This window comes from Pseudomonas sp. C1C7 (assembly GCF_013359595.1).
GTDB lineage: Bacteria > Pseudomonadota > Gammaproteobacteria > Pseudomonadales > Pseudomonadaceae > Aquipseudomonas.
The window spans coordinates 1-56,570 of record NZ_JABFMP010000025.1 but is presented as its reverse complement, the minus strand read 5'-3'; the positions used below and the strand labels follow the sequence as shown (position 1 = coordinate 56,570).

55 protein-coding genes are annotated in these 56,570 nt (G+C 61.4%); 43 read left to right on the top strand and 12 right to left on the bottom strand.

What is annotated here, in order from left to right:
* Positions 1-70: 70 nt before the first annotated feature.
* A complete protein-coding gene (locus tag HNO86_RS19895) occupies positions 71-889 on the bottom strand; it encodes a pyruvate, water dikinase regulatory protein (RefSeq protein ID WP_175378636.1) in 819 nt (272 codons plus the stop codon).
* A 174-nt stretch (positions 890-1,063) separates the two neighbouring features.
* On the opposite strand from HNO86_RS19895, the gene ppsA reads away from it, so the two are divergent.
* From ppsA to HNO86_RS19855, 8 genes are all read left to right on the top strand, one after another.
* Positions 1,064-3,439: a phosphoenolpyruvate synthase gene (gene ppsA, locus HNO86_RS19890; RefSeq protein ID WP_175378635.1), complete on the top strand. Its 2,376-nt coding sequence runs from the start codon at positions 1,064-1,066 to the stop codon at positions 3,437-3,439.
* A gap of 162 nt (positions 3,440-3,601) precedes the next feature.
* Entirely contained in the window at positions 3,602-4,591 is a 990-nt protein-coding gene (locus HNO86_RS19885) for an alpha/beta fold hydrolase (protein WP_175378634.1), read from the top strand.
* Between the two features lie 140 nt (positions 4,592-4,731).
* On the top strand, positions 4,732-5,220 hold the full coding sequence (rraA, locus tag HNO86_RS19880; RefSeq protein ID WP_175378685.1) for a ribonuclease E activity regulator RraA: 489 nt from the start codon (positions 4,732-4,734) through the stop codon (positions 5,218-5,220).
* Between the two features lie 21 nt (positions 5,221-5,241).
* Entirely contained in the window at positions 5,242-6,237 is a 996-nt protein-coding gene (locus tag HNO86_RS19875; protein WP_175378633.1) for a zinc transporter ZntB, read from the top strand.
* A 63-nt stretch (positions 6,238-6,300) separates the two neighbouring features.
* Positions 6,301-6,549 (top strand): CrfX protein, encoded by a 249-nt coding sequence (locus tag HNO86_RS19870; protein ID WP_175378632.1) that lies wholly within the window; start codon positions 6,301-6,303, stop codon positions 6,547-6,549.
* A gap of 2 nt (positions 6,550-6,551) precedes the next feature.
* Positions 6,552-7,376 carry a mechanosensitive ion channel domain-containing protein gene (locus HNO86_RS19865; protein WP_007916401.1) on the top strand — a complete coding sequence of 275 codons (825 nt, stop codon included), beginning with the start codon at positions 6,552-6,554 and terminating at the stop codon, positions 7,374-7,376.
* A gap of 91 nt (positions 7,377-7,467) precedes the next feature.
* On the top strand, positions 7,468-8,058 hold the full coding sequence (gene sigX / locus HNO86_RS19860; protein WP_016773832.1) for an RNA polymerase sigma factor SigX: 591 nt from the start codon (positions 7,468-7,470) through the stop codon (positions 8,056-8,058).
* 107 nt (positions 8,059-8,165) lie between these two features.
* Positions 8,166-9,197, top strand: a complete 1,032-nt coding sequence (locus HNO86_RS19855; protein WP_175378631.1) for an OmpA family protein — start codon at positions 8,166-8,168, stop codon at positions 9,195-9,197.
* 98 nt (positions 9,198-9,295) lie between these two features.
* Here the strand turns inward: HNO86_RS19855 and cobA are convergent, their stop codons facing one another.
* The 5 genes from cobA to HNO86_RS19830 all read right to left on the bottom strand — a co-directional run bounded on the left by cobA (position 9,296) and on the right by HNO86_RS19830 (position 15,037).
* The gene (gene cobA / locus HNO86_RS19850; protein WP_175378630.1) at positions 9,296-10,057 is read right to left on the bottom strand and encodes a uroporphyrinogen-III C-methyltransferase; all 762 of its coding nucleotides are present in this window, start codon (positions 10,055-10,057) and stop codon (positions 9,296-9,298) included.
* A gap of 39 nt (positions 10,058-10,096) precedes the next feature.
* Positions 10,097-11,767 (bottom strand): bifunctional protein-serine/threonine kinase/phosphatase, encoded by a 1,671-nt coding sequence (locus tag HNO86_RS19845; protein WP_175378629.1) that lies wholly within the window; start codon positions 11,765-11,767, stop codon positions 10,097-10,099.
* Positions 11,768-11,774: 7 nt separating this feature from the next.
* Positions 11,775-12,986 carry a NarK/NasA family nitrate transporter gene (locus HNO86_RS19840; RefSeq protein ID WP_175378628.1) on the bottom strand — a complete coding sequence of 404 codons (1,212 nt, stop codon included), beginning with the start codon at positions 12,984-12,986 and terminating at the stop codon, positions 11,775-11,777.
* A 248-nt stretch (positions 12,987-13,234) separates the two neighbouring features.
* Complete coding sequence (locus HNO86_RS19835; protein WP_175378627.1) at positions 13,235-13,810, bottom strand: ANTAR domain-containing response regulator; 576 nt, start codon at positions 13,808-13,810, stop codon at positions 13,235-13,237.
* Positions 13,811-13,825: 15 nt separating this feature from the next.
* Positions 13,826-15,037, bottom strand: coding sequence for a CmpA/NrtA family ABC transporter substrate-binding protein (locus HNO86_RS19830; RefSeq protein WP_175378626.1), 1,212 nt, complete (start codon positions 15,035-15,037; stop codon positions 13,826-13,828).
* 217 nt (positions 15,038-15,254) lie between these two features.
* Between HNO86_RS19830 and HNO86_RS19825 the strand changes: the two genes are divergently transcribed.
* The 29 genes from HNO86_RS19825 (at position 15,255) to HNO86_RS19685 (ending at position 41,015) form a co-directional block, all read left to right on the top strand.
* Positions 15,255-15,989: a helix-turn-helix domain-containing protein gene (locus HNO86_RS19825; RefSeq protein ID WP_372242546.1), complete on the top strand. Its 735-nt coding sequence runs from the start codon at positions 15,255-15,257 to the stop codon at positions 15,987-15,989.
* 8 nt (positions 15,990-15,997) lie between these two features.
* Positions 15,998-17,653: a type III secretion system outer membrane ring subunit SctC gene (sctC, locus tag HNO86_RS19820; protein ID WP_178131282.1), complete on the top strand. Its 1,656-nt coding sequence runs from the start codon at positions 15,998-16,000 to the stop codon at positions 17,651-17,653.
* Positions 17,650-18,756, top strand: coding sequence for a type III secretion system gatekeeper subunit SctW (gene sctW, locus HNO86_RS19815; RefSeq protein ID WP_175378623.1), 1,107 nt, complete (start codon positions 17,650-17,652; stop codon positions 18,754-18,756). The genes sctC and sctW overlap by 4 nt, the downstream gene beginning before the upstream one ends.
* 23 nt (positions 18,757-18,779) lie before the next feature.
* A complete protein-coding gene (locus HNO86_RS19810) occupies positions 18,780-20,825 on the top strand; it encodes an EscV/YscV/HrcV family type III secretion system export apparatus protein (protein ID WP_175378622.1) in 2,046 nt (681 codons plus the stop codon).
* A gap of 21 nt (positions 20,826-20,846) precedes the next feature.
* Complete coding sequence (locus HNO86_RS19805) at positions 20,847-21,245, top strand: Invasion protein B family (RefSeq protein WP_178131286.1); 399 nt, start codon at positions 20,847-20,849, stop codon at positions 21,243-21,245.
* On the top strand, positions 21,245-22,519 hold the full coding sequence (sctN, locus tag HNO86_RS19800) for a type III secretion system ATPase SctN (protein WP_175378620.1): 1,275 nt from the start codon (positions 21,245-21,247) through the stop codon (positions 22,517-22,519). The genes HNO86_RS19805 and sctN overlap by 1 nt, the downstream gene beginning before the upstream one ends.
* Complete coding sequence (locus HNO86_RS19795; protein ID WP_175378619.1) at positions 22,516-22,971, top strand: type III secretion protein; 456 nt, start codon at positions 22,516-22,518, stop codon at positions 22,969-22,971. Before sctN ends, HNO86_RS19795 begins: the two co-directional genes overlap by 4 nt.
* A gap of 38 nt (positions 22,972-23,009) precedes the next feature.
* Positions 23,010-23,702, top strand: a complete 693-nt coding sequence (locus tag HNO86_RS19790) for an invasion protein (RefSeq protein ID WP_372242545.1) — start codon at positions 23,010-23,012, stop codon at positions 23,700-23,702.
* On the top strand, positions 23,699-24,610 hold the full coding sequence (locus tag HNO86_RS19785; RefSeq protein WP_175378617.1) for a FliM/FliN family flagellar motor switch protein: 912 nt from the start codon (positions 23,699-23,701) through the stop codon (positions 24,608-24,610). The genes HNO86_RS19790 and HNO86_RS19785 overlap by 4 nt, the downstream gene beginning before the upstream one ends.
* The gene (locus tag HNO86_RS19780; protein WP_175378616.1) at positions 24,603-25,262 is read left to right on the top strand and encodes an EscR/YscR/HrcR family type III secretion system export apparatus protein; all 660 of its coding nucleotides are present in this window, start codon (positions 24,603-24,605) and stop codon (positions 25,260-25,262) included. Before HNO86_RS19785 ends, HNO86_RS19780 begins: the two co-directional genes overlap by 8 nt.
* 9 nt (positions 25,263-25,271) lie before the next feature.
* Positions 25,272-25,526 carry an EscS/YscS/HrcS family type III secretion system export apparatus protein gene (locus HNO86_RS19775; RefSeq protein ID WP_020795892.1) on the top strand — a complete coding sequence of 85 codons (255 nt, stop codon included), beginning with the start codon at positions 25,272-25,274 and terminating at the stop codon, positions 25,524-25,526.
* Between the two features lie 4 nt (positions 25,527-25,530).
* Complete coding sequence (sctT, locus tag HNO86_RS19770) at positions 25,531-26,325, top strand: type III secretion system export apparatus subunit SctT (protein WP_175378615.1); 795 nt, start codon at positions 25,531-25,533, stop codon at positions 26,323-26,325.
* Entirely contained in the window at positions 26,306-27,340 is a 1,035-nt protein-coding gene (locus HNO86_RS19765; protein ID WP_175378614.1) for an EscU/YscU/HrcU family type III secretion system export apparatus switch protein, read from the top strand. Before sctT ends, HNO86_RS19765 begins: the two co-directional genes overlap by 20 nt.
* Before the next feature lie 117 nt (positions 27,341-27,457).
* Positions 27,458-27,955 (top strand): type III secretion system translocator chaperone SicA, encoded by a 498-nt coding sequence (gene sicA / locus HNO86_RS19760; RefSeq protein ID WP_306167731.1) that lies wholly within the window; start codon positions 27,458-27,460, stop codon positions 27,953-27,955.
* Between the two features lie 2 nt (positions 27,956-27,957).
* The gene (sctE, locus tag HNO86_RS19755) at positions 27,958-29,721 is read left to right on the top strand and encodes a type III secretion system translocon subunit SctE (RefSeq protein WP_175378613.1); all 1,764 of its coding nucleotides are present in this window, start codon (positions 27,958-27,960) and stop codon (positions 29,719-29,721) included.
* 24 nt (positions 29,722-29,745) lie between these two features.
* Positions 29,746-30,807, top strand: a complete 1,062-nt coding sequence (locus HNO86_RS19750) for an IpaC/SipC family type III secretion system effector (RefSeq protein WP_175378612.1) — start codon at positions 29,746-29,748, stop codon at positions 30,805-30,807.
* Complete coding sequence (locus HNO86_RS19745) at positions 30,808-31,830, top strand: IpaD/SipD/SspD family type III secretion system needle tip protein (protein WP_175378611.1); 1,023 nt, start codon at positions 30,808-30,810, stop codon at positions 31,828-31,830.
* Positions 31,831-31,918: 88 nt separating this feature from the next.
* Positions 31,919-32,164, top strand: a complete 246-nt coding sequence (locus HNO86_RS19740; protein ID WP_256672691.1) for an acyl carrier protein — start codon at positions 31,919-31,921, stop codon at positions 32,162-32,164.
* 260 nt (positions 32,165-32,424) lie between these two features.
* The gene (locus HNO86_RS19735) at positions 32,425-33,891 is read left to right on the top strand and encodes a winged helix-turn-helix domain-containing protein (protein ID WP_372242544.1); all 1,467 of its coding nucleotides are present in this window, start codon (positions 32,425-32,427) and stop codon (positions 33,889-33,891) included.
* Positions 33,888-34,352 carry a transglycosylase SLT domain-containing protein gene (locus tag HNO86_RS19730; protein WP_256672690.1) on the top strand — a complete coding sequence of 155 codons (465 nt, stop codon included), beginning with the start codon at positions 33,888-33,890 and terminating at the stop codon, positions 34,350-34,352. Before HNO86_RS19735 ends, HNO86_RS19730 begins: the two co-directional genes overlap by 4 nt.
* Positions 34,353-34,436: 84 nt before the next feature.
* Complete coding sequence (locus tag HNO86_RS19725; protein WP_175378608.1) at positions 34,437-35,606, top strand: PrgH/EprH family type III secretion apparatus protein; 1,170 nt, start codon at positions 34,437-34,439, stop codon at positions 35,604-35,606.
* Between the two features lie 9 nt (positions 35,607-35,615).
* Positions 35,616-35,876 (top strand): type III secretion system needle filament subunit SctF, encoded by a 261-nt coding sequence (sctF, locus tag HNO86_RS19720; protein ID WP_175378607.1) that lies wholly within the window; start codon positions 35,616-35,618, stop codon positions 35,874-35,876.
* 59 nt (positions 35,877-35,935) lie between these two features.
* Entirely contained in the window at positions 35,936-36,244 is a 309-nt protein-coding gene (gene sctI / locus HNO86_RS19715) for a type III secretion system inner rod subunit SctI (RefSeq protein ID WP_175378606.1), read from the top strand.
* Positions 36,241-36,963 (top strand): EscJ/YscJ/HrcJ family type III secretion inner membrane ring protein, encoded by a 723-nt coding sequence (locus tag HNO86_RS19710; protein ID WP_175378605.1) that lies wholly within the window; start codon positions 36,241-36,243, stop codon positions 36,961-36,963. The genes sctI and HNO86_RS19710 overlap by 4 nt, the downstream gene beginning before the upstream one ends.
* Before the next feature lie 4 nt (positions 36,964-36,967).
* Entirely contained in the window at positions 36,968-37,516 is a 549-nt protein-coding gene (locus tag HNO86_RS19705) for a secretion system protein (protein ID WP_256672689.1), read from the top strand.
* Positions 37,488-38,171 carry an oxygen-regulated invasion protein OrgB gene (locus HNO86_RS19700; RefSeq protein WP_175378603.1) on the top strand — a complete coding sequence of 228 codons (684 nt, stop codon included), beginning with the start codon at positions 37,488-37,490 and terminating at the stop codon, positions 38,169-38,171. Before HNO86_RS19705 ends, HNO86_RS19700 begins: the two co-directional genes overlap by 29 nt.
* The gene (locus HNO86_RS19695) at positions 38,161-38,574 is read left to right on the top strand and encodes a hypothetical protein (protein ID WP_175378602.1); all 414 of its coding nucleotides are present in this window, start codon (positions 38,161-38,163) and stop codon (positions 38,572-38,574) included. The genes HNO86_RS19700 and HNO86_RS19695 overlap by 11 nt, the downstream gene beginning before the upstream one ends.
* Before the next feature lie 368 nt (positions 38,575-38,942).
* Positions 38,943-39,914 (top strand): hypothetical protein, encoded by a 972-nt coding sequence (locus HNO86_RS19690; RefSeq protein WP_175378601.1) that lies wholly within the window; start codon positions 38,943-38,945, stop codon positions 39,912-39,914.
* A gap of 81 nt (positions 39,915-39,995) precedes the next feature.
* On the top strand, positions 39,996-41,015 hold the full coding sequence (locus HNO86_RS19685; protein ID WP_175378600.1) for a quinone-dependent dihydroorotate dehydrogenase: 1,020 nt from the start codon (positions 39,996-39,998) through the stop codon (positions 41,013-41,015).
* Between the two features lie 244 nt (positions 41,016-41,259).
* Here HNO86_RS19685 and rmf read toward each other — a convergent pair whose 3' ends face one another.
* Positions 41,260-41,475, bottom strand: coding sequence for a ribosome modulation factor (gene rmf, locus HNO86_RS19680; RefSeq protein WP_003223300.1), 216 nt, complete (start codon positions 41,473-41,475; stop codon positions 41,260-41,262).
* Positions 41,476-42,004: 529 nt separating this feature from the next.
* On the opposite strand from rmf, the gene rlmKL reads away from it, so the two are divergent.
* Entirely contained in the window at positions 42,005-44,269 is a 2,265-nt protein-coding gene (rlmKL, locus tag HNO86_RS19675) for a bifunctional 23S rRNA (guanine(2069)-N(7))-methyltransferase RlmK/23S rRNA (guanine(2445)-N(2))-methyltransferase RlmL (protein ID WP_175378599.1), read from the top strand.
* A 142-nt stretch (positions 44,270-44,411) separates the two neighbouring features.
* The gene (locus HNO86_RS19670; RefSeq protein WP_175378598.1) at positions 44,412-46,811 is read left to right on the top strand and encodes a diguanylate cyclase; all 2,400 of its coding nucleotides are present in this window, start codon (positions 44,412-44,414) and stop codon (positions 46,809-46,811) included.
* Between the two features lie 205 nt (positions 46,812-47,016).
* Here the strand turns inward: HNO86_RS19670 and dacB are convergent, their stop codons facing one another.
* The 4 genes from dacB to HNO86_RS19650 all read right to left on the bottom strand — a co-directional run bounded on the left by dacB (position 47,017) and on the right by HNO86_RS19650 (position 51,820).
* Positions 47,017-48,477, bottom strand: a complete 1,461-nt coding sequence (gene dacB, locus HNO86_RS19665; protein ID WP_175378597.1) for a D-alanyl-D-alanine carboxypeptidase/D-alanyl-D-alanine-endopeptidase — start codon at positions 48,475-48,477, stop codon at positions 47,017-47,019.
* 323 nt (positions 48,478-48,800) lie between these two features.
* Positions 48,801-49,145, bottom strand: a complete 345-nt coding sequence (locus HNO86_RS19660) for a YggL family protein (protein ID WP_008027379.1) — start codon at positions 49,143-49,145, stop codon at positions 48,801-48,803.
* Positions 49,146-49,257: 112 nt separating this feature from the next.
* Entirely contained in the window at positions 49,258-50,565 is a 1,308-nt protein-coding gene (locus HNO86_RS19655; protein ID WP_175378596.1) for an amidohydrolase family protein, read from the bottom strand.
* A 34-nt stretch (positions 50,566-50,599) separates the two neighbouring features.
* Positions 50,600-51,820, bottom strand: coding sequence for an OprD family outer membrane porin (locus tag HNO86_RS19650; RefSeq protein WP_175378595.1), 1,221 nt, complete (start codon positions 51,818-51,820; stop codon positions 50,600-50,602).
* A 307-nt stretch (positions 51,821-52,127) separates the two neighbouring features.
* On the opposite strand from HNO86_RS19650, the gene HNO86_RS19645 reads away from it, so the two are divergent.
* From HNO86_RS19645 to HNO86_RS19635, 3 genes are read left to right on the top strand one after another with little or no spacing between them, the layout of a single operon-like run.
* Entirely contained in the window at positions 52,128-52,568 is a 441-nt protein-coding gene (locus HNO86_RS19645) for a GNAT family N-acetyltransferase (protein ID WP_175378594.1), read from the top strand.
* A gap of 13 nt (positions 52,569-52,581) precedes the next feature.
* A complete protein-coding gene (locus HNO86_RS19640; RefSeq protein ID WP_175378593.1) occupies positions 52,582-53,211 on the top strand; it encodes an NAD(P)H-dependent oxidoreductase in 630 nt (209 codons plus the stop codon).
* A complete protein-coding gene (locus HNO86_RS19635; RefSeq protein ID WP_175378592.1) occupies positions 53,204-53,929 on the top strand; it encodes an NAD(P)-dependent oxidoreductase in 726 nt (241 codons plus the stop codon). Before HNO86_RS19640 ends, HNO86_RS19635 begins: the two co-directional genes overlap by 8 nt.
* Here the strand turns inward: HNO86_RS19635 and HNO86_RS19630 are convergent.
* Entirely contained in the window at positions 53,926-55,338 is a 1,413-nt protein-coding gene (locus HNO86_RS19630; RefSeq protein WP_175378591.1) for a PLP-dependent aminotransferase family protein, read from the bottom strand. The genes HNO86_RS19635 and HNO86_RS19630 overlap by 4 nt on opposite strands.
* Positions 55,339-55,446: 108 nt before the next feature.
* On the opposite strand from HNO86_RS19630, the gene HNO86_RS19625 reads away from it, so the two are divergent.
* On the top strand, positions 55,447-56,508 hold the full coding sequence (locus tag HNO86_RS19625) for a hypothetical protein (protein ID WP_175378590.1): 1,062 nt from the start codon (positions 55,447-55,449) through the stop codon (positions 56,506-56,508).
* The last annotated feature ends 62 nt before the right edge of the window (positions 56,509-56,570 follow it).

The following is a 56,570-nucleotide window of genomic DNA, read 5'->3' as shown; positions in this document are numbered from 1 at the left end:
TGCAAGTAAAGGCAACAGCGCTGTTGCTTGCAGCTTGCAGCTTGCAGCTTGCCGCTTGTAGCTGCCTCCCTTACTTGAACCGCCGCTCCACCCCTTTCTCCACAAGAATCTTCGCCGAGATTTCTTCAACGGAAAAATGCGTGGAGTTGATGTTCGGAATGTTCTCGCGACGGAACAGGTTCTCCACCTCGCGCACTTCGAACTCGCACTGGGCGTAGCTCGAATAGCGGCTGTTGGGCTTGCGCTCGTTGCGGATCGCGGTCAGGCGGTCGGGGTCGATGGTCAGGCCGAACAGCTTGTGCTGGTGGGCGCGCAGGGCGCTTGGCAGGGTCAGGCGCTCCATGTCGTCTTCGGTCAGCGGGTAGTTGGCCGCGCGGATGCCGAATTGCATGGCCATGTACAGACAGGTAGGTGTCTTGCCGCAGCGCGACACGCCCACCAGGATCAGGTCGGCCTTGTCGTAGTAGTGCGTGCGGGCGCCGTCGTCGTTGTCGAGGGCGAAGTTCACCGCCTCGATCCGCTCCATGTAATTGGAGTTGGAGCCGATCGAGTGGGATTTGCCGACGGAATAGGAGGAATGCTCGGTCAGTTCCTGTTCCAGAGGCGCCAGGAAGGTCGAGAAAATGTCGATCATGAAACCATTGGAAGTTGCGAGGATCTCACGAATGTCCTGATTGACGATGGTGTCGAAGATAATCGGACGAAAGCCGTCGACTTCGGCGGCTTTGTTGATTTGTTGTACCATGGCCCGCGCTTTATCCACGCTGTCGATGTATGGCCGCGTGAATTTGCTGAAGGTAATGTTTTCGAACTGCGCCAGAAGGCTTTGACCCAGGGTTTCGGCAGTGATGCCGGTGCCATCGGAGATAAAGAAAGCAGATCGTTTCATTTGCACCTTGGGCCTTAAGCTAGTGACGAATCTTGGATATGATAGGCGCGATTTGCCGGCCGCCAATGGCCGGCATTCTCACTTATTTTCCAGGTCCAGGCCATACAGCCGGCAAACGCCCCCTTTGGCAGCCGGCTTCTGAGCTTTTCCAACACAGTTAGTGGAGAGATCACCTTGGTAGAGTACGTAGTTTCCCTCGATAAGCTCGGCAAACACGATGTTGAGCATGTGGGGGGCAAGAACGCATCCCTGGGCGAGATGATCAGCAACCTTGCAGGTGCCGGTGTATCGGTGCCCGGCGGCTTCGCCACAACCGCTCAGGCTTATCGCGACTTCCTGGAACTGAGCGGCCTGAACCAGCAGATTCACGACGCCCTGGATGCACTGGACGTCGATGATGTGAATGCTCTGGCCAAAACCGGTGCCCAGATCCGTCAATGGATCATGGAAGCCGAGTTCCCCGAGAAACTGAACGCCGAAATCCGCGCCGCATTCGCCACCCTGTCCGCCGGCAATCCCGACGTGGCCGTGGCCGTGCGCTCTTCCGCTACCGCGGAAGACTTGCCGGACGCCTCCTTCGCCGGTCAGCAGGAAACCTTTTTGAACATCCGTGGTGTGGATAACGTCATCCGCGCCGCCAAAGAGGTGTTCGCCTCCCTATTCAACGATCGCGCGATTTCCTATCGCGTGCATCAGGGCTTCGACCACAAGTTGGTTGCCCTGTCGGCCGGCGTACAACGCATGGTCCGCTCCGAAACCGGCACCGCCGGCGTGATGTTCACCCTCGATACCGAATCGGGCTTTCGCGATGTCGTGTTCATCACCGGCGCCTACGGCCTGGGTGAAACCGTCGTGCAAGGTGCGGTGAACCCGGACGAATTCTACGTCCACAAGAACACCCTGACCGCCGGTCGTCCGGCCATCCTGCGCCGCAACCTGGGCAGCAAGGCCATCAAGATGATCTACGGCGACGAGGCCAAGGCCGGTCGTTCGGTCAAGACCGTCGATGTCGACAAGGCCGACCGCGCGCGTTTCTGCCTGACCGACGCCGAAGTCAGCGAGCTGGCCAAGCAGGCGATGATCATCGAGAAGCACTACCAGTGCCCGATGGACATCGAATGGGCCAAGGACGGTGACGACGGCAAGCTGTACATCGTGCAGGCCCGTCCGGAAACCGTGAAGAGCCGCACCCAGGCCAACGTCATGGAACGTTACCTGCTCAAGGAAACCGGCACCGTGCTGGTGGAAGGTCGCGCCATTGGCCAGCGCATCGGCGCCGGTAAGGTCCGCATCATCAAGGACGTGTCCGAGATGGACAAGGTCCAGGTCGGCGACGTACTGGTTTCCGACATGACCGACCCGGACTGGGAACCGGTCATGAAGCGCGCCAGCGCCATCGTCACCAACCGTGGCGGTCGTACCTGCCACGCGGCGATCATCGCCCGTGAGCTGGGCATTCCGGCCGTGGTCGGTTGCGGCAACGCCACCGAACTGCTGAAGGAAGGCCAGGGCGTGACCGTTTCCTGCGCCGAAGGCGACACCGGTTACATCTTCGAGGGCGAACTGGGCTTCGACATCAAGAAGAACTCCGTGGACGCCATGCCGGACCTGCCGTTCAAGATCATGATGAACGTCGGCAACCCGGACCGTGCCTTTGACTTCGCACAGCTGCCGAACGCCGGTGTGGGCCTGGCCCGCCTGGAGTTCATCATCAACCGCATGATCGGCGTGCACCCCAAGGCATTGCTGAACTACGACGGTCTGCCGCTGGACATCAAGGAAAGCGTCGACAAGCGCATTGCCGGTTACAACGATCCGGTCGGCTTCTACGTCGAAAAACTGGTCGAAGGCATCAGCACCCTGGCGGCGGCGTTCTATCCGAAGAAGGTCATCGTGCGTCTGTCGGACTTCAAGTCCAACGAATACGCCAACCTGATCGGCGGCAAGCTGTACGAGCCGGAAGAAGAAAACCCGATGCTGGGCTTCCGCGGCGCTTCGCGTTACATCAGTGAATCGTTCCGTGACTGCTTCGAGCTCGAATGCCGCGCCCTCAAGCGTGTGCGCAACGAGATGGGCCTGACCAACGTTGAAATCATGGTGCCGTTCGTCCGTACTTTGGGCGAAGCGAGCCAGGTGGTGGATCTGCTGGCCAAGAACGGCCTGGCCCGCGGCGACAACGGCCTGCGCGTCATCATGATGTGCGAGCTGCCGTCCAACGCGATCCTGGCCGAAGAGTTCCTCGAGTACTTCGACGGCTTCTCCATCGGCTCCAACGACCTGACCCAGCTGACCCTGGGCCTGGACCGCGACTCGGGCATCATCGCGCACCTGTTCGACGAGCGTAATCCGGCGGTCAAGAAGCTTTTGGCAAACGCCATTGCCGCGTGCAACAAGGCCGGCAAGTACATCGGCATCTGCGGTCAGGGCCCTTCGGACCACCCGGACCTGGCCAAGTGGCTGATGGAACAAGGCATCGAAAGCGTGTCGCTGAACCCTGACTCCGTACTGGAGACCTGGTTCTTCCTGGCAGAGGGTCAGGCTTCGGCTTGATCGAGTGTGAACGGCTCGCTCCCTGTAGGAGCAAGGCTTGCCCGCGATGGCGTCTTCAGAATCGCCATCGCCAGCAAGCTGTGCTCCTACGGGAGTTGCCGTTTTTAGAGATTGAAGTAGGGCGGGCTCCTCCGGAAGCCGCCCTTTTTTGTGCAAGAGATTATGCAAAGCAGCAGCAACCTATTTCCTGTCGCCCTGATCAGCGCCGAACGACGCGGTGATCTGAGCGAAGATGTCTATCGTTTGAAACCCGCGAACAGCCCTGACGCCAGCGTCGAAATCGCGGTGACGCGCCTGGGCATGGCCGATGAGCCAGCGGTGCGCGGCGTGCCGGTGATCCTGCTGCACGGCAGCTTTTCCAACCGACGCTTCTGGTTTTCCCCCAAAGGCCTGGGCCTGGGCGCGCATCTGACGCGGCTGGGATACGACGTGTGGATTCCGGAAATGCGCGGCCACGGCCTGTCCCAGCGCAACCTGGACTACCGCAAGAACCGCGTCGCCGACTACGCGCGCTACGATCTGCCGGCCATTGGCGCCTTCGTTCGCGAGCAGAGCGGCCAGATCCCGCACTGGATCGGCCATTCGCTGGGCGGCATCACCCTGGCCGCAGCCTTGGGTGGTCAATACATCGGCGAGCCGGTGGTGGCGTCCGTGGCGTTTTTCGGCACTCAGGTCAGCCGCACCTACTGGCCGTTGAAGATCCCGCCGGTGGAGTGGAGCGGGCGCTTCATTCTCAAGCGTTTCGCCCAGCTGTCCGGGTCCCGGCTCAAGCGTGGGCCGGAAGACGAGCCCATCGGCCTGGCGCTTGAGAGCATGCGCTGGTTCGGCCTGTTCGGGCGCTTTGGCGATGCCGACAAGGATTGGTGGGCCGGCCTGGCCGAGGTCCAGCTACCGGTACTGGCGGTGAGTGCGGCGGGGGATCATCAGGATCCGGCCTGGGCGTGCCGCAAGCTGTTCGATCAGTTGGGCTCTGAGCACAAGCAGTTCATCAACCTGGGGCGTGAGCAGGGTTTTACCGAGAATTTCGGGCATGTAGAGATGCTGGTCAGCAAGGCGGCACAGGCCGAAGTCTGGCCACTGGCAGCCCGCTGGCTGGCGGATCAGCACACCCCATTGCTGGGTGAGCAGGCGGACGTGGCCACGGCAATCTAAGCTGGAGGCTCTAACAGAGGCATTTCGCTCTGGTCGGCTTGAGGCTAAGATATGACGGTTTGAGCTGTTCTGGTCATTTTCGATGATCGAATCATCAATGATGTTCGTGCTTTCTTCCTCTTTACAGGAGTTTCTCGATGATCCATTACCTCACGCCTGACCTGTGCGACGCCTATCCGGAGCTGGTGCAGGTGCTGGAACCGATGTTCAGCAATTTCGGCGGCCGTGATTCGTTCGGCGGCGAAATCGTGACCATCAAATGTTTCGAAGACAACTCGCTGGTCAAGGAACAGGTCGAACTCCAGGGCAAGGGCAAGGTACTGGTGGTCGATGGCGGCGGCTCCCTGCGTCGCGCGCTGCTGGGCGACATGCTCGCCGAGAAGGCCGCGAAAAACGGTTGGGAAGGGCTGGTGATCTACGGTTGCATCCGTGACGTCGACGTCATCGCGCAAACCGACCTGGGCGTCCAGGCGCTGGCCAGCCACCCGATGAAAACCGACAAGCGCGGCATCGGCGACCTGAACGTTGCCGTCACCTTTGCCGGGGTGACTTTCCACCCGGGCCACTACATTTATGCGGACAACAACGGCGTGATCATCTCGCCAAGCCCGCTGAAAATGCCTGAGTAAGAACTGACAGAAGGAATGCGGATGTTCGAGGAAGAAAACGCGCAGTGGGGATTGGTCCACGCCCTGGTGCTGGACGGCAAAGGCGGTGCGCGTTCGATAGCCCGGACAGAACTCGACGATCTGCAGCTGCAGGCCCATGAAAGCCTGTGGCTGCACTGGGATCGCAGTCATCCGCAAACCCAGACCTGGCTGCGCAAATCCAGTGGTCTGAGCGAATTCAGCTGCGACCTGTTGCTGGAAGAAAACACCCGCCCGCGTCTCTTACAGCTTTCCGACAGCGAACTGCTGCTATTTTTGCGCGGTGTGAACCTCAATCCGGGGGCCGAGCCTGAAGACATGGTCTCGGTACGGATCTTCGGTTCCGCCCAGCGCGTGATTTCGCTGCGTTTGCGTCCGTTGCGCGCCACCGAAGAACTGCTGGCGCAGCTGGAAGCCGGCAAGGGACCGAAAACCGCGTCGGAAATCATCCTCTATATGGCGCAGTACCTGACCAACAAGGTCCAGGATCTGGTCAGCTGCCTCTCGGAAGTGGTCGATGGCGAAGAGGAAAAGCTGGATGCCGACGAACGGTATACACCTGAACATGGAGAGGTTTTGCAGATCCGGCGCCGGGCTGCTGCGTTGAAGCGGTTTCTCGCTCCGCAGCGGGATATTTTCGGTCAGCTGACACGGATCAAGTTGCCCTGGTTCGTTGAGGACGACGGGGACTATTGGAACGAATTGAACAACAGCCTGACCCGCTATTTAGAGGAGCTTGAGTTAACGCGCGAGCGCGTGGGGCTGGTCCTGGAGGCTGAAGACCGAAGATTGAGCGTGCGCATGAACCGCACCATGTATCGCTTCGGGATCATCACCGGGATTTTTTTGCCGATGAGTTTTTTGACCGGTCTTTTGGGGATCAACGTTGGGGGCATTCCTTTATCCGGAAGTCCATATGGCTTCCTTGTCGCCTGCCTGCTGATGATCGCGGTGGCGCTCGGACAGTGGTGGATATTCCGACGTTTGCGCTGGGTTTGAATGTAAACCTTGTGACCCGACCAAATTTGACCGCGTCTTTCACAGACATCACGAGAGGTGCGTATGCACGATCCGTTTGAACAGTCTTTGCGTGACATGCTCAAGGCCGACCCGTCCACCCGCGACGAGGATGCGTGCCTTGGCCGCGTACTGAAAACCGCCAACCGCCAGGTCGGCGCCGGCGATCTGTTCAGTCTGCTGGGCCGCTGGCTGCCCGCTTTGATGATCGCCCTCAATAATGGCTCGGCCCATGTGGCGCCGGTGTCCCGTCTCCGTAAACCTAACGCTCGCACTGCTGATAAGGCTGATTGAATATGGAACTTGATCTCTGGACACAGAGCCTCGTCACTGCAATGACTGCGCTATGGACCAAGGTTGCGAACTTCATTCCAAACCTGTTTGGCGCACTGGTCGTGCTGCTGCTGGGTTTCGTCGTGGCCAAGCTTTTGGACACGCTGCTGTCCAAATTGCTGGCCAAACTGGGCCTCGATCGCCTGATGGGCGGTACCGGCCTGACCAAACTGATGTCCCGTGCCGGTCTGCAGGTGCCGATTTCGACCCTGATCGGCAAGATCGTCTACTGGTTCGTTCTGCTTATTTTCCTGGTTTCCGCCGCTGAATCCCTTGGCCTTGAGCGGGTTTCGGCTACGCTGGACATGCTGGCGCTGTATTTGCCGAAGGTATTTGGCGCCGCGCTGGTGCTGCTGGTCGGTGTTTTGCTGGCGCAATTGGCCAACGGCCTGGTGCGTGGCGCGGCGGAAGGCGTGGGACTGGACTACGCTTCCGGTTTGGGCCGAATCGCCCAGGGGCTGGTCATCATCATCAGTATTTCGGTCGCGATCAGTCAGTTGGAGGTCAAGACTGACCTGCTCAACCACGTTATCGTGATCGTTTTGATTACCGTTGGTCTGGCGGTTGCGCTGGCCATGGGGTTGGGAAGCCGGGAAATTGCCGGTCAGATTCTTGCGGGAATCTATGTGCGTGAGTTGTACCAGGTAGGGCAACAAGTGCGAGTTGGAGAGGTCGAAGGGCAGATCGAGGAGATCGGCACGGTTAAAACCACATTGCTGACGGATGAGGGTGAGCTAGTCTCTCTTTCCAATCGGATCCTCCTCGAGCAGCATGTGAGTAGCCGCTAACCCGGCAAATCCTGCTAATGTATGCCGCCGCAAAAATGCCTGCTGATGCCGGCTGCGGCGGACATTGACCTGACTGTCGGCCCGACTTGTTTTGAATAAAGCCCAACCGCTATCCACGCGCTATGACCCCCGCGAGCTCTCTGATGAGGAGTTGGTCGCGCGCTCGCATACCGAGCTGTTTCACGTAACGCGCGCCTATGAAGAACTGATGCGGCGTTACCAGCGAACATTATTTAACGTCTGTGCACGATATCTCGGGAACGATCGCGACGCAGATGATGTCTGTCAGGAAGTGATGTTGAAGGTGTTGTATGGCTTGAAGAACTTCGAGGGCAAGTCGAAGTTCAAGACATGGCTATATAGCATCACGTACAACGAATGCATCACGCAGTATCGGAAAGAACGGCGAAAGCGTCGCTTGATGGACGCGTTGAGTCTTGACCCCCTCGAAGAAGCGTCCGAGGAAAAGGCGCCGAAACCCGAGGAGAAGGGCGGACTTGATCGCTGGTTGGTGTATGTGAACCCGATTGACCGCGAAATTCTGGTGCTACGATTTGTCGCAGAGCTGGAGTTTCAGGAGATCGCAGACATCATGCACATGGGCTTGAGCGCAACAAAAATGCGGTACAAACGTGCTCTAGATAAATTGCGTGAGAAATTTGCAGGCATTGCCGAAACTTAGTTCGGCGCAAATATCTCTTACGTGTAGGCAAGTTCTGATAGAATTGCCGCCGAGTTGTCCCCCGGTTTGCGGGACTGCTTCACAATCACCAGATGGGGATTTAACGGATGAAACTGAAAAACACCTTGGGCTTGGCCATTGGTTCTCTTATTGCCGCCACTTCGTTCGGCGCTCTGGCACAGGGCCAAGGCGCAGTTGAAATCGAAGGCTTCGCAAAGAAAGAACAGTTCGACAGCGCTCGTAACTTCAAGAACAACGGCAACCTGTTCGGCGGTTCCGTTGGTTACTTCCTGACCGACGACGTAGAACTGCGTCTGGGCTACGACGAAGTGCACAACGTGCGTTCCGACGACGGTCGTAACATCAAGGGCGCCAACACCGCTCTGGACGCTCTGTACCACTTCAACAACCCAGGCGACATGGTCCGTCCATACGTATCGGCTGGTTTCTCCGATCAGAGCATCGGTCAGAACGGCAAAGGCGGTCGTGACCGCTCCACCTTCGCCAACGTTGGCGGCGGTGCCAAGCTGTACTTCACCGAGAACTTCTACGCCCGTGCCGGCGTTGAAGCTCAGTACAACATCGACAAGGGCGACACCGAGTGGGCTCCTAGCGTCGGTATCGGTGTGAACTTCGGTGGCGGCTCCAAGCCAGCCGCTGCTCCAGTTCCAGCTCCAGAAGTCTGCTCCGACAGCGACAACGACGGCGTTTGCGACAACGTCGACAAGTGCCCGGACACCCCAGCCAACGTAACCGTTGACGCTGATGGCTGCCCAGCAGTTGCTGAAGTTGTTCGTGTAGAGCTGGACGTGAAGTTCGACTTCGACAAGTCGGTCGTCAAGCCAAACAGCTACGCTGACATCAAGAACCTGGCTGACTTCATGAAGCAGTACCCATCCACCACCACTACTGTTGAAGGTCACACTGACTCCGTCGGTCCTGACGCTTACAACCAGAAACTGTCCGAGCGTCGCGCTGCCGCCGTCAAGCAGGTTCTGACCAACCAGTACGGTGTTGAATCGTCCCGCGTTCAGTCCGTTGGCTACGGCGAATCCCGCCCAGTTGCTGACAACGCCACTGAAGCTGGCCGCGCTGTAAACCGTCGCGTAGAAGCGCAGGTTGAAGCCCAAGCTAAGTAATTAGCTCGCCGCTTTGAGAAAAGCCCGGCTTATGCCGGGCTTTTCTTTGCCTGCGATTTGGTGAGGCGCCGTCCCTGTAGGAGCGAGCATGCTCGCTCCTACAGGCCTACGCACTCCAATGTAGGCGCTGCCGAAGGCTGCGATCTTTTGATCTTTTCTGCGGCGACTTCGCCGATCACCAGGATCGCCGGGCTTTTCAGTTCGAAGGCCAGGGCATCTTTTTCCATGGCGGTCAGATCGCTGCGGCACTCCCGCTGATGGGGCAGCGAAGCGTTTTCGATCATCGCCACCGGCGTATCCGCCGTCATCCCGCCAGCCAGCAGCTGCTCACGGATTTCCCCGAGTTTGGCCACGCCCATGTAGATCACCAGGGTCGTCCCACCCTGCGCCAGCGCCCGCCAGTTCAGGCTGCTGCCGTCCTGGGTATGGGCCGTCACCAGCGTCACGCCCCGCGCCACCCCGCGCAGTGTCAGCGGAATATCGCATTGCGTGGCGCCCGCGAGCCCGGCCGTGATGCCATTGACCAGCTCCACTTCGACCCCACGCTCACGCAACCACTCCGCTTCCTCGCCACCACGCCCGAAAATGCACGGATCACCGCCCTTGAGCCGCACCACGCATTTGCCCTGGCGCGCGTAACGCAGCATCAAGCGATGGATGAATTCCTGCGGCGTCGAGCGGCAGCCGCCGCGTTTGCCCACGGGGATGATCCGCGCATTGCCACAATGCTCAAGGACCGCGTCATTGACCAGATCATCGATCAGCACGACATCCGCTTCTCTCATCGCTCGCACGGCTTTGAGCGTCAGCAGTTCCGGATCACCAGGTCCTGCACCGACCAGCCAGACTTTTGCGTTCATCGTGTTGTCCTCATTTGGAAAATTCGTCATGGCCAGCCGTCAGCCATGAAACAGCGCAAACAACAGCGCCAGATTGATCAACAACGACCCCAACGCCAGCGCTCGCCAGACCTTCAGCGGCTCGCGTTCCAGCAGGGGCCGGGGGCGTACGTTCAGACTGCGGCGCTCCCCTTGTTCCATCAGCAGCAACCATTCCTCCGCCGTTTCAAAGCGTTGGGCCGGATCCGCCGCCACCGCGCGTTCAAGGCTCTGGGTCAGCCATTCCGGCAGATCCGGGCGATAGCGGCTGGGATTCACCGGCACGCCGAAACGCGGACGCTGGAAGGCTTCGATTTCGCCATAGGGGTAGTGCCCGGTAAGCAGGAAATACAGAGTCACGCCCACCGCATACAGGTCCTGCTGCGGCGCCGGCTTGTCACCGCGAAACCCTTCCGGCGCGATATAGCTCGGGGTGCCGGGCAGGGTAGAGGGCTGGTCTTCGGACAGGCCCGGGCACCAGGCCAGGCCGAAATCCAGCAGGCGCAATTCGCCGTCGTCCCCCAGCAGCAGGTTCTCCGGCTTGATGTCGCGATGCAGGATCTGCCGCCGATGCAGCAGACCGACCGCCTTGAGCAGGCGTTCGGCCAACTCCTGCCACTGAGCCAGCGGCAACGGTCCGCTCTGCGCAAACAGCTGCGCCAAAGTGGCGCCGGAATATTCCCGCATCACGTAGTACAAATGCTGACGCTGACCGGCCGCATGGACTTCAGGAAAATGCCGGCTCGCAACCCGCTTGAGAAACCATTCCTCCGACAGCAGCGCTTGCCCGGCCAGATGATCATCGCGCAGAGCGCCGGGCAGGGTTTTCAGCAGCCAGGGTTGTTGCTGGGCATCTCGCACCCGATACAGCAGCGATTGCTGGCTCTGGCCGACAATGCTTTCGACTTTCCAGCCTTCGAAGTCCTGGCCGGGTTTCAGCGCCGGCGGCAGTGGCCATTGCTGCAAATGAATCAGCGCATCGCCGATGCTGGTTTCCCCCAGGGCATCGACCCGCACCAGCATGGCGCTGGCGTTGTCCTGGCTGCCGGCCAGGTGCGCCGCATTCACCAAGGTCTGCGCAGCGCTGTCGAGATCGGGTTGATCGCGCAGGATCGCCGCAATCGCGGTATCGCCCAGCACCGCCCAGACCCCGTCGCTGAGCAGCACGAAGCTCTCGTCGACCCGCAGTTCACCGTCGAGAAAATCCAGCACCAGATGCTGATCGAGCCCCAGCGCGCGCTTGAGTACGTGCTGCATGCCCGGTTGATCCCACACATGGTCCTCGCTGACCCGCTGCAACTGATCGGCGTGCCAGCGATAGACCCGGCAATCGCCGACATGGGCGAGGGTGAAACGGCGGCCACGCATGACCAGCGCACTCACTGTGGTCAGCAGGGGCTGCCCGCCGCCATTGGCCTGCAACCAGCGGTTCTGTGCCAGCAGCAGGCGATCCAGCGCCTGGGCGACCCCCCAGGTTTCCGGCGTTGCGTAATAGTCCAAAGCCAGAGCCTGCAAGGTCGAACGGGCGGCCAGGCCACCATCGGCGCACTGGCTGACGCCGTCGGCGATGGCGAACAGGTACCCCTTGCTCGCGGCCAGTGCCGGGGCTGGCGTGACCAGGCGCAGGGCGTCCTGATTTTCCTCGCGCGGCCCGGTGGCGCTGGCTTCGGCAAAACTCAGTTGCAGGCTCATGGCGATCTCAGACCCGGGCAGCGGTCACGGCCGCCGAACCCCAGGTGGTTCTCCAGCGACGTTTCACACCGTGCAGACCGAACCAGGCCAGTACCGCAAGGCTGGCGAACAACCACAGCGCCATCTGGTAGCTGCCGGTGCTTTGCTTGATCGCGCCCATGCCCGCCGCCAGGGCAAAACCGCCGATACCTCCGGCCATGCCGATCAGGCCGGTCATCACCCCGATTTCCCGGCGGAAGCGCTGCGGTACCAGCTGGAACACCGCACCGTTGCCGGCACCCAGACCGAGCATGGTGCACACAAACAGTGCCAGCGCCGCATAGGAGCTTGGCAGGTTGAAACCCACGGCCGCGATGCAGATCGCCGCCACGGTGTACATCGCCAGCAAGGTGCGGATGCCACCGAAGCGATCCGCCAGGGCGCCACCCAGAGGGCGCATCAGACTGCCGCCGAACACGCAGGCGGCAGTGTAGTAGCCGGCGGTGACCGGGCTCAGGCCGTATTGGTCGTTGAAGTAGCCGGGCAGGGCGCTGGCCAGACCGATGAAGCCGCCGAAGGTCACGCTGTAGAAGAACATGAACCACCAGCTGTCACGGTCGCCCAGGGCCTTGAAGTAGTCGGCCATCGATTTGGCTTTTGGTCGCTCCGGGGCATTCTTGGCCAGCCAGGCGAAAACGATCAGGGTCAGGATCAGCGGGATCAGGGCGAAGCCGAAGACGTTGCTCCAGCCGTAAGCGGCCGCCAATACCGGCGCGATCAGCGCCGCCAGCACGGTGCCCGAGTTGCCCGCCCCGGCGATGCCCATGGCCTTGCCCTGGTGCTGCGGCGGATACCATTGCGACGCCAGCGGCAGGGCCACGGCGAAGGACGCGCCGGCCATGCCGAGGAACAGCCCCAGCAGCAATGCCTGCTCGTAGCTGTGGATGCCGAGTTTCCAGGCGCCGAACAGCGCGCAGATGACGATCACCTGGCCGATCAGGCCGGCGGTTTTCGGCGACAGACGATCGGCCAGCATGCCCATCACGAAGCGCAACACCGCGCCTGCCAGAATCGGCGTGGCCACCACCAGTCCGCGTTGCTGGGTGGTCAGGTGCAGGTCGGCGGCGATCTGCACCGCCAGAGGGCCGAGCAGGTACCAGACCATGAAGCTCAGGTCGAAATAGAGGAAGGCCGAGAACAGGGTCGGGGTATGGCCGGATTTCCAGAAGCTTGAATTCATCGCGCACCTCAGCTGAAAAGAGTCTCGAACGGGAGTCAGTCGGGGCGCCGCCGGGCGGCACCACCGGCCCCGGGCTATGGGGCCAAAACAAAAAAACGCCGCTACCCGATTCGCCCGGAGCGAAGGGGGTGAGCGACGTCTTTGTCGTAGGTGGGGCAACCGCCGTTGGTTACCTGTGCAGAATGCTTAGCGAGATCTATGCCAACACCAGCTGCTACATGGATCGTGTTTTGCCTTGATAACCGGGGTCAGCCGAGCAATTCACTCATCGCAATGATCTGCTCCGCCACCTGTATCAGCTTCTGCTGCCGGCTCATCGCCTGGCGGCGCATCAGGGTGTAGGCCTCTTCCTCGTTGCAGTCCTTCATCTTCATCAGCAGCCCCTTGGCCAGCTCGATGCGCTTGCGCTCGGCCAGTTGCTGGTCGCGGGCCTGCAGTTGGGCGCGCAGGGCCTGGTCGCTTTCGAAGCGCGCCATGGCCACGTCGAGGATCGGCTGCAGGCGCTGGGCATGGATACCTTCGACGATGTAGGCGCTGACGCCGGACTTGATCGCCTGGCGCATTACATCGGGGTCATGCTCGTCGGTGAACATCACGATCGGCCGCGGCTGGTCGCGGCTGACCAGCACCACTTGCTCCATCACATCACGCCCCGGTGACTCGGTATCGATCAGGATCACGTCCGGACGCACCGTTTCGACGCGTTCGGGCAGGTCGATGGTCAATCCGGACTCATCGATGACCTCGAAGCCGGCTTCCGTCAGGGCCGCTTTCAGGCGCCCGACCTTCTTTGCGGTGTCGTTGATCAGCAGGATACGCAACATGTTCGTGGTCTCCTGTCAGCGGCTGGCGAAACGATGGGCGCTGTCGCTCATCGCATGCAATTTGAAACTACGGGCATAACCCGCCGGATCGGAGCCGTCCCAGACCTTGCCGTCGATCAACTGGCTGCTGCGCATTTCCCGGCCCGGGCTGGCGATGCCCACGGCGCTGGCGGCCTCACGGTACAGGCTCAGTTGCTGGACCTGACGGGCCACGGCCAGGTAATCCGGGTCGTCGCGCAACAACCCCCAGCGGCGGAACTGGGTCATGAACCACATGCCGTCGGACAGATACGGCAGGTTGACCTCGCCATCGCCATGGAAGCGCAGGGCGTGCGGGTCCTGCCAGCGATTGCCCAGACCGTCGGCGTAATCGCCCAAAAGTCGCGGCTCGATGCATTCCACGGGGGCATCCAGGTACTGCGGCGCGCTGAGCAGCTGCGCGGTGCTGCGACGATTTTCGTTGCTGTCCTCGATGAAGCGACTGGCCTCGAGAATCGCCATCACCAGCACACGGGCGGTGTTGGGATACTGCTCGACGAAGGTGCGGGTGCAGCCGAGGACTTTTTCCGGGTGATTGGGCCAGATGGCCTGGGTGGTCGCCAGGGTGAAACCCAGATCCTGCTGCACCGCGCTCGCCGACCACGGTTCACCGACGCACAGCCCATCGATACGCCCGGCCTGCAGGTGCGCAACCATTTGCGGCGGCGGCACCACCACGCTGTCGACATCCAGCAACGGATGAATGCCCTGGCTGGCGAGCCAGTAATACAGCCACATCGCGTGGGTGCCGGTGGGGAAGGTCTGGGCGAAGGTCAGTTTTGTGCGAGTTTGGTGCACGTGCCGGTGCAGTGCTTCAGGACCGGTCACGCCCAGCCCCTGCAGGCCACGGGAAAGGTTGATGCTCTGGCCATTCTGGTTCAGGCCCATGAGCACCGCCATGTCGGTCGCGGCCACGCCGCCGATGCCCAGGTGCACCGCGTAGATCAGGCCGTACAGGCTGTGGGCGGCATCCAGTTCGCCGCTGACGAGCTTGTCCCGCAGATTGGCCCAGGAGGCCTGGCGCTTGAGGTTCAGGGTCAGGCCGTAGGGCTGGGCAAAGCCCTGGGTGGCGGCAACCACCACCGAGGCGCAGTCGCTCAGGGCCATGAAGCCGAGATCGATGGTGCTCTTTTCCGGGGCATCGCTGCCATTGACCCAGGCCAGAGGGCCGGCTGATGGTTCGTTCATCTGTGTTCACCTTGCAAAAAAAACGTCGTCCGGGCACGCGCAATGCCTTTGACGACGCCATTGTCCCGACACGCCTTCCGTCGTTGGTCTGCGTGCTGATGCCTGAATGGGTGCAAGGCATATGCCAGCGCGGATTTCATCAGCTTGGCATCAGGATTCGACGCAGCCCCTCCTGCATCCTGCCGGCCTTCCTCGTCAGGTCGCAAAGGAGGCTGGCGTGCCCCTCGAATCGCCCCGCGCAACACGTATCCCGGACATCCGTCTCAATGAGCGGGTGCTGCATGTGTGTGTCGTTCAGGCCGCCGTTTGCCTGACCCCGACAGACTGTGTGTCAAGCTGCTGCCTGCCACCTGGCTGGCAAGGCCTGATTGCCCTGAGCCATGGGTTTGAAGCCCCCGACGGTCTTCAGGCCCAGCCGATCCCACAGGCACCGCTGGTGAAGCTGCAGGTGTTCATCGACCTGGCGAGCGCGCCGCTCGATCAACGTTCCGGCCCGCTCCCATGGGCGCTGTTGCCGGTCGCTTACCCCAAGGTGCAAACGGAGCAGGCGCTCGAGCGCTGGTACCTCGAACAGGCAATGGCCGGCGGCGAGGCTTATCAGGCCTTCGCCAGCGTGCTGCGCCACAGCGAAAGCTACGGCCTGGTGCGCTTCCTGCTGGAGCAGGGCACCCACAGCGAGAAACTCGGCACCCTGGCGCAGCGCTACGGGGTTTCGGTGTCGCATTTTCGTCGGTTGTGCCGGCAAGCGCTGGGCACCGCCGCCAAGCCGGCCCTGCGTGGCTGGCGCACGGCCCAGGCGCTGTTGAACATGAGCCTGCGCGAAGGCTCGCTGACGGATGTGGCGCTGGAGTTCGGCTTCGCGTCCTCCTCGCATTTCTCCAGGGAAATCCGCGAACTGGTGGGCTTCACCCCCAGCAGCCTCGCCGACATTACCTACCTGCCGGGCAAGTGAATCGCCGCATGTCTTCTCTGTCTGTCTTGCCCCTCTGGCTGAGTGCCGCGCTGCTGATGGCGCCGATTTCGGCCCAGGCCGCTGTCTATGAGTTCGAGGCCCGGGAGCAAAGCGCGCGGACATTTTTCGGCGAACTGTACGGCGCCCTCGGCAAGCCGGTGATCGTCAGCAAGGCGGCTGCGGCCAAGCGGGTTTCCGGCACCTTCGACCTGCGCACACCGCAACGCACCTTTGAGCGCATCGCCTTGCAGATGGGGCTGATCTGGTACAGCGACGGCCAGGCGATTTACCTGTACGACGCCCCGGAAATCAAAAGCGCGATGATCTCCCTGCAGACCCTGACCGTGGCCAGGCTGCAAGGCTTTCTCGAGCGTTCCGGGCTGTATGATCCTCGTTATCCGTTGCGCCACGACGGCCTGCGCACCTTCCATGTGTCGGGCCCGCCGATGTACGTCGACCTGGTGGTGCAGGCGGCCGGGATGATGGACAACCAGCGCTCGGAACTGCTGCTGGGCAAGCAGCAGATCGGTGTGATCCAGGTGCGCAATACTTTCGTCAGCGACCGTAAATACGAGCTGCGCGACGACAAGGTGACCATTCCCGGGCTGGCCACGGTGATCGAACAATTGCTGCGCGGCGAGAAGCGTGAGGTCGAGCCGGCCTTGGCGCAGCCACAAATACAGCCGCAGCCGCAACGTCTACAGGGTTTGATGCCGGCATTCCCGCTGGAAGGCTTGGCAAACGCAGCGTCGGAAAAAGACCCCGCCGCACCACGAGTCATCGCCCGTGACGTTGCCGCCGGCAACATCCGGGTGGTCGCCTATCCCGACACCAACAGCCTGCTGGTCAAGGGACTGCCGGAGCAGGTGCGCTTCATCGAGAACCTGGTGAGCGCGCTGGATACGCCCAAACGCCACGTCGAGCTGTCGCTGTGGATCATCGATCTGCACAAGGACGAACTCAATCAGCTGGGCATCAATTGGCAGGGGACGCTGAACGCCGGCGGCAAGTTTTCCGCCTCGCTCAATGCCGGCTCCGCGACCACCCTGGACGGCGCGTCGTTTGTCACCCAGGTCATGGCGCTGGAGCGCAGCAACCGGGCGAACGTGGTGTCCCGGCCGGTGATTCTCACCCAGGAAAACGTGCCGGCGATCTTCGACAACAACCGCACCTTCTACGCGCCTCTGGTTGGCGAGCGCAGTGTCGATCTGCAACACGTGACCTACGGCACCCTGGTCAACGTACTGCCGCGTTTTGCCCAGGCCAACGAAGTGGAAATGTCGCTGAACATCGAGGACGGCAACGAAGTTGAACGGCCTGATCAAACGACGCAACCGGGTACCTTGCCCACGGTCGGCCGCACCCGCATCAGCACCGTGGCGCGGGTACCCCAGGGCAAGAGTCTGCTGGTGGGCGGATTCACCCGTGACGACAACACCGAACAGGTCGGGCGAATTCCGGTACTGGGTTCGATCCCTTGGATTGGGCGCTTGTTCAGCTATCGCCAAAGCCGATCAGCCAACACCGTGCGGGTGTTTTTGATTCAACCCCGGGAGATTCGCGACGCGTTGCCCGTCGACGGTTTTGAGTCCGGCTCGCGACTGCTGACCCCGGAGCAGCATGAGCGCGTGCGTCGATCCTATTTTCGAATGGCACAACCATGATCCTGCCGTCGATTTCCACAGGCGGCCGGTCGGCCCAGGCACGGCTCAACACCGAGAAGGCGGCGGAACATCCGCAGCCTCAAGCGGATATCGATATCGATCTCGACGACAGCGGCACCGTCGCGGCAGTGCAACGCTTCGTGCAAATCAGCGACGAGATGTCTGCTGCGTTGGCGCAGTTCCGCGGACGACGCAACTTCGAACTCAAATCCGACACCCTGACCGACAACTTCGAGCGGGTGCTGGACGACGACACCGTGCCCAAGGCGAAGCAGGTCCTCAGCCTCGCACGACTGGCGGACAAGCCCGTCGCCTGGCTGCTGGATATGGCCCGCAGCCTGTTCCCCGATGACAGCGACCTGGCGCTGGTGCTGCGTGAGCTGCTGCGCCGGAAAAAACTCGAAGCGCGCACCCGTCAAAGACTCGAAGCCCTGTTGCAGACCGTGGTCGTCCAGGCGTCCCCCAAACGCCTGAACGCCGGGATCAACACCGCGCTCAAAGCCCGAATGTTCGGCTCGAGCATGGCCGTGCGCGCGGCGCTGTTGCGCGAAACCTACCGCGATTTTCTCGAGTCCGACGAAGGCCCGCTCGAGTGCTATCAGGACTGGATCGCCCTCTACGGACCCGATCAGCGCCTGAACGTGCTGACCTTCATCGAGGCCGCGCTGCTCACTGACATCAGCGCCCAGGACCCCAGTTGTTCCCGCGCCGAATTCGGCGATCTGCTGGCCAAGGTCAACGACCTCAAACACCTGCGTTCGGCTGACGAACTGTTCGTCGGTCGCCTGCTCGCCGACACGCTCATCTGCCGCCACAACCCCCATGAGGCGGATTGGCTGGTGTTCCTGTTCGGCGTATTGGCCTATCCCGACGACCTCGACCAGCTGCTGCTCGGCGCCCTGGGTGAGTGTGTGTTGCTCAGCACCCACCACGAACGATCGGCCCTGTTGCAGACCCTGCGCCGCCTCAGCCTGCAATTGCCCGTGCCGCTGTTCGCCGATGAACAGGCGCCGCTGCGTCTGGCAGAACAATTCACCCGGCTGGCGGATGTCGCCTACGCCCATGAATGCATCGAACGCCGACGTCTCGGCGGTTGCCCATGACCTTCCCCCGGAACTGACCCGCCATGCTCAATGTGTTTTTGCGCAATGTCGGCGCTCGCCCGGAGCTGCTGATCCTGACGCTGATGGTGATGATCATCGCCACGCTGATCATTCCGCTGCCCACGGCGTTGGTGGATTTTCTGATCGGCCTGAACATCGTCATTTCCCTGCTGGTGTTCATGGGCTCGTTCTACATCGAACGCATCCTCAGCTTCTCCACCTTTCCAGCCTTGCTGCTGTTGACCACGCTGTTTCGCCTGGCGCTGTCGATCAGCACCAGCCGGTTGATCCTCAGCCAGGCCGATGCGGGGGAGATCATCGCGTCTTTCGGCGAGTTTGTGATCGGCGAGAGTCTGGTGGTGGGTTTCGTGATCTTTTCCATCGTCACCATCGTGCAGTTCATCGTCATCACCAAGGGCTCGGAGCGGGTGGCGGAAGTGGCGGCGCGCTTCTCCCTGGATGGCATGCCGGGCAAGCAGATGAGCATCGACGGCGACCTCAAGGCCGGTGCCATCACCGCCGAGGAAGCCAGGGAAAAACGCAGCGTGCTGGAGCGCGAAAGCCAGCTGTACGGCTCGTTCGACGGCGCCATGAAGTTCATCAAGGGCGATGCGATCGCCGGCATCATCATTATTTTCGTCAACTTCATCGGCGGCATGGCCATCGGCATCGGGCAGATGGGCATGGACCTGTCCACGGCACTGTCGACCTACACCCTGTTGACCATCGGCGATGGCCTGGTTGCGCAGATTCCGGCACTGCTGATCGCCATCGGCGCCGGTTTCATCGTCACCCGGGTCAACGGCGATGACGCCAACCTGGGGCGCAACATGCTCGCGCAAATGCTCGGTCACCCGTTCGTGCTCGGTGTGACGGCGTTGCTGGCGGTGGGCGTTGGCCTGCTGCCCGGTTTTCCGCTGCTGACCTTCCTGCCGATTGCCGTGGCTCTGGCGCTGCTGGTGTTCTTCCGCCAGCGCAAGGCCGCCAGAGGTGAAGGCCCTGACAACGTTCCGCCGTCGAACCAGGGCGACACACCAGGCGCTTCAGGCCTGCTCGAAGACATCGACAACATCGCCACCGAGACCATCGCGCTGATGCTGCTGGTGCCCGCCGCGCGTCTGGAGGAACTGAACAGGGCACGCTGGGCGGCGCGCTTTCGCAGCCAGTTCTTCGTCGATTACGGCCTGCGCATTCCCGAGCCGCAATTGCGCGCCAGCGAGGCGTTGCCGGCGCATCAGGTGGCGGTGCTGATCAACGAAGTGCGCGCCGAGCAATTCGATATCCATTTCGATCACTGGCGCCTGCTCGACTATTCGCCGGAGCTGGAATCCCTGGGGTTGGCGCTGGTGCGCGGCAACGACAGCAATCGCCTGGGCGGGGTCTGGGTCAATGCCTCCGACCGCGAGCGCGTGCAGCAGCTGGGTTATCACCTGCGACCGGCGGACGAGGAGTGCTATCGCTGCCTGGTCACCTTGCTGGCGCGCAACATCCAGGAATTTTTCGGGGTCCAGGAAACCAAGCAGCTGCTGGATGAAATGGAAAGCCGCTGCCCGGACCTGCTCAAGGAAGTCTATCGCCACGTCACCGTGCAGAAGATCGCCGAGGTGCTGCAGCGCCTGATCGGCGAGCGCATTTCGGTGCGCAACATGAAGCTGATTCTCGAAACCCTGGCCCATTGGGCCTCCCGGGAAAAGGACGCGCTGGCGCTGGTCGAGCACGTGCGCGGCGCCATGGCCCGCTACATCAGCAACAAGTTTGCCCAAGGCAACGACCTGCGCGTGCTGCTGTTGTCGGCGGAGTTCGAAGAGGTGGTGCGGCGCGGTATCCGGCAAACCTCGGGCGGCAGCTTCATCAACCTGGAGCCTGCCGAATCCGAGGACCTGATGGACCGCCTCAGCGTCGGCCTGGACAACGTACACATCGCCCACAAGGACATGGTGCTGCTGTGTTCGGTGGATGTGCGGCGCTACATCAAGAAGCTGATCGAGGGACGTTTTCGCGAGCTGGACGTGATGTCGTTCGGCGAAGTCTGCGAGACCGTCTCGGTCAATGTGATCAAAACCCTGTAAGGAAATCTGCCCGTGATAACCATGGATATTGCCGATCTGTTGCGCGATGCGCTGCGTCACAGCGGCTGCGCCGAAAGCCAGATCGGCCAATTCGACAGCCACAGCACCATCGAAATGCAGATGAAGGAGTTGCCGGCGATCAACGTCGGCGAGGTGGGCGGGGAGGTGTGGGTCTGGGCCGCGGTGATGGAGACCGGGGCTGCGCCATTGAGCCACAGCGCCTTTGCGCTGCTGCAGATCCTGCTCCAGGGTTGCCCCTGGTCGCGCAGCGGGCAATTGCACCTGTGCGAGGCCCAGGGCCAGCTCGAACTGCGCCTGATGTGCAACGACAAGGCCCTCGACGACGGGCGCAGCTTCGCCCGGGCGCTGGATCATTTCGTCGAAGTGCTCGAAGAAATCCACGGCATCCTGCGCCTGTGATGATCCGTGCGGCGGCCCACCCGTTGCGGCTCAGCGGCCCGTTGATCGAGGCGGCGCTGGGCCAGGTGGTGATCGGTGAGATCTGCGAGGTGCGCAGGCACTGGCGCTCGCCCGAGGTGGCGGCCAGGGCGCAGGTCATCGGCTTCAAGCCCGATGCGGTGCTGCTGAGTCTGCTCGGCGATGCCCGGGGCTTGTCGCGGGAGTCGATGATCGTGCCCACCGGCGCGACCCTGCAACTGGCCTGCAGCGAGGCGTTGCTTGGCAGTGTGGTCGATCCTCGGGGCAACATCGTCGAGCGTCTGGCGCCGTCCACGGCGCTGGCGCAACAGGATTATCCGGTGGATGCCGATCCGCCGTCGTACCAGCACAGGCGCGGGGTGCAGACGCCGTTGCGCACGGGCATCCGGGTCATCGACGGCTTGCTGACCTGCGGCGTGGGGCAGCGCGTCGGGATTTTCGCCGCCGCCGGTTCCGGCAAGACCACCCTGATCAACATGCTGATCGAGCACACCGACGCCGATGTATTTGTCATCGGCCTGATCGGCGAGCGTGGTCGGGAGGTGACCGAATTCATCGAGCTTCTGCGCCAGTCGGACAAACGCGAACGCTGTGTGGTGGTGTTCGCCACTTCGGATTTTTCTTCGGTGGATCGCTGCAATTCGGCGCTGCAGGCCACCGCCATCGCCGAGTATTTTCGCGACCGGGGCCGGCGAGTGGTGTTGTTGCTGGATTCGCTGACGCGTTATGCCAGAGCCCGTCGCGATCTGGCCCTGGCCGCCGGGGAAGCGCCGGCGCGTCGGGGTTATCCGGCTTCCGTTTTTGATGCCTTGCCGCGCTTGCTGGAACGCCCCGGCGTGACCGCTTCGGGCAGCATCACCGCCTTCTACACGGTGCTGCTCGAAAGCGACGACGAACCGGATCCGATTGCCGAAGAGATCCGCTCGATTCTCGACGGCCATGTCTATCTCGGCCGGGCGCTGGCGGCCAAAGGTCACTACCCGGCCATCGATGTGTTGCGCAGCGTGAGCCGCGTGGCGACGCAGGTCACAGAGCCTGAAGTGCAGCAACTGGCGGCAGCGACCCGGGACACTCTGACGCGGCTGGAACAGTTGCAGATCTTCCTCGACATGGGCGAATACACCCAGGGTGCGGACGCGGCCAACGACCGGGCGCTGCAACGCCGCGATGCCCTTGGACAGTGGCTGCGTCAGCCCACGGGTGAATGCTGTGATCCGGAAGAAACCCTGCGTCGATTGCGGGAGCTGATGGCATGAGTCCATTGGCCGATCGTCGCCGGCTGTTGGCGCTCAGCGTGTTCCGACAGCAGCGCGCAGAACTGGCGATAACCCGTAGCCGCCAGCAATTGCGGCCACTGCTTCAGGAACGGGACAGCTTCGCCGGGCAGGAGGCGGCGCTGCACAACCTGTTGGCCAGCCATCGTGCCGAGGATTGCGTGCTTGACCACGGACAACTGCTGGCGCTGCTGCGCAGGCAGGCGGTGATCCGGCGGCAGATCGATCTGTTGCGCGTGGAGCGTGAGCGGGTCAATCAGCAGTGCCGAGAGGTTGAGCAGCGGTTGCAGGAGCAGCGCGAGCATTTGCGCCTGGTCCAACGTAAGCACGACAAATACGAGCGCTCTGTCCGGCAGCTGGTGCGTGGGCAAAGGCTGGAGCAGGTGCGTCGGGAAGAGTGGGAAATCGAAGAGATGAGCGGAGTTCGTCGATGAAGGAGTTGTCGGTCATTTCACTGTTGCCGGTTCAACCTGTGGATCTGGTCGGCGAAGGTCCGATGGGTGAGCTGCAGGACCGGTTGATTCCCGTGCAGGAGGATGAGTTGCCGCAGGGTGTGCTGGAGCTGATGTCGACTTTGGTTCTGCGACCTGTTGTGGCGGTGGTTGAGCAGGACAGTGCCGGGCAGCCGGCGCAGAACAGACCTGCCGATCTTCGTTTGCCGCGCGCTGTGGTGCCTGCGGCTCCCACCATCGACAAAATCGTTGCGCAGCCGTTGATGATCGAGCCTTTATCAAGCGCGGTCGAGGTTCTGCCGGATGTGCCGACCGTCCGCGTCGAAGGTCAAAGACCCGAGGCTCTGTATGAACGCCCGATGCCGTCGATTGCACCCTTTGCTGTACCGGTGAAAGTCCCTCTGTCGTCGCCAAAGATTCCCCACACGGTCATGGAAGCCATCCCCGAAACGCGGCCGGATTCGCCCAGGAATCTATTGCAGGTCCCATTCAACAAAGGCCTAGTCAGTGGTCAGGTGACGATCAGCCGAGTGTCCGATGAACCTGTCCGCAATCTGCAACTCAGTCCGAGCAATACCCAGGTTTTCGAACACCTCAAAGTGTCACTGGAACAGGTTCGCGAACCCACCTGGCGCCTGACCGACAGCCGTGACGAACAACAACGTCAGGGCTCCCGGCAAGCGCCCGATGACGAGCAGAACGACGACGCATGAGCTTGCTGAAATTACGCCGGATCAACCTGCAAGCCCATGCCGTTTCGCAGGCCGTTCAGCGCTGGCGCTATGCCGGTGTCGACGCAGGCTCCAGTGTTCCTCCAGGGCAATCGGGCTACCTGCGGTTCTGCGTGTCTGGCGAAGGAGGGGAGTGGCAGGGTCTGATCGACGCCCGCGACTGGTTGCATCAATCGCTGCCGGGATTGCAGTCGCTACTGATCGTCGAGTGTTCACTGACAACCATCGCCGAGCTGTTCCGTGCCGTGTCGCAACCGCTGCTGATGGATGTGGATGACCTGCAATACCGGGAAATTTACGACGTCGAATCTATCGCTCCCCATCAATTGCCCACGCAGGAAATGCCATGGCTCGATACCGCTCAGGGCCGCGTGTGGATCACTCGATTACCACCCGCCAGGGCTACCGGCCCAGCCCATGAAGACAATGGCTGGCTAAGCGATCTGCCATTTCGCCTGGACCTGAAACTGGGCTTCAGCCACCTGCATCACACCCACGCAATCCGCCTGAAAACCGGCGATGTCCTGCGGATCGCTCAGCGCGCCCAACGCTGTTGCCTGGGGGATCGATGCCTGGGCTTCTTCTCCTTTACCGAACAGGGAATACACATGCAGTCGAGCGATACCGACCCACAGGACGCGCCTGAACCCGACCTCGATCCGGGCGCGCTGCCCGTCAAGCTGGAGTTCGTGCTGGCGACCCACGACATCGACCTGGCGAGGCTCTCGCAGATCGCCTCCGGGCAACTGATCCCGCTGGCGGACGATGCCGCGCAACGCATCGAAGTGCGCGCCAACGGCAAGCCCGTGGCCCGCGGCGAACTGGTGCAACTCGACGAGCAGTTGGGTGTGGAGTTGCTCGAGGTCTACCGGAACCCGCGCGATGAATGACGTTTCGCTGATCGCCCTTTTGGCGTTCGCCTCGCTGCTGCCGTTCCTGGTGGCGGCGGGCACCTGCTATATCAAGTTTTCCATCGTCTTCGTCATCGTGCGCAACGCCCTGGGTTTGCAGCAGGTGCCGTCGAACATGACGCTCAATGCCATCGCCCTGATGCTGGCGATCTTCGTCATGACCCCGGTGATGAAGCAGGGCTACGGCTACTACAAGCGCGAAGCGGTGGCTTTCACCGATCTCGAGGCGGTGGTGGATTTCGCCGAGAACGGCCTGGGTGGCTACAAGGATTACCTGCGTAAATACACCGACCCGGAACTGGCGCTGTTCTTCGAGCGGGCACAGGCGATTCAGAGTGAAAACCAGGACGAGCTGCCTGCCGATGAAGAACTCACGCCTTCGCTGTTTGCGCTGCTACCGGCCTACGCCCTGAGTGAAATCAAAAGCGCCTTCAAGATCGGCTTCTACCTGTACCTGCCGTTCGTGATCGTCGATCTGGTGATCTCCAGCATCCTGCTGGCGCTGGGCATGATGATGATGAGCCCGGTGATCATTTCCGTGCCGATCAAGCTGGTGCTGTTCGTCGCCCTCGATGGCTGGGCGCTGCTGTCGACCGGGCTGGTCAAGCAGTACCTGACGTTGCTGGCGTAGGGGACGGTCATGAACGATCTGGTGTATGCCGGCAACAAGACCCTGTACCTGATCCTGCTGATGGTGGCCTGGCCGATCATCGTCGCTACGGTGGTGGGGCTGGTGGTCGGCCTGATCCAGACCGTGACCCAGTTGCAGGAGCAGACCTTGCCCTTCGGCTTCAAGCTGCTGGCGGTCGCCGCGTGCCTGTTCCTGCTCTCGGGCTGGTACGGCGAAACCCTGCTGGATTTCAGTCGCGAAGTCATCCGTCTGGCCCTGGGTTAGCTTGATGTCGGTGACGCTGCTTTTCGACTTGTACGCCTGGTTCGCCAGTGCGCTTCTTGGCGTGGCCCGGCTGGCGCCGATTTTCTTCATGCTGCCGTTTCTCAACAGCGGGGTGCTCACCGGGGCGCCGCGTCAGGCGGTGATCGTGCTGGTGGCGTTGGGGTTCTGGCCCTATGTCGGGGTGCCGCTGCCGGCTCTGGATGGAGTGGCGTTTTTCGGTCTGCTGCTGCGGGAGGCGGGCATCGGCGTCTTGCTGGGCTGTCTCTTGTGTTGGCCGTTCTGGGTGTTGCATGCCATGGGCAACCTGATCGACAACCAGCGCGGGGCGATGCTCAGCAGCACCGTGGACCCGGCCAACGGTGTCGATACGTCGGAGCTGGCGAACTTCCTGCAGCTGTTCGCCGCCGCGGTGTATCTCGAAGGCGGCGGCATGCTGCTGATGCTTGAAACCGTGGGCCACAGTTATCGCCTCTGCACGCCGGCGAACGGCTGCGAGGTGCAGCTGCAACCGATTCTGCAACTGCTCGATGCCCTGGTGAGCAAGACATTGGTGATCAGCGCACCGGTGGTGGCAACGCTGCTGATCAGCGAAGCGTTGCTCGGGCTGCTCTCGCGTTACGCGCCGCAGATGAACGCGTTTTCGGTGTCGCTGACGATCAAGAGCCTGGTGGCGCTGGTGGTGCTGATGTTGTATTTCGGCGTGCACCTGCCGGACGAGGTGCTGCGCATGGGGATTAACTCCCAGGCATTGGAGCCGTATCTGCAAGGGGAGCAGGGCGATGTCGTCCAGCGCCTCTAAAACCGAGAAGCCCACGCCCAAGCGCCTGCGCGATGCGGCGCGCAAGGGCCAGACCTTCAAGGCCAAGGATCTGGTGATCACCTGCCTGACGCTGTGCGGCATCAGCTACATGGTGTTCAACAGCTCGCTGATCGAAGTCATGGAGGCCTATCGACGGATCATCGCCAGCGATTTCGATGCCGACTTGCAGAAGTACTCGGCGATGCTGGTGGTCGTGGGGCTCAAGGCGCTGTTGCCGCTGCTGCTGGTGTGCGTCCTGACCAGCGCGCTGCCGGCGCTGCTGCAAAGCGGTTTCGCCCTGGCCAGCGAAGCCCTGAAGCTGAATTTCGGCGCCCTGAACCCGGTTAATGGTTTCAAGAAACTGTTCAGCCTGCGCACCGTCAAGGACACCGTCAAAGCGCTCTTGTACCTGGGCAGTTTTGCCCTGGCGCTGTGGATTGTCTGGATCACCCAGCGGCAATTGCTGTTCGCACAGTTGTTCGCCGAGGCGCCGGAGCTGTTTGCCATCTGGGGGCGCCTGTTGCTGGTGCTGGTGCTGGCGTTTCTGCTCTGCGTGCTGCTGATCGTGGTGCTCGATGCGCTGAGCGAGTACTTCCTGTTCATGAAGGACCAGATGATGGACAAGGACTCGGTCAAGCGCGAACACAAGGAACAGGACGGCAACCCGGACATCAAGCGCCGCCGCCAGGACCTGCACCGCGAACTGCTGTCGGAGCAGGTCAAATCCGATGTGCGCAACTCGCGAATGATCATCGCCAACCCGACCCACATCGCCATCGGCGTGTACTTCCGCCCGGAAATCACCGTACTGCCGTTCATCTCCCTGATGGAAACCAACCAGCGCGCCCTGGCCGTACGCGCCTACGCCAGACAGGTCGGCGTGCCGGTCATCAACGACATCGCCCTGGCCCGACGCATCTACAAGACCCACCAGCGCTACAGCTTCCTTCAGGTGCAGGAGGTCGAGGAAGTCCTGCGCCTGTTGATCTGGCTCGAACAGGTCGAACAAGCCTGACAGACCCGACACGAACCCTGTAGGAGCGGGGTATGAGCGCAATTTGGCAGCGAGGCAGGCGATGTCTTTGGCTCAATGCCCCCGTCAGCCACGCTGACGTCTTTCAGGAGTGTGCTGATGAGTCGCAACAACCAACAAAACGAACAGGTCGCCCTCGAGGTCGTGGATGCGGTTCTGGCCGGGGCGCCGTTGAAGGATGTGCAGGGCATCAGCGATGAGCAGATGAACCACCTGTATGCCTTCGCCTACCAGTTCTACGAGCAGGGACGGCTGGACGATGCCGAGAAGTTCTTCCACTTCCTGTGCATCTACGACTTCTACAACAGCCAGTACTGGATGGGCCTGGCGGCGGTGCATCAACTCAAACACAACCACCAGAAGGCGATCGACCTCTACGCGATCGCCTTCGCCCAGGGCAAGAACGACTACCGGCCGATGTTCTACAGCGGTCAGTGCCAGCTCGCCCTGGGTCGGATCGGCAAGGCCCGGCTGTGTTTCGAGTACGCGCTGGAGCACGCCACGCAAGATGATCTGCGAGAGCAGGCCCGGGTCTATCTCGAGAGCCTGAGGCATATGGAGATGCACGATTCAGTGGAAAAAGGATCAGAGGAATAAGCATGAGTGAAATCAGAAACAGCTTCCCGCCCGCCTTTCAGAGCGCCTTGAGCCGCGCGCAAGGCTTTGAAAAGTACGGCACGGCCGCCACTCAGGCGGCCAGAACCGCGGACTACCAGAAAGCCGGCCAGCAAGCGTTGGCGAACCTGATGTCGGTGAACTACGAAGGCCCACGCAGCGCGGCCGCCGCAGGCAGACCGATGCTGCATGCACCGCCTCCCCGCGCCGACGGTAACAAGCCGGAAACCAGCGGCGACCTGTTCACGCTGCTGATGGCGATGATCAGCGAGCTGATCGGTGAAGTGGATACCAACAAGCTGAAGAACCGCCTGGCGATGCTGCAAAGCATGGCCGGTGCGAAACAGCAGGGCCATGAAAAGCTGGCCGCCGATTACGCCGCCGCCATCGAAGCGCTGGAGGCGGCCGAAGGCGCCATCGGCAGCAGTCAGGAACAGCTCGATCAGTTGCAGGAGCGCGTTAAACAGAGTCTGGCGTTGCTGCAGGCCAGCGAAGCGCGGCTGGCGCAGCTCGACCCGCAATCACCCGAATACGCCCGCGAACTGGCCCTGCGCGATCAGCTCAAGGGTGATTTGGCGCACCATACGCAAACCCTGGAAAAAGCCACCGATGCCCACCTGAAACTCATCGACACCGCCAATGCCAGCGCCAGGGTTCTGGCCGCCGTGTCGGTGAAGGTGCAGGAGGCCGGTCTCGGCGGTTCCGCTATCAAGCAGTCCAATGAAAAGGCCCTGAGCAGCAGCGCCCTGGCTTTGCTCAACCGCCTGAAGATCATCGAAATGCTCGGTGAGTCCGCGCAGAACAAGGAAGAGCTCAGCCAGGAATTGTTCCAGCAATTGCAGGCCCGGCTTCAGGAACACATGAAGGCCGAATCGGAAAAATACCTGGAAGAAGTGCGCAAGGCCGAGGCGCTGCAAAAGACCATGGGCTGCATCGGCGCCATCGTCGGCGCGGTGCTCACCGTGGCGACTATCGCGGCCGGCGTGCTGACCGCCAACCCGGTGCTGATTGCGGTGGGGGTGATCGGCGCGGCGGTGATGATTTCCGATGCGGTGGTCAAGGAGGCGACGGGCACCTCGTTCATGGCCGAAGCCATGAAGCCCCTGACCACGGTGATGCAGGAAGCGATCAAGCTGTTCACCGATCTCTATACGCAATTGCTGATTGCGGTGGGCGTCGATGAGGAAACCGCGAAAGAGATCGCGCAGATCGCCGGCATGATTCAGGGCATTGCTTCGACGCTGGCCGCTGTGGCGCTGGTGGCTGTGGTCGGGGCGCAGGTGATCGGGCCAATGGTCAGCGCGGTGGCTTCGAAGCTGGCATCGGTGGTCGCTCAGGCCGCCCCGGCGGCGGTTCAGGCCATGCGCCAACTGGCGACTTCGCTGGGTAACTCGCTGACCCAGATGCTGACCCAACTGCGCGGATTCATCACCAACGGCGCTGATCCGGTGTCTCTTGCTCGTTACGCCGCCAATCTGGAAATCGCCCAGGCCGTTACCGAGTTCAGCAATGTCGCGGTGCAGGGTGGCCTGCAAATCCGTAGCGGAGCGCATCAGGCTCAGGCTGCCGAGCACCTGGCCGGCGTGCGGATGCGGATGGCGATCAGCGAAGAAATCACCCACTACCTCGGTCGCCTGGTGGAGGACTACGGCAAGGCAATGCAGGACCGAACCCGGCAGGTCGAGCAAATTTTCGCCGATCTGCAACGCAGCCACTCCGTCAGCCTGCAAATGGCTCGGCAAGTGTGATCCCGTGGATAAAAGGAATTCGAAATGACCACCATTAATGGCTTTGGCGTGATCGCGCGTGCGACTGAAATGGCAACAGCAGAGTTTGTCGCTGCAAAGAAGCCCGATGAGCTTCGGTCCCCTGATCTGAATCCGCTTATCGCTGACAAGCAAATCCTCAAGACGTCTGATGTACGCATACTGTCGGCCGCGGAGTTCGGTGCTGCAATCAACGCCTACCAGCCCACTGAAGCGGATCTGGTCGACATGCAGGCCGCTCCCGCACTGCTCAACGATGAGGTGCGCGACGACCTGGTGTTCGATCCCGGCGCCTGGGAAAAACACGCCAACGTCCTGGTGGCCGCGATCATCGCGCTGAACATCGCCCGGGTGGCCAACGCCCAGTTGCGCGGACACTTCAGCGTCATGGCCGCCGACGCCGCCAAGGCCCAGGGTGCGGCGATCATCGAGTCGGGCAAGGCGTCACTGCACAGCGCAATCACCGCCGCGGCAGTCTCCGGTGCGATCGCCGGCTTCGCGATGGTCAAGACCTTTCAGGGGCAAGGGCTCAAGCACGCGGACATCAGCCAGAACCGCCGCAACGTCGTTGATGCGAACAATATCGAGCGCGATCTCAAGGCAGATCTCGGCCGCGATGACTGGGACCCGCAGACCACTTACCCGGTCAAGACCTTCGACGATTTCGGTCGCATCACGACCGTCGATTTCAAGCCCAAGGGCACCTCGCTGACCCCTGACGAACAGAAGTGGTTCGAAGGGGAAATTCTCAAGGCGCAAAAGGTCGGACAGCACTCGGACTGGCTGAGCCAGATGGGCAGCAAGGGCATCGAAAAGAAACTGGAGCTCGGCCGTGCGTTCAATGCCATGTCGATGAGCCTGAGCCAGGTGGTGTCCAACATCGTGCGGATGACCGAGCACGCCGCCCGGGAAAAGGAAGTGCTGCAGCAAAGTGCGCAGAACACGCAGAAGAGCCTGAGTGATGAAATCGGGCAGAAGGATTCGGCGGATGCTGCGTTGCTGCAGAAGCTGATGGACATGGTCATGCAGCTGTTTCAGTCGCGGATTGATGTGATAGGGCGGGTATAAATGGCTAACTCCATAGGTATCGCGCATTTCGTGCCGCCAGCGCACAAAGCTGCTCCTGAAGTTCGCCGGGCGAATGATGTTCCGTTGCTTGCGCAGGCGCAGGCGCCGGTGGAAGGCGTGGAGTTTTCTTTGGCGCAGATGATTGATCGATCGATCAAAACGTTGAACCGCAGCTTCGACGCGATGCTCATGCGTTGCGCAGATAAGGGGATGCGCCAAGAGTTGTGGGTGCATCAATTGAGTCGTGCTGGTGCCGTATTGACCGATTGCCAACAATCTTTGCCTTCGGTGTCGCATCAACATCTCGAAGCCGCGCAAATGCAGATCATGCGCGATCTGAAAGAACGACACCCACCACCAGCGGACATCGCCGAAGCCTTCGATCAGGCCATCAGTTCCTCCGACGACTTCTTCGAAAAACTGCTGGAGCTGATCGACCTGATCAAGAACGGCTACCTCGCCGGCTACGAGCACATCGTCGCCGCGTATTCGGACTTCTTCGCCGACTTCAACAAGGACATCACTGCGAAGCTCAAGGAGTGGATTCAGGGGGCGAACGACGGCAAGGAGGTCAAGATCAATGCCGGCGAAATCCGCCTCGCCCTGCAGGCGCTGATCAACAAATACTCCCACCCCAATCCCGCATCAGTGCTGTTCCCGGCCCCCGGCATGGGCGGCGCGAGCCGTGAGGAAGCTGAAAAGTGGCGCCAGGCCCTGGGCCTGCCCGCCAGTTGCCTGAAGCAGAATGCCGACGGCACCTACAGCGTGGTCATGGACCTCAGCCCGTTGACGATCATGCGCGACAGCCTGCCGCCCAACGTGTTCTGGATCGCCTGGGACACAGCGAAATTCCAGGCCTGGCAAACCGGCTTCAACGCCCAGGAAGAACGCATGAAAAACCTGCTGCAGTCGCTGACCCAGAAGTATTCGAACGCCAATTCCTATCACGACAACTTCAACAAAACCCTGTCCTCGCACCTCAACCAATACGCCGACATGCTCAAAGCCATGTTGAATTTCTAACCCCGCCGCCAACTGACCACACCCCGCCCTCTGCAGGAGCGAGCACGCTCGCTCCTGCAGTGTCGGGTTAAACCCAGGAGAATATTCATTGCTGGAAATCGAGAATCAAGTCATCCGGATACTGATGGATTACTTCAAATCCACCCGACGCAACATCACACCGAACTCCCGCCTGGTCGAAGACCTCTACATCGACTCCATGAGCCTGGTGGAACTGGTCATGGCCCTGAACGAGTCCTTCGCGATCGAACTGCCCGAAGACGAAGTCGCGCAGTGGAAAACCGTGCGAGATATCTGCACCTCGATAGTCAGTTGCCCACACACCATGTCGTAAATTCCTACGTCTGCTGAGTCACGGCTCCTACGGAAACATCCCGCGCAACTTCCTATAGTCACGCCGCTTTTCATCTGGAGCCTGCCACCGCGCAGGCTCCGTGCGTTTCGTACCTTTCTATAGAGAAGTCAGAGTGTATGGACAGGGCATCCGATCGAGCGCCGGTCAATTCTTTCGTGTTTGGCCAGTGGCTTTTGCAAGGCGATGGAACGCTGATACGGGAGGGAGAGGGCGTTCACGTCCCTCCCAAGGAGTCGAGCGTGCTGCGTCTGTTGCTCAAGTCAGCCGGCACGGTCATCAGCAAGCACCAGCTGCTCGACGACGTCTGGCCTGAAACCTATGCCGCCGAAGAGTCCCTGACCCGCTGCATTTACGCCCTGCGCAAGCTGCTGCGCGAAGACAAGGACTTCATTGCGACGGTGTATGGCCAGGGTTATCGATTCACCTGTCCGGCGGTGGAACTCGATGCGCCGCACCCGACGCGCACCGCATCTCCCTCACTGGCCGTCCTGCCGTTTCGGCATGCGGACGAAGCGGCGGCGCTGGACCTGCAGGATGTGATCATCCGCCAGTTGAGCACGGCGTTCGGCGAGTCGCTGCGGGTCATTCCCTCTGGATTGATGGATCACACGACATCTCTGGATGCGCGGTCGCAGGTGCAGCGTCTGGCGGCGGACTATTGCCTGAGCGGACGCTGTATCCGTCAGGGCGACCATCAACACTGGTCGGTCGAACTCATCCGCGGCAGCGACCACGTGCTGTTGCATGGGCAGACGCTGGACGCCTGCGATCTCAGCGAGGCACTCGGCGCCCTGACTTGCCTGGTGGCACAGCGGATGACAGGCCTGCGTCCGGCCGCAGATGCCTGTGCGTCCTATCCCGCCGCAGTGGCCTGGCTCAATGGCCTGTGCAGCCTGCAACAGCACACGCCGCAAAGCCTGCGCGATGCCCAGGTGCAATTTCGCCAGTGCCTGAAACTGGATGCCGGATACGCGCCGGCCTGGTGCGGCCTGGCCGACGCCTGGCTGGGGCAGGCGATGATCGGCCTGTGTTATCAGGGGCGGGCGATGGAGCAGGCGCAATCGGCGATTTCCAGTGCCTTGACCCGCGCCCCGGGCAACTTGCCGGCACTGACGCGCCTGGCCTTGCTCACCAGTCTGCGTGGCTGCGAACAGGCGGCCCAAGTGCTGTTCCAGCGCTGCCTGCTGAGTGCCGATCAGGCTGATGCGCATTACTTTCACGCCTGGCATCACTGGTACTGGCGGCGCAACGAGCAGGCGGCGCAAAGCATTGAACGCAGCCTGCAGCATGACCCCGACAGCGTACGGGCTCAGGTCCTGCGCTTGCGTATCGCGCTGGCGCAAGGGGCGGAATCGACGGTGCTCATGGCCCGTCGAACCCTGCAGCAAGGTGCTGCGGCCAATTCGTTGCTGGTGATTCTGAATGCCGTGGTGCTGGCGTATTTCGGCCAGCACGCGGCGGCCTGGCATGAACTGGAACAGGTCGGGCTGGCGCAAAGCGCAATCGGCGAGCAGGGGCTCGCGGCCTGGAACGTGTTGTTCGGGGTCAATCCGCTCACCGCCCGCAACCAGTATGCAAGCTGGTTGTGCCTGGCAAAGACGGGCGCACCGGACGGGCTGATGGTGGCGCCGCTCTGGGGCTCGCTGCAGCGTGCTCCGGATTTCCGCCGTTGCGAAACGTTGCCCAGCGAGCGACGTCTGGCATGACCGCACGCAGGATCAAATCGCTGCTCATGCTCGCCTGTTTTGGCGCGACTCAGGCACAGGCGTTTTGCTGGGATCGGGCGGGCCAGCTCCACCGGATCGAACCCGAACTGCTGCAGGCGATCGCCGAAGTCGAGTCAGGCCACAAACCCGGTGCAATCAACCACAACAAGGATGGCTCGCGGGATATCGGCCTGATGCAGATCAACAGCATCCATCTGCCGCGCTTGAGTGCCCAGGGCATCACCGAGCAACGTCTGCTGGAAGAACCCTGTCTGTCGGTGGAAGTCGGCGCCTCGGTGCTGGCCGGTTTCGTGGCGCGATATGGCTACAACTGGACGGCGGTGGGGGCCTACAACGCCGGCAATTCGCCGGACAGGCAAGCGGCGCGCCTGCGCTATGCGCGCAAGGTCTGGCAGCGCTATCAACGACTCACGCTGACGCAAAAACAGCGGGGATTCTGATCGGGTTAAGCAGAATTCGATCAGGAATTCTCAATTGCGCCTTCCTAACATGCCGGCTCATTTCATCGCTCTGGAGTGTGAACGGTGACAGACCCGACAGCCGTCCCTCAGCCCTGTGTACTGCGGATACTCAACGGTCCGCTGCAGGGCTGCGAATTTCCCCTTGTGCAATCCGTCACCCTGTTCGTGGTGGGAGCGGTGGAGTTGCTGGGGGACGGGAAGCTCGCTGCCAGCGTTCCCGCCGAGGCCATCTTCGTGCCGCTGGCCGAGGGGGGATGCAATTTCGAAGTGCTCGCCGATCACCTCTCCAACGATGGCCTGATGCTGCGGTTGCTCGGCGATTGCGAGGAATTGCTTCACGGCAGGTTTCATACGCGGGTGCAGGTCGGCGGCCTGCAAATTGCCCTGCGTCCTGGCGATCAGGCCTGGTCACCGGAACTTCTGCTCAAACAACGCAGCCCCTCGCTCGACACCGAGCAATTCGAGTCTCAAGGCAAGCCCTGGACTCGATGGCTGGCCGGCGGCTTTGCCGCAGTGGTGTTGGCCGTCGCTGCCATCCTCTGGTCGATACCGCAATCCACCCCTGAAACCGATATCCGCGCATTGATCACTGGCGCCAGCGCCGAGGTCGAAGTGCTGCGGGGCCGCGATGAGGCGGTGTATGTCTTCGTCTCATCCGAGCGCGATGCCGGCTGGAGCCGACAGGTGCTGATGCGCAGTAACTCTGCGTCGGCCAAAGTGCTGGTGACGGATCAGGAACGGCGTCGGCTGGAGCAGCTGCTGTTCGACCATGATCCGCAGATGGCCTGGCATTCCCTCGACTTCAAGAGCCCGTCCGCGCCACGCCTGCTGCTCAGCGCCCAGCGCAATCTGCTGACACCACACAAACAGCAGGAGCTGACCGATGCACTGCTGGCCGCCGCGCCCTATGCCCGGGACATCGCCGTGCATTTGCAGGATGACCATCTGCTCGCGGATCTTGCCGAGGAAGGCCTGCAACGCCTGTCGCTGAGCTTCGATCGCGCGGAGCACGGCGACAGCGTCACCTTCGCGCTGACCGGCAATCTGCAGGACGTCGAACTGGCCGCCGCCCGCGACTATGTAGACGGTTTCCATCGCCAGTGGGGAGATCGCTACGTGCATTTCACGGTGGAGCTCAAGGACGACGGGCTCAAGGACAAATCCTTTCAAACCGGCCCCCAGGGCTACATCAAGACGACCGCGTCGTCCTGGCATTTTCCAACTCCACGATAAAGGTGACTCATGGCTGACATTGGTATCCCCATCGAATTTCCCGATGACTTTCTCGGTCGCCAGGCCGATGCGTTCGAAAAGGGCGCGGAAAAACTCAAGGAAGCGCTGGACGAAGCGCTGGAAAAGCTCAAGGACGATGCCTCCGACCCTGCGCTGCTGGCGGCCTATCAAACCGCCTTTTCCTCCTACACCGTATTCCGCAACGCCCAGACCAACACGATCAAGGGCTTCAAGGACATCGACATGGCGATCATCCAGGCCGCTCGCTGACGTTCGTTTTTCCATCGGCCATGGATTGCCGTCCGTGGCCACTGACCTGAGTGCATGCCATGCCTGTTCCGGACATTTCCCTTCTTGATATCCAGCCCACGGCTTTCAGCGAACTGCGCGGCCCGCAGGACGGCCCGATCGTTTCCCTCGAGTCGCGCCTGATCGAGGCCTTTGCCGGCTCCGCGGTCGACAGCGAAAAGCAGGTCTCGGCGATCAATCAATTGCTGCAGCGCCCGGATATCACCGACCCCGAAGTCCTCAGCCAGTTGCAGGACCTGAGCGGGCAGTACAACGTCGAGATCAACCTGCTCAACGTGCTGGTGCGCAAGGCGGTGGGCACCGCAGAAACCCTGTTGCGCGCCTCATGAAGCCGGGTGTGTGGCTGGTGCTGTTGTGCCTGGCGCTGGCGGGCTGTCGCCAGCCGAATCTACTCGAAGGCCTGGACCAGCAGCAGGCCAACGAAGTGCTGTCGGTGCTGCAACGCAACAATATCGCGGCAGTGAAAGTCGATGCCGGCAAGACCGGCTACACGGTGAAGATCGATCAGGTGGATTTTTCCGCCGCGGTGGATCTGCTCAACCTCTATTCCCTGCCTTCGCGGCCACGCCTGCAAGTGGCCGAAATGTTTCCCGCCGATACCCTGGTGGCCTCGCCCCGGGCGGAAAAGGCCCGGCTGTATTCGGCGCTGGAGCAGCGCCTGGAACAGTCACTGAATGTGCTCGAAGGCGTGGTCTCGGCGCGGGTCCATGTCAGTTACGACCTGGATGCCGGCGAGGGCGGGCGCAAATCGCCTCCCATTCACCTGTCGGCGGTGGCGATCCATGAGCGCGACGTCGAGCCGCAATTGCTGATCACCGACATCAAGCGTTTTCTCAAGAACAGCTTTGCCGGCGTCGACTACGAAAATATCTCGGTGGTGCTGTCCAAACGCTCTGCGACTCAGCATGTCGCACCCACCGTGGCGGCAAGACAGGAGCCTTCGCGGGGCATCTGGTTGCTGGGCTTGGTGGGCGTGGTGGTGTTGGCGGGGGCTGTGACTTTCGCTTTTCTGCGCCTGAGTGCGGGACGACGTGATGGCGTGCGCTGAAAGTATGCAGGCAATTGTTGCCGAGCCTCTGGATTATCTGCACTCGCAGCGCCTGTTCGTGCCGGCGCAGTTTCGCGGACCCGAGGCGCGTCAGGTGCTCAATCGGATCGTGCTTGATGGACTGCAGCTACAGAGTACGTGGCCGCCGGTTGCGTTGAGCGCCGTGGCACGTCAATGGGTGCTTCATTGGCGGCAATTGCCCCGCATCGCCGGACTGATGGGCGCCTGGCGCCTGATGCCGGAACTGACCCGAGGCGGGGCGTTGCTGCGCTTTCCATTGTCGATGCGCCGCTTCGCCAGTTGCAGCCTGAGTGTGCGAAGCGCGCTGCCGATCGACTGCCCGGTGATTTCAATGCAAGTGGTCGAGGCCGCGGGTCTCAATGCGTTGTGCAGCTGGCATGAGCAGGTGCCTGCACTGTTGATCGAGCGCCTGTTCCTGCAATTTTCCCCCACGGTAGTTCGCCTGTATGAGCAATGGCCTCTGGCGAAACCCGACCCGGCTCTTTTCCACATGGCGGTGCAGCATGCTCGACTCTATCCGAACCCTGACTGACCTCCCGGACCCGGGCGAAGTGCATCTGTGCCGCGAAGACATCGCCGCCGCACGCCGCCGTCGCGGCTTGCAGTTACAAGCGCAGGGCTGGGCCCGGGAGTGCGTCGACCAGGCCCGGCGCGACGCCGAAGCGATTCATGCCCAGGCCTTTCAGGAAGGCTATGCCGAAGGTGTCTTGCGCGTGACCGAACACTTGGCCGAGGGCCTGCTGGCGTCCCGGGCGTTGGCAGTGCAGTTGCGCGAAGACGTGGCGCAGGCTGCCGGGGATTTGCTCGCGCAAGCCTTGAGTCGTCCCCAATGGCTGGACGACATGCTCGAACGCTGGCTGGCAGAACAAGCCCCTGACACGGGCGCGGTGCTGCACCTGTTGCTGCCGACGCACTGGCGCTCACGCAGCCATGAATGGCGCGAGCGGTTGTACAGACTATGGCCCGGCGAGCTGGTGTTCGATTTTCAAGCGCAGGAGCGTTATGTGCTGCGCCTTGGTGATCAGTTGCTGGAGTTTGATATCGCGGCGGCTCGACAGAAGTTGGAGCCGCGGTTGCTGGCGAGTGTTGCGAACCTGCCAGCGTCGGCGCGCTCGCTGGATAGCAAGTCGAAGCGGGCGCTGACGGAACTGTGTGCAAGTTTTGCGGGGGCGCCTGATGAGGATTGAATCGGTGAGCGGTAGCGGCGCGCTCGAAAGCGAGACCTCGACGGTCGAATCCCTGGAGTCGCGGTTGTCAGCCAACCTGCGGCCGGACCCTGCGTTCGAGCGTTTGTATCAACAGCTGCTGGCCATGGAGGGGCAGGGCGGGAAGGCGATTCATGAGTATCTGCGGACGCTGCGCGGGGCCGATGGAGAGTCCCGGACCTATCCATCGGCCAAGGCATTGCTGGCGGTGACGTTGCAGGTACTGGTGCGGTTGAAGGACGAGAAACTGCAGGACTCGCAGATTTACAAGGAGGTCAGCGCAGCGAACGCGTTGGCGTTCAGCGTGGATCTATTTGTGAAGGGCTTCATGCGCGAGGTGTTTCAGCCGATGGGTGATGATGCTTGGGAGAAGAGTGAATGGTGAATGGAGTAGGTACGAGTTCATCGAGTGTCGGCTCAAGGCGCGAAAGTGTCGTTTCAGTAGACCGTTCAACTGCAAGTGGGTCGAGTCGGCTCGACGATGTGGAGTTTGTTCAGAATTCGGGGCCATCGTCGCCTTTGCGCCCATCGCCACGACTGCGGGTGGTTTTGAGTGAGGTGGAAAACTCCGTGCAGGGTCATATAGAGCAGAGCTGTCGGTCTTTAGGTGAAGATGGCCAGGTCTTGAGGGATAAAGTCATAGATTTTATTGAAGGTGAGCGATCGACTACGGGACCCTGTAAGGAGCTGATTGAACGGGCAAGGCAACTGAGTGCCGAAGGCGATCAATCCATTGAGCCCCGCGTAAATCGAATGCACGCCATCCTTCAAGCAGGCCTGGAACTGTTTGAATCGACCAAAGGGCCCGCGCTCAATCTGCTGAACGTCGTCGGGCGCACTGCAGCGATTGTTGTATTTTCGGAAGTGTTGAGCCAAATCGCGGGGTATTACGCCCAGCTAGCTGTGGACCAAGGCGATACACCTGAAGCCTTGAAAACCTGGGGCGCGCTGGCGCTGGGAGTGGCAGGCCCGGCGTTGGCGTTACTCGGAGGCATTCGAAATGATCGCAACGGCACGTCGAGCACGTCATCCAATGTTGCACGGCTGCTGATGTTTTTACTGACCTCGGCATTGTTGATCGCAGGGTTTGTTACAAACACGCTACCTAAAGTGTTTGCACCGCTGGCTGGTGGGGCGGTTTACACACTGGTCAGAGGCCTGCTCAATGCCTGTTTCCCCCTGGTGGACAAAACCGGTTCCCCCAGTGCCAAGGCCATCGCAGTGACAACGGTCACTTACGCCGTAGCCCAAGGTTTGTTGGATAAGCTGGGGCAACTGACGCCTCTGGCGGGGGCAGCCCGGGCGGCGGCGGGACTGGGTTGGAGTCTGGGGGCGGATGCCATCAAGGGGTTGCTGAATGGCTTCGGCATGGCGCTGGATGACATCGTCTACCTTTACAGCAAACACATGCTTCCCGGTGTGAAACCCGCCGAGGAAGAAGACTTGTGGGTACGCGTCGCTCCCCACGTGCCATCTGCGTCTGATCTGGCGGACGCAGCAGGCAATATCGGATCGATGCGCCTCTGCGCGGTCGTGTCGTTCAATGTGGGATTGGCGACCATCGATTCGCTGCTCAAATCGGCCGACGACGAGAAAGACACCAGGTGGTATGTCTTGACCGCCTGTTTCGCCATCCTGGCCTTGATGATCTATCCCCTGCTGGTCAAAGGCAGTGCCTCGGGCAAGGACGACAAACAACCCCTCAACGAAAGCCCGATTCTCTGAACCCAGGCAAAGCAGTCGCCTGTGCGCCCCGTGCCGGCTATAATCGCCGGCACTTTTTGCCGCCCTGAGTCCAAGCCGCCCATGTACACCCTGGCCCGTCAGCTGTTGTTCAAACTTTCCCCGGAAACTTCCCACGATCTGTCCCTGGACCTGATCGGCGCGGGCGGGCGTCTGGGGCTCAACGGTTTGCTGTGCAAGGCACCGGCGAAGAGCCCGGTGACGGTCATGGGCCTGGACTTCCCCAACCCGGTGGGGCTGGCGGCCGGTCTGGACAAGAACGGCGCGGCCATCGACGGATTTTCCCAGCTGGGTTTCGGTTTTGTCGAAATCGGCACCATCACCCCGCGTCCGCAGCCGGGCAACCCCAAGCCACGGCTGTTCCGTCTGCCGGAAGCCGAAGGGATCATCAACCGCATGGGCTTCAACAACCTCGGCGTCGATCACCTGCTGGCCCGCGTCGCCGCGGCCAAATACAAGGGCGTGCTGGGCATCAACATCGGCAAGAACTTCGACACTCCGGTAGAACGCGCGGTGGACGATTACCTGATCTGCCTGGACAAGGTCTATGCCCACGCCAGCTATGTGACCGTCAACGTCAGCTCACCGAACACCCCGGGCCTGCGCAGCCTGCAATTCGGTGATTCGCTCAAGCAACTGCTCGCCGACCTGGCCACCCGCCGCGCCGAACTGGCGCTGCGTCACGGCAAGCACGTGCCCCTGGCGATCAAGATCGCCCCGGACATGACCGACGAAGAAACCGCGCAGGTCGCGCAAGCCCTGATCGAAACCGGCATGGACGCGGTCATCGCCACCAACACCACCTTGAGCCGCGTGGGCGTTGAAGGTATGGAACACGGTGACGAGGCGGGCGGCCTGTCGGGCGCTCCGGTGCGCGAGAAGAGCACCCATACCGTGAAAGTGCTGGCCTCGGAGCTGGGCGGTCGCCTGCCGATCATCGCCGCGGGCGGCATCACCGAAGGCAAGCACGCGGCGGAGAAAATCACCGCGGGTGCGAGCCTGGTGCAGATCTATTCCGGGTTCATCTACAAGGGCCCGGCGTTGATTCGCGAGTCCGTGGATGCGATTGCCGCTCTGCGCTAACCCGCGTCCTACCCGTTCAATGCAGGAGCTGCCGAAGGCTGCGATCTTTTGATTCTGTTTTCTGAAAGCAAGATCAAAAGATCGCAGCCTTCGCCAGCTCCTACAGGTTTTTAAAGGCCAAAACCCAGGCATAAAAAAGGGCCCCTCAAAAGGAGCCCCTGGGCCGCAGCCCGCCGTCCGGATGGGACGTGCGTGGTTAATTCGTTACTTGCTCAGATTGTCGTGTCGGAATGAATGCCCTGTGTTAGCCGACAGCGTGAAGTTCGTTGAGTCTGTGGATTCCCGCAGTGCCGGTCATACCGTCCCAGTTGTCGCCGCGTCCTTCTCGCCAGCCGTTGATCCAGGCTTGGCGTACCGACGGTAGAGTAAATGGGCAAAGCTCACGGGATTTACCACCAACCCCATATTGATAGCCGCGCAAAAATGCTCGTTCCAAAGGATCACGCTTAAGTCTTCTCATAGGGTGTTGCCCTCACTTGTTGACTGTTTTCATCGCGTCGACCTCTATCGAGGTCAGGCAGAAAGACTCTGCCATTTGGGGCCCGCTGCCGGCGTGGCGAGCCAAAGTGTTGGCGTCATGGCGGCGCCAACCTGTATTGATTTCTAACCAATGCGTCACATCGAGGGAATGATCGTTTTGTCATAAGAACGTAACCATGAAGATGGTAAGGCCATAAGTAACACGATATTCGTAGCGTATTTATTGATCAAAGCCCTGTATGATCGGCGCCCCGCAGGATGAAGGGGTTAATCCTTTGCTGAGAATGTCTCGCGTTGTAGTGCGACATTTTTCGACGAAGGGTCGACTTATGACATTTTATTGCATCAACTTTTTTATCTGTCCTGGCATCTAAGCTCTTTTGAATCCGAGCAGTCAGGGTGGAGAGGCACACCTTCGTGCCACGCGGGCGCTCTTCGAGAAAAGCGCCTGATTGAAAACCGGGCCGGCAATGCGTTGCCGGTTCACTAGCCAAAGGCTCTGTATCCTCATGTCTGATCGTTTCGAACTCTTCCTCACCTGTCCAAAAGGCCTTGAAGGCCTGCTCATCGAGGAAGCCGCCGGGCTTGGCCTTGAGGATGCACGTGAGCACACCTCTGCCGTGCGCGGCATGGCCACCATGGAAGCCGCCTATCGCCTGTGCCTGTGGTCGCGCCTGGCCAACCGGGTGCTGCTGGTTCTCAAGCGCTTCCCGATGAAAAACGCCGACGACCTTTATCAAGGCGTGCACGACATCGATTGGCAGGACCACATGCTCAATGACGGCACCCTGGCCGTCGAATTCAGCGGCCACGGCTCGGGCATCGACAACACCCACTTCGGTGCGCTGAAGGTCAAGGACGCCATCGTCGACAAGCTGCGCACCCCGCAGGGCGATCGCCCGTCCATCGACAAACTCAACCCGGACCTGCGCGTGCACCTGCGCCTGGACCGTGGCGAAGCCATTCTTTCCCTCGATCTTTCCGGCCACAGCCTGCACCAGCGCGGTTATCGCCTGCAGCAAGGCGCCGCGCCGCTGAAGGAAAACCTCGCGGCGGCGATCCTGATCCGTTCCGGCTGGCCACGTATCGCGGCCGAAGGCGGCGCGCTGGCGGACCCGATGTGCGGTGTGGGTACCTTCCTCGTCGAAGCGGCAATGATCGCCGCCGATATTGCACCGAACCTGCGTCGCGAGCAGTGGGGCTTCAGCGCCTGGCTGGGGCACGTGCCGGCATTGTGGAAAAAGCTCCATGAAGAGGCCGTCGAGCGTGCGGCGGCCGGTCTGGCCAAGCCGCCGCTGTGGATTCGTGGTTACGAAGCCGACCCGCGGCTGATTCAGCCGGGGCGCAATAACGTCGAACGTGCCGGCCTGAGCGAGTGGATCAAGATCTACCAGGGCGAAGTCGCGACCTTCGAGCCGCGCCCGGATCAGAACCAGAAAGGCCTGGTGATCTGCAACCCGCCCTACGGCGAGCGTCTGGGCGAGGAAGCGAGCCTGCTCTACCTCTATCAGAACCTCGGCGAACGCCTGCGCCAGGCCTGCCTGAACTGGGAAGCGGCGGTGTTCACCGGCGCCCCGGACCTGGGCAAGCGCATGGGCATCCGCAGCCACAAGCAGTATTCGTTCTGGAACGGCGCCTTGCCGTGCAAGCTGCTGCTGATCAAGGTGCAGCCGAGCCAGTTCGTCACCGGCGAACGCAAGACCCCGGAACAGCGTCAGGCCGAGCGTGAACAGGCCGCGTACGACCAGCTGCCGAACGAGCCGCAAGAGCGCAAGTTCAACAAGAATGGCAACCCAATCAAGCCGGCGCCTGTGCCTGTGGTCGAGCAGCCGCGCCTGAGCGAAGGCGGGCAGATGTTCGCCAACCGCCTGCTGAAAAACCTCAAGGCTTTGGGCAAGTGGGCCAAGCGTGATGGCGTCGATTGCTATCGTGTCTACGATGCCGACATGCCGGAATACTCCATGGCCATCGACCTGTATCACGACTGGGTCCACGTCCAGGAATACGCCGCGCCCAAGTCCGTCGACCCGGAAAAGGCTTCGGCGCGCATGTTCGATGCCCTGGCGGCCATTCCCCAGGCGCTGAACATCGACAAGAGCCGCGTGGTGGTCAAGCGTCGCGAGCGCCAGAGCGGCATCAAGCAGTACGAGCGTCAGGCGGCCCAGGGCAAGTTCGTGGAGGTTAATGAAGGCGGCGTGAAGCTGCTGGTCAATCTCACCGACTACCTCGATACCGGCCTGTTCCTCGACCACCGGCCAATGCGCCTGCGGATTCAGAAAGAGGCCGCCGGCAAGCGCTTCCTCAATCTGTTCTGCTACACCGCCACCGCCAGTGTGCACGCGGCCAAGGGCGGTGCGCGCAGCACCACCAGCGTCGATCTGTCGAAAACCTATCTGGACTGGGCGCGGCGCAATCTGTCGCTCAACGGCTTCTCGGACAAGAACCGTCTGGAGCAGGGCGATGTGATGGCCTGGCTGGAAAACGCCCGGGACGAGTACGACATGATCTTCATCGACCCGCCGACCTTCTCCAACTCCAAGCGCATGGAAGGCGTGTTCGACGTGCAGCGCGATCAAGTGCAACTGATCGATCTGGCCATGGCGCGCCTGGCCGCCGGCGGTGTCCTGTACTTCTCCAACAACTTCCGTAAGTTCGAGCTGGAGGCCAATCTCGCCGAGCGCTATGCGGTCGAAGAGATCACCGCGCAGACCATTGATCCGGATTTTGCCCGCAATTCGAAGATCCACCGCGCCTGGAAAATCACGGCCCGTTGACGCTTGTTGTGATTGGATCCACAGAGCCTTGATTTTTATAGGCTCTTGGATTCTCCGAGTACTGGTCAAATTAGTGGCTAATAGCTATAACTCAATTCAGGGCCAAAGGGCTTTCCCGCACCTGGCGTTCTGAGTTGCATTTATGTCGTTGCACGCCGTGCGCCCAAAAATCCTGGGTTTTATCAGCGAAGATGTCTCGGCCTGGCTGGTCGCGCTGCTGGTATTGCTGCTCGGCGGGGTTCTGACCGGCATCCTGGCGTGGTCGACGCTGGACCTGTTCAAGCATCAATTGCGTCAACGGTTCCAGCTGCTGGCCAGCGAGCGTTACAGCCGTATCGAAGAACGTTTCGAGGATCAGGAGCAGCGCCTCGACGGCCTGCGCCGGTTCTTCGCCAATTCCGATACGGTTTCCCGAGCCGAATTCAACGGCTACACCCAACCTCTGTTGCATCGCACACAGGCCTATTCGTTCGCCGAACGGGTCAGTGGCGCGCAGCGCGCGGCGTTCGAGCAACGGGCGCGGGACGAGGGGCTGACGGACTTTACCTTGCGTGAACTCAATGCCGACGGTCAGCTGCAACTGGCTGGCGAGCGGGATGAGTACGTGGTGGTGCTGTACAGCCAGACCCAAAGCAAGCTCGGTTCGCCCCTGGGTTACGACTTGCTGGCGCAGCCTTTGCGCCGGGCGACGCTGGAGCGTGCCGATGCGCATGGGCGGATGGCGGTGTCGCAACCGATGCATCTGGTCAGTATCGAACCGGCCTATGCGCGGGGTGTGCTGCTGGTGGCGCCGGTCAGGCAGCGCAATGATCCGCAGGCCGCAACCGACAAGCCCTTCGGTTATGTGATGGCGGTGATCAGCATGCGTCAGTTGCTGTCCGACGGTTTGCCGGAGGCGGGGCGCGATTATCTGTCGGTGCGCATCCTCGACCTGTCCATCGAGGATCAGCACGAAGTCCTGTTCGAATCAGCGAACCCTCCCGCCGTCAGCGACCTGGCCGCGAGCCGCCTGTTGCGTCTGGCCGATCACGAATATCAGGTCGACATTCAGCCCAGCGAAGCCTTCCTCCAGGCCAACCATTCGTCGGTGACCGCGATAGTGGTGCTCGGTGGTTTGATCAGTGTGCTGCTCAGCGCCTTGCTCTATGTGCTGGTGAGCCAGCGCCAGCGTGCGTTGAAAATGGTCGACCAGCGCACCGAGGAACTGCGCGCCCGGGAACAGGAGCTGCGCGGCACCCACGGCCAGCTGCGCGGGGTGCTGAATGCCGCGACCCAGGTGGCGATCATCGCCACGGATCTGCGTGGGGTGATCAGCACCTTCAATGCCGGTGCCGAACAGATGCTCGGCTACACCGCCGCCGAAGTGGTGGGCCGCATGACCCTGGAAAACCTGCACCTGCCCCGGGAGCTGACGGCCCGTTCCGTCGAGTTGAGCGCGCGTTTCGGCAAGCCGGTGCCGACCTGTCAGGCGATGCTGGTCGAGTCCAGCGTCGAAAGCCGGCACGAAACCCGCGAGTGGACGCTGGTACGCAGCGACGGCAGCCATTTGATGGTCAACATGCTGGCCACGCCGGTGCTCGACGAGCAGGGTCTGTGGGTCGGGCACCTGGCGGTGTGCATCGACATCACCGAGCGCAAGCGGGTGCATGAGGCGCTGGCGGCGCGGGATGTGTTGTTGAAGAAGCTCAGCGCCCATGTGCCCGGTGGGATCTATCAGTTCAAGATGGAGTTCGACGGACGTTTCAGTGTGATCTACGCCAGTGACGGTATTCGTGAAATCTACGAGCTGGAGCCGGATGTGCTGCTGCTCAATGCCGAGGCGATCTTCACCCGTATTCATCCACAGGACACGACCCGGGTGCGCGCCTCGATCCGCGCCTCGGCCGACAACCTGAGCCCGTGGCGCGAGGAGTACCGCGTGCAGTTGCCTCAGCGTGGGTTGCGTTGGGTCCGCGGCGAGGCGACGCCGGAGGAGCTGCCGGGCGGTGGGGTGTTGTGGCACGGCTATATCTCGGACATTTCCGACATGAAGCGGGTGGAGGAAGAGCTGCGTGCGCTGTCGGTCACCGATTCGCTGACGGGTATTCATAACCGCCGCTATTTCCAGGAACGCCTGACCACCGAGATGGCCCGGGTGGAGCGCGGGGGCGGCGAGCTGTCGGTGATCATGCTGGACATCGACCATTTCAAGCGCATCAACGATCAGTACGGCCATGCCGTGGGCGACCGGGTGCTGCAGGCCGTGTGCGAACGCATCGGCCACCGGCTGCGCCGCACCGACGTGTTCTGCCGCCTGGGCGGTGAAGAGTTCATGGTGCTCTGCCCGGACATCGGCGGCGAACAGGCCCACACCCTGGCCCTGGAACTGTGGCAAAGCCTGCGCAGTGCGCCGATCGATGAAGTCGGCGTCGTCACCGCCAGTTTCGGTATCGCCAGCTGGCGAATCGGCGAGGGGGCCGATGCGCTGTTGCTGAGGGCGGATTCGGGGGTGTATGTGGCGAAGCAGGAGGGCAGGGATCGGGTGCAGGGGGAGATGAACTGATCCCGAGGTTTGTACATAACCTCTGATCAACCTCAACCAACCTGTGGGAGCGGGCTTGCCCGCGATGGCGTCTGGTCAGCCAACATCTCTATTGAATGTGCCGGCCTCTTCGCGGGCAAGCCCGGCTCCTACAGGGTTTGTGGGTGTTCGCGGGATTTGAGTACACCAGATAAACCTGTGGGAGCGGGCTTGAGCTTTAGAGCGGTTACAGCACCGAAGCCGTCTGCGCCACTTTCGGCTGGCGGTACAGGTCCAGCAGTACCTGATCGAGTACCGACGAGGCGCCGAAGGGGGCTTTGTCGTTGAGGATGGCGACCACGGCCCAGGTGTTGCCGTTGACATCACGGCTGTAGCCGGCGATGGCGCGCACGGTGTTCAGGGTACCGGTCTTGACGTGGGCTTCGCCGCGCATCGCGGTGGTCTTCAGGCGTTTGCGCATGGTGCCGTCGGTACCGGCGATCGGCATCGAGCTGATGTACTCGGCCGCATACGGGCTGCGCCAGGCGGCTTGCAGCATCGAGGCCATTTCCCGGGCGCTGACGCGTTCGGAGCGGGACAGGCCGGAGCCGTTCTCCATGACCAGGTGCGGCGCGGTGATGCCTTTCTTCGCCAGCCACTGACGGACCACACGCTGGGCGGCCTTGGCGTCGTCGGCGTCGGCGTCGGTGCGGAAGCGTTGTCCCAGGCTCAGGAACAGCTGCTGGGCCATGGTGTTGTTACTGTACTTGTTGATGTCGCGAATGATTTCCGCCAGATCCGGCGAGAACGCCCGGGCCAGCACCTTGGCATCTTTCGGCGTTGGCGCCAGAACGTCACGGCCCTGGATGCTGCCACCCAGTTCTTTCCAGATCGCACGCACCGCGCCGGCGGTGTAGGTCGCGTGGTCGAGCAGCGACAGGTATGTCTGCGAGCTGCAGCCGTCACCCAACTGACCGCCGACGGTGACCGTCACGCTGCCATCGGCCTGAGGCACCGGGTTGTAGCGCACGCCGCCGGTGCATTGCTTTGAAGGAAGCGCCTTGACCTGATTCTCGATACGAATGCTGGCGATCGGCGGTTCCACCGAAATCAGCACACGCCCGCCGTCGTTGCGCGCAACGAAGCGCAGGGCCTTGAGGTTGACCAGCAGGGCGTCAGGCTTGACCAGGAACGGCTTGTTCTCGTCATTGCCATCGTCATTGAACTCGGGCAGTTGCGGCTGCACGAAGAAATTCTTGTCCAGCACCAGATCACCGGTGACCTGGGTCACGCCATTGGCGCGCAGGTCGCGCATCAACAGCCAGAGCTTTTCCATGTTCAGCTTCGGATCGCCGCCACCCTTGAGGTAGAGGTTACCGTTGAGAATGCCGCCGCTCAGGGTGCCGTCGGTGTAGAACTCGGTTTTCCACTGATGGTTGGGGCCGAGCATTTCCAGGGCCGCGTAGGTGGTCACCAGCTTCATGGTCGAGGCCGGGTTGACCGACACGTCGGCGTTGAAAATGGTCGGGGTGCCGGGGCCGTTGAGCGGGATCATCACCAGCGACAGGGCGTTGTCCTGCAACTTGCTGGCCTTCAGGGCTTTTTCGACGTTGGGCGTCAGGGAGGTGTTGATCGTTTCAGCGGAAGCGGGGAGGGCCAGCGGCAAAAGTAGGCTGGCCAGCAGCAATGGACGCAACGATTTGATCATGTGAAATAAGACCCTGCAGTCGAGGGGAAATTGACGAGGGCATGAAAATGAAAGCCCTCAGCGGTGACAAAAGTGTCGGCATTATGCCCCAAGGTGTTGCGGCCTTGGTCTGCTAATCCGCTATTTTTTACTTTGTAGATGCTGGCGAAGCCTGCGTTCGGCTGCGAAGCAGTCGTAAAACCTGAGTACCGAATCCATCTGACACACCACGTTGCCTGATTTCACGACTGCTTCGCAGCCGGACGCAGGCTTCGCCAGCTGCTACAAGGATCGGGGACACCACAAAGAAAAAGGGCCATCACAATGGATGGCCCTTTTGAACATCAAGCTACCGGATTGATCGGCTTTTCCGGGTACCAGACGTCGATCAGCGGGCTGACGGTGACTTCGGTCAGTTCGCTGCGGCCCTTGAGCCAGGCTTCAACGGCAGCGCGCTGCTCTTCGGAGACCGAACCGCGCTTCTGCAGGCAAACCAGACCGAAGTCGTCGCCGCCAACATAGCCCAGACCGTTGGCTTCCATGGCTTCTTTCAGGAACGCGTCGAGGAATGCGTCGATTGCCTCGTCAGCCAGATCTTCCTTGAAGTCCAGGTTCAATTCGAAACCCAATTCCTGGAACTCGTCTACACAGAGCTTTTTGCGCAGACGCTGGGAACGGTTAGTGGCCATGAAACAATCCTCTTGAGTATTAACGCCGCGCATCTTACCAGCTAAGCAAGTTCCTTGCCGGTCGAGTTGTTCAATTAATACCGCCTGCGGACCGCCGGTTTCATTACGCCTTTCAGAGGCCGGGCAGGATATCGGCCGGCACAATGCTTCCGCCTTTCATGACCACGGGCAATTTCTCCAGAACGCTGATGTCGGCGAGCGGATCGCCGTCCACCGCGATCATGTCGGCATAGCGCCCGGCACTGATGGCGCCGACATCCTGCTGCCAGTTGAGCAGGTCGGCGGCGACCACCGTGGCGGACTGGATCGCCTGCATCGGCGTCATGCCGAACTTGACCATGTAGGCGAACTGTTTGGCGTTGGTGCCGATCGGATAAACGCCGGCGTCGGTGCCATAGGCGATCTTCACCCCGGCCTTGACCGCCTTGCGAAAGGCCTGGCGCTGCACGTCGGTGGTTTCGGCGTTCTTGCGCAGGTAACTCTCCGGCCATTTTTCCTCGCGACCGACTTCATCGATGTAGTCGCCGTTATAGATGTCCATCACCAGATAGGTGCCGTTGTCCTTGGCCAGCTTGATGCCTTCGTCATCCAGCAGCGAGGCGTGTTCGACGGATTTCACACCCGCGCGGATCGCCGCCTTGATCCCTTCGGCGCCATGGGCGTGCACGGTGGCATAGCTTTTGTGAATCCTGGCTTCCTGCACCACGGCGCGCATTTCGTCCTCGGTCATTTCCATCTGGCCGGGCTCGGTGCCTTCGGCCAGTACCGAGCCGGTGCCCATCATCTTGATGGTGTCCACGCCGTGCTGGAACAGGTAGCGGGTCTTCAACCTGGCGTCGTTGGCATCGCGGTAAACCCCCACGCGCATGTCCGCCGGGATCTCCACGCCAGGGGCGAATCCGGTGACCTCGCCACCGCCGCCGGCCACGGTGATGTAGGCGCCCACCACGTTCATCCGCGGCCCCAACACCCGATTGGCGTTGATCGCATCGCGCAGGGCGACGTCGGTGAAGGCGCGATAAGTGCCCAGGTCATGCACGGTGGTGAAGCCTGCGCGCAGGGTCTGATAAGCATGTTTGGCGCCCATCAGCGCAACGTCCTGGGGGGAATGCAACAGCGGTTCGGCGACGTTGTTGGTCATGTCCCAGTCGGAAATGTGCGTGTGCATGTCGATCAGGCCCGGCAGCACGGTTTTGCCCGACCAGTCGATCACCGTGCTGTTGGCCGGTGGCGCGCTCCAGGGCTCGACGGCGACGATGCGCTCACCGTCGATCTTGATGCGTTGATCGCTCAGCACTTTGCCTTTCTCCACATCCACCAGATGCCCGGCATGCACATAAACAGTGTCCGCCTGCGCAGATAAGGCCAGGGAAGAGAAAGTAATCGCCAGCGCAATACACTTGATCCGCAAGTTCTTCATGGGAGACCTCTTGTTTTTATTGTGATGAGACAGATCAGAAAAGATCGAAGGGGTATTCGGTAATGATGCGAAGTTGCTTGACGCTGTCGCCGGTGAAGGACTGGTCGGCATAACGGACGCGTACGGAGAGGTTCTTCAGGGCGCCACTTTCCACCACGGTTTTAAGGTCGATATCCCGTTCGATCTGTTTATCGGCGTGGGCGAAGTAGGCGTACAAACCCTCGGGATCAACTTTCTCGTTATCGATATCGAAGCCGTAGACGTAGCGAAGGCTGAGTGTCGTGTGCAAATAACCGGTGCTGCCGAAGTCATAGGCGTAACCCAGGCCTATGGATTGTTCGCCGGGACCGTTGAAGTCACCGTATTGCGAGGAGTTGGCCAGGTAGATGGAGTCCATGTAAGTCCCGTCGGACGACATCAGATAGTCGAACGGCTGGCTGCCATGAACTTTCTGATAGGACAGGGTGTAGCTGTGCGGGCCATTGCCATAAGTGGTCGCGAGCGACCAGGCCGTGACATTGATCGTGCCGGCATTGGCCTGGCCGGTATCGAGCGAGCGGTAGAGGTTGAAGTCCAAACCCAGCGTCTGCTCTGCCGCCAACGCGAAGGTGTAGTTCGCGTTGACGTAGTACTGGCGCCACAGGTCCTGCGCGCGGGACGCATAAAAACCGAGACTGCCTTCCTCGATCGGCTGCCAGGTCAGGCCGGCATAATCCACGTCGCCGGCGTCGACTCCGGCGTAACCGGCCTTGAAGCCCTCGTCGTGGTTGGTGGTCGTGTAACCCCGGGAAGAATAGAAGTGGCCGATATCGAGGCTGACTGTTTCGATGTCATCGCTCAGGAGTTGAAAGCCCCGAGTGGTCATCGGCATCAATCTCAAGTCGGGCGTGGCGAAGACCGGGTTGTAAGGACGCAAGTCGCCAAACTTCAAAACGGTGTTCGACCATTTGGCTTTTACAGAGCCATTAAGTGTCGATGACTCACTTCTTTCCCCGTCACCCTCGACGGGAAACATGCCCGTGCCCTGAGTGCCGCGTCCACCATCGAGCTTGTAGGCGGTATAGGCACTGGCGTCGATGCCAAAGCCAATAACACCCTGGGTGAACCCGGACTGGTAGTCCATCAGGAAACCCTGACCCCATCCTATTGCATCGGGATAGTGGGACAGCGAGTTGCGGTTGAAGTACATGTTGCGTGCAAGGATTTTGGCGGTTGAGCCTTCGATAAATCCTTCAGGCTCATCTTTGGCTTGCACATCTTCTGCTTGAACGGGCAGAGAACTTGCGGATACGGAAAATACGAACAGTCCCAACAATGAACGCTTCTTCATTAGAGGCCTCAGGGCTTTGATTCTTATTGTTCTTAGGGAACGCCTGCGGGCCAAGAATGTGCTGCGGGTGGCGCAAATTACAGTGATGTCTGCGCATTAATTCGATGTGCGAAGCGCATAAAAAACGGTGGCAGTCGGGTCTGAATGTCCTACCCGTTTATCGCATTTTTGGATCTACCCGCTAAGTCATCCTGCCCCTACATTGATTCGACTTTCTCACCCGAGGTTGATCATGGCCCCCCAAGTGGATTTGCACGCGTTAACCACCCCGTCGGAGCTCGAAGCGTGCTTCGAACTGATGAAACAGCTGCGTCCGGCATTGGTGTCTCCTGCGTTGTTCGCCCAGCAGATTGCACGGCAACTCAAGCAGGGTTACCAGTTGCTGGCGGCCCGGCAAGACGGAACCTATGTAGGGCTGATCGGTTTTCGTGAGACCGAAAACCTGCTTTATGGCCGCTTCATTTACGTGGACGACCTGGTGGTCGACACCGCGGCGCGTCATCTGGGTCTGGGCGCGAGTCTGCTCGATGCCGTGCGGGCCGAGGCGATCAGTCGCGGTTGCGCACACCTGGTGCTCGACACCGGACTGCACATGCCGCTGGCCCAGCGTTTTTATTTCCGCGAGGGAATGCTGGCCAAGGGCATGCATTTCGTTCAGCCATTGTCGGAGTGACGGGACCAGGGCAGTGAAAGAATTACTCATGATCAACAGCAGCCCGAATGGATCGGGCTCTGCTGGCTTCCGCCTGGCCATGGACATGATCGAAAGCCTGCGCAGCAGACGTCCGGAGCTGAATCTCACCGTACGCGACCTGATGGCTGATCCTTTGCTGCCGGTCAGCGATGCCTACTGTGTGGCCTTGCTGGGCGGTCGGGAAAACGATGACCCGGCCTTCGCCCAATCCGAGCGTTTGATCGCCGAACTTGAACGCAGTGATGTGCTGTTTATCGCGACGCCCATTCACAACTTCAGCGTGCCGGCCGCCCTCAAGCTGTGGGTCGACAATGTGGTTCGCGCGCGGCGCACGTTCGGTCGCGGACCCAACGGGAAAATCGGCTTGCTCGCGGATCGACCGACTTACTTGCTGATCAGCTCCGGTGGCATTCATCGTGGCCCGCAAGCCAATCAGCCCGAATTCATCAGCTCGTTTCTGCGCTGCGTGTTGAATACCATCGGTTTGCATGATTTGCGTTTCGTCTACCTTCAGGGCATGGCGACGGGGCCGGACGCGGTCAGCGCGGCCTTGCTGCAAGCCCGTCGGCAATTGAGCGCGGAGCCGGTGTTTTTCCCGTTGGAGGAAACCGCTCATGGCTGAAAGCATTTTCGTTGCAGGCGCTACCGGGGTTATCGGCAGTGTCCTGGTCAAGTTGCTGCTTCAGGCGGGTTACCGCGTCTACGGCAGCACGCGCCGTGAGGAGCAGGCCCAACGGTTGCGTTCCCTGGGTGTGAGCCCCGTGGTTGTCGATGTTTTCGATGCCCAGGCACTGGAGGCGCAATTGCTGCGGATCAAGCCCGACTGTGTCGTGCATCAACTCACGGATCTGCCACGGGGGCTCGACCCCACGCAGATGGCGGAGGCGATCGCTCGCAACGCACGATTGCGTGATCAGGGCACGGCCAATCTGATGGCGGCCGCGCGGGCATCGGGCTGTGAGCGCGTTGTCGCCCAGAGTATTGCGTGGGCGTATGCCGAGGGCCCCATGCCTTACGCAGAGGAGGCCGCGCTGGATCTGCAGGCGCAGGGCTTGCGCGCGATCAGCGTGGGTGGCGTGGCGGCGCTGGAACATCGCGTGTTGAACACGCCGTCTGTGGAGGGCACCGTGCTTCGCTACGGTCAGCTGTATGGTCCGGGTACCGGCACCGATCAGCCGTCGGGGACCAGCCCCTTGCATGTCGAGGCGGCGGCCTGGGCCGCGTTGCTGGCGCTGCGGTTGCACGCCAATGGCGTGTTCAACATCGCCGAAGACAATCCGCAGGTCAGCACTGAAAAGGCGCGGCGCATGCTTGGCTGGACGCCTGATCTGCGCGCTTAAGTCAGGCCCTGCATGACCTTTTCCAGGCGTCGCGCCAATTCCAGGGCGTGGGCTTGGTCTTTCACGTTGGTGAAGCCCAGGAGCAGGCCCTGTGCTGCCGGTGTCGAGGCGTACCAGTTCGACAACGCCTGGATGCTCAGACCTGCCTCCCGCGCACGCAGCGCGATGGCGCGGTCATCCATGCCTGGGGCCAGCCGCAGGATCAGATGCATTCCGCCTACCTGGCGATCGACGGAGCATTGATCCCCAAGGACCGCGTGCAGGGCCTCGGCCAGCAGGCCTCGGCGAGACGAATAGAGATCACGCATTCTTTTCAGATGGCGGGCGAAATGGCCTTGCTCGATGAACCTGGCCGTGGTGACTTGCCACAGGTGAGGGCTGTGGCTGTGCATCATGTCGGCGATTTGGGTGAACCGCGCCACGAGATCTTCCGATACCACCACATAAGCCAGGCGCAGGGCCGGCACCAACACCTTGCTGAAGGTGCCGCAATACAACACCCGATTGCCGCCATCGAGGCTTTTCAGCGCGGGCAGCGTTCGGCCCTGATAGCGGTATTCGCTGTCGTAGTCATCCTCGATGATCCAGCTGTTCTGCCGGTTGGCCCAATCCAGCAGGGCCTGGCGGCGCGGCATGGACATGGGGACGCAGAGCGGGCTCTGGTGAGTGGGTGTCACCACGGCAAAACGCGCGTCCGGTGCCTGTTGCACGGCGCTTTGCACGTCGATGCCTTCCGCGTCGACGGGCACTGGCACGAGGTTCGCACCCGCTTCCCGCAGGAAATGACTGGCGGCGAAATACCCGGGGTCCTCGACCCAGCAGTTATCGCCCCGGTTCAGCAGACTGCGGCAGATCAGATCCAGACAGGCGCGGTAGCCGGCGACAATGAAAATCTGCTCGGGTGAGCAGGCGATGCCACGGGAGACGCTCAAGTAGCCCGCCACCGCTTCGCGCAGTGCGCGATGACCGCGGGCGTCCGGGTAAATCAGCCCATCCAGCTGCGAGTGGCGCAGCGTGTGGTGAGCCAGGCGATTCCACAGCGGGCCGGGGAACGCATCCAGCGCCGGCAGGCCCATCTGCAACGGCAGCGGCGGTTCGCCCATATGAATCAGCGGCGCCTTCGGGGGTGCGACGGGGGCCGCCCGGGGTTTGAGCGGAGCGGGTTTGATCTGCGGTGACACCACGGTTCCGGCAGGCCCGCGCGAGACAAAGTAGCCCTCGTTGATCAACAGCTGGTACGCGGCCTCGACGGTGCCGCGGGCCAGATTCAAGTCCGAAGCCAGCGCCCGGATGGAAGGCACGCGATCACCGGGTTTCAGGCGTCCCTCTGCAATCGAATCGCGAAAGCGCCAGTAGATTTGCCGGAACAACGGAGGACCGCCCGCTTTTTCGGATTCGATTTTTCGCATTTCGATGTCCCAATCAATTCCAGCATTTTTGGATCTATAGCATAGGGCATGAAGGCGATAACGTGTCTGCGCTTTGACACTGTTTCCCATCTCGACTGGAGAGCCCGAATGCTCAACACACTCACGCAGGACGAATCGGTGCCTCTCGGCGCTGGCGTGCAATCAACGGAGGCCCGGCGCGTCATCTGGCTGACGGCGGTTTGTGCAGCGCTGTACCCCTGGGTGCTGGATGCCTTCCACTGGGCGGTGACGCCGGGCGCGGCCGATCAGCCGGTGTCCGCGGGCTCGACGGCCATGGCGACCTTGATGCTGGTGGTGGCCTTTGCAGTGCCGTTGATCTGTCTGCTGCAAGCGGGCCATCCGCTTCGGGCGGGCGCCGGGGAGGCCTCGCGGGCGCGACGTTTCGCCTTCATCGCCATGACCGCGCCGACGACTTACGTGTTTTTCGGCGTGGTTTCCTACATGGCGGGCAGCCCGATTCCCGATACCTGGATCTGGACTCCGGCGTGGTTGTTGTTGGGATACGTGGCGATTCGAAAGGGGGTGTCTCAGGCGCCGGGACGGGCGAGTCTGTCAGCGCCGCTGCGGGTGGCGCATGGCGTCTGTGGTGCGATCGCTGCGCTATACGTGCTGTTCCACATCACCAATCACCTGTTCGGCCTCGTCAGCCCGCAGGCGCACGGGGCGGTCATGGACATCGGGCGCACGGTTTATCGGGCGTCTTTCATCGAGCCTTTGCTGGTGATGGTGATGCTGTTCCAGATTGTCAGCGGCCTGCGCCTGGTCTGGACCGGAAGCGAGACCACCCTGGACCGCTACCGGGTTTTCCAGCTGTCGTCGGGGGTGTTCATGTCCGTGTTCATACTCGGCCACATGAACTCAGTGTTCATCTTTGCCCGAACCTACCTGGGCATCCCCACGGACTGGGCATTCGCCGCCGGGCTGCCGACCGGCCTGATCGCTGACCCGTGGAACATCCGGCTGCTGCCGCACTATGCGCTGGGGGTGTTTTTCGTGCTGGCGCACCTGTTCTCGGGGTTGCGGGTGGTGTTGCTGGCGCATGGCGTCAAACCAACGATTGCCAATACCCTCTGGTGGGTGGGCGCGGGCGTGGGGTCGTTGGTTTCGCTGGCGATCATGCTGGGCATGACCGGGTTTCGTCTGGTGTGAGCAGACTAACCTGTAGCAGCTGGCGAAGCCTGCGTCCGGCTGCGAAGCAGTCGTGAAATCAG

Coding starts and splice junctions, on each gene's coding strand:
- HNO86_RS19830 (WP_175378626.1), bottom strand. CDS start 15,037: ATGAACGAACCATCAGCCGGCCCTCTGGCCTGGGTCAATGGCAGCGAT.
- sctW (WP_175378623.1), top strand. CDS start 17,650: ATGATCCTGCCGTCGATTTCCACAGGCGGCCGGTCGGCCCAGGCACGG.
- HNO86_RS19855 (WP_175378631.1), top strand. CDS start 8,166: ATGAAACTGAAAAACACCTTGGGCTTGGCCATTGGTTCTCTTATTGCC.
- HNO86_RS19710 (WP_175378605.1), top strand. CDS start 36,241: ATGAAGCCGGGTGTGTGGCTGGTGCTGTTGTGCCTGGCGCTGGCGGGC.
- HNO86_RS19730 (WP_256672690.1), top strand. CDS start 33,888: ATGACCGCACGCAGGATCAAATCGCTGCTCATGCTCGCCTGTTTTGGC.
- HNO86_RS19625 (WP_175378590.1), top strand. CDS start 55,447: ATGCTCAACACACTCACGCAGGACGAATCGGTGCCTCTCGGCGCTGGC.
- HNO86_RS19765 (WP_175378614.1), top strand. CDS start 26,306: ATGTCGTCCAGCGCCTCTAAAACCGAGAAGCCCACGCCCAAGCGCCTG.
- HNO86_RS19635 (WP_175378592.1), top strand. CDS start 53,204: ATGGCTGAAAGCATTTTCGTTGCAGGCGCTACCGGGGTTATCGGCAGT.
- rlmKL (WP_175378599.1), top strand. CDS start 42,005: ATGTCTGATCGTTTCGAACTCTTCCTCACCTGTCCAAAAGGCCTTGAA.
- HNO86_RS19875 (WP_175378633.1), top strand. CDS start 5,242: ATGTTCGAGGAAGAAAACGCGCAGTGGGGATTGGTCCACGCCCTGGTG.
- HNO86_RS19810 (WP_175378622.1), top strand. CDS start 18,780: ATGCTCAATGTGTTTTTGCGCAATGTCGGCGCTCGCCCGGAGCTGCTG.
- HNO86_RS19885 (WP_175378634.1), top strand. CDS start 3,602: ATGCAAAGCAGCAGCAACCTATTTCCTGTCGCCCTGATCAGCGCCGAA.
- HNO86_RS19670 (WP_175378598.1), top strand. CDS start 44,412: ATGTCGTTGCACGCCGTGCGCCCAAAAATCCTGGGTTTTATCAGCGAA.
- HNO86_RS19870 (WP_175378632.1), top strand. CDS start 6,301: ATGCACGATCCGTTTGAACAGTCTTTGCGTGACATGCTCAAGGCCGAC.
- HNO86_RS19845 (WP_175378629.1), bottom strand. CDS start 11,767: ATGAGCCTGCAACTGAGTTTTGCCGAAGCCAGCGCCACCGGGCCGCGC.
- HNO86_RS19805 (WP_178131286.1), top strand. CDS start 20,847: ATGGATATTGCCGATCTGTTGCGCGATGCGCTGCGTCACAGCGGCTGC.
- sctI (WP_175378606.1), top strand. CDS start 35,936: ATGCCTGTTCCGGACATTTCCCTTCTTGATATCCAGCCCACGGCTTTC.
- HNO86_RS19785 (WP_175378617.1), top strand. CDS start 23,699: ATGAGCTTGCTGAAATTACGCCGGATCAACCTGCAAGCCCATGCCGTT.
- rmf (WP_003223300.1), bottom strand. CDS start 41,475: ATGAGAAGACTTAAGCGTGATCCTTTGGAACGAGCATTTTTGCGCGGC.
- sicA (WP_306167731.1), top strand. CDS start 27,458: ATGAGTCGCAACAACCAACAAAACGAACAGGTCGCCCTCGAGGTCGTG.
- sctE (WP_175378613.1), top strand. CDS start 27,958: ATGAGTGAAATCAGAAACAGCTTCCCGCCCGCCTTTCAGAGCGCCTTG.
- HNO86_RS19695 (WP_175378602.1), top strand. CDS start 38,161: ATGAGGATTGAATCGGTGAGCGGTAGCGGCGCGCTCGAAAGCGAGACC.
- sctN (WP_175378620.1), top strand. CDS start 21,245: ATGATCCGTGCGGCGGCCCACCCGTTGCGGCTCAGCGGCCCGTTGATC.
- HNO86_RS19780 (WP_175378616.1), top strand. CDS start 24,603: ATGAATGACGTTTCGCTGATCGCCCTTTTGGCGTTCGCCTCGCTGCTG.
- HNO86_RS19700 (WP_175378603.1), top strand. CDS start 37,488: ATGCTCGACTCTATCCGAACCCTGACTGACCTCCCGGACCCGGGCGAA.
- sctT (WP_175378615.1), top strand. CDS start 25,531: ATGTCGGTGACGCTGCTTTTCGACTTGTACGCCTGGTTCGCCAGTGCG.
- HNO86_RS19865 (WP_007916401.1), top strand. CDS start 6,552: ATGGAACTTGATCTCTGGACACAGAGCCTCGTCACTGCAATGACTGCG.
- HNO86_RS19645 (WP_175378594.1), top strand. CDS start 52,128: ATGGCCCCCCAAGTGGATTTGCACGCGTTAACCACCCCGTCGGAGCTC.
- HNO86_RS19655 (WP_175378596.1), bottom strand. CDS start 50,565: ATGAAGAACTTGCGGATCAAGTGTATTGCGCTGGCGATTACTTTCTCT.
- HNO86_RS19795 (WP_175378619.1), top strand. CDS start 22,516: ATGAGTCCATTGGCCGATCGTCGCCGGCTGTTGGCGCTCAGCGTGTTC.
- HNO86_RS19630 (WP_175378591.1), bottom strand. CDS start 55,338: ATGCGAAAAATCGAATCCGAAAAAGCGGGCGGTCCTCCGTTGTTCCGG.
- HNO86_RS19690 (WP_175378601.1), top strand. CDS start 38,943: ATGCACGCCATCCTTCAAGCAGGCCTGGAACTGTTTGAATCGACCAAA.
- sctC (WP_178131282.1), top strand. CDS start 15,998: ATGTCTTCTCTGTCTGTCTTGCCCCTCTGGCTGAGTGCCGCGCTGCTG.
- HNO86_RS19660 (WP_008027379.1), bottom strand. CDS start 49,145: ATGGCCACTAACCGTTCCCAGCGTCTGCGCAAAAAGCTCTGTGTAGAC.
- HNO86_RS19705 (WP_256672689.1), top strand. CDS start 36,968: ATGCAGGCAATTGTTGCCGAGCCTCTGGATTATCTGCACTCGCAGCGC.
- HNO86_RS19745 (WP_175378611.1), top strand. CDS start 30,808: ATGGCTAACTCCATAGGTATCGCGCATTTCGTGCCGCCAGCGCACAAA.
- HNO86_RS19685 (WP_175378600.1), top strand. CDS start 39,996: ATGTACACCCTGGCCCGTCAGCTGTTGTTCAAACTTTCCCCGGAAACT.
- HNO86_RS19835 (WP_175378627.1), bottom strand. CDS start 13,810: ATGTTGCGTATCCTGCTGATCAACGACACCGCAAAGAAGGTCGGGCGC.
- dacB (WP_175378597.1), bottom strand. CDS start 48,477: ATGATCAAATCGTTGCGTCCATTGCTGCTGGCCAGCCTACTTTTGCCG.
- HNO86_RS19895 (WP_175378636.1), bottom strand. CDS start 889: ATGAAACGATCTGCTTTCTTTATCTCCGATGGCACCGGCATCACTGCC.
- cobA (WP_175378630.1), bottom strand. CDS start 10,057: ATGAACGCAAAAGTCTGGCTGGTCGGTGCAGGACCTGGTGATCCGGAA.
- HNO86_RS19840 (WP_175378628.1), bottom strand. CDS start 12,986: ATGAATTCAAGCTTCTGGAAATCCGGCCATACCCCGACCCTGTTCTCG.
- sctF (WP_175378607.1), top strand. CDS start 35,616: ATGGCTGACATTGGTATCCCCATCGAATTTCCCGATGACTTTCTCGGT.
- HNO86_RS19750 (WP_175378612.1), top strand. CDS start 29,746: ATGACCACCATTAATGGCTTTGGCGTGATCGCGCGTGCGACTGAAATG.
- HNO86_RS19775 (WP_020795892.1), top strand. CDS start 25,272: ATGAACGATCTGGTGTATGCCGGCAACAAGACCCTGTACCTGATCCTG.